A 57,144-nucleotide genomic window follows, 5' to 3' on the forward strand; every position below is an offset into this window, starting at 1 on the left:
GTTCACCCACCGCCGGGCAGCCGTGCCGCTCTTCCTCACCGCGCTCTCGTACGGGCTGGTCGGCGCGGTGTACTGGGCGTTCGCCGTCGAGGCGATCTCCCGCGAGGACGCGGGCGGCGGCACGCCCACGGCACCGCTGTTCTGGACCCTGATGGGCCTGGCAGGCACTGCAGGCGCGCTGACCGGTTACGTCATCGCGCGGTACGGTCTGCGCCGCACCCACGCCTGGCTGTTCACCGGCATCGCGGCCGCGGTCGCCCTGCTGGGCGCGGCGCCCGGCTCGCTGCCGGCCGTCGCGCTGTCCGCCGTGCTTTACGGCCCGTGTTTCATGGCCGGTTCGGGGCTGCTCGCGGTGTGGAGCTACCACGTCTTTCCGGAGCAGCCCTCGACCGGCTTCAGCGTGACGGTCTTCTTCCTGGGTCTGGGCACGGTCGCCGGTCCCGCGGTGCTCGGCGCCTGTGCCGACCGCTACGGGCTCCGGGCCGCGTTCCTCGTCACGGCCGCCATCGCGGCCCTGACGCTGCTGATCCGTCCGCCGGCGCGCGCGGCGGCGCGGATCACCGGCCGGGAGCCCCAGCGGCGCGCTCCTGCCGACCGGTTCGGCCTCAGCCGGTCGACCAGCAGCTCGTAGGCGTGGCGTGGGCCGGGTCGAGGGCGTTGGCGGTCTCGTGGAAGGCGAGCCGGTCGAGGAGTGCGATCGCCACGTGCTCCGACAGGTCGACCGGGCACAAGTCCTGGAGCACGACGTTGCGGACGTCGGGGCCCGAGAGGAACTGCGAGCTGTACGGCGTGACGACCTCGTCGTACTTGGTCGCGATGACGGTGTAGTGCACGCCGGGGACGGTGTCGCCGCCCTCGTTGAGCTTGCGCAGGAACTCCGATCCGGTGATCTGGTCGGTGAGGCTCGGGGCCATGCCGTCGATGGCGTCGTCCGCGCCGGGGAAGTAGTCGAGCAGCTGGGTGAACCCGTTCATGGTGGTGCCGTGGTTGGAGGGCGCAAGGCCGATCAGGGCGTGCACCTTCGCAGCACCGCCCAAGAACTTGAGGTAGTAACGCGGCATCATGCCGCCCTGGCTGTGGCCGACCAGGTCGGCCTCGGGGGCTCCGGTCGCCGCCAGGACGCGGTCGACGTAGGCCGAGAGCTGGCCGGCCGAGTCCTCGATGGGGCCGAGGCCGTGGAAGAGCGGGACGCCGGGCAACTGGCCGTAGTCGAGGGAGAAGACGCAGTAGCCGCGCGCGACCAGATACGGGGCGAGGCCGAGCCAGTTGTCGGTCGCGTTGCCGAAGGTGCCGTGGACGAGGACCACGGGGCGGGGGTGGGCGGTGGACGGCTTGCAGGAGAAGTCGTTCCAGCCGCTGGACTTCGCGGCGGAGGCGGAGGCTGAGTCGGACGTGGACGCGTCGTCGGCCGGGGCGGACGCGGTGGCTGAAGCGGTGGTCAGGGCCAGTGCGGCGGTCAGCAGGGCGGCGGACAGGACGCGGAGTCCCCGCACCCGTTTCCAGGGCAGCTTCATGTGATCTCCTCGCGGGGGGGGGCAAACGGGCTGGGTCAACCCGTCTCCCTGTGATCCGGATCACAAGACAGCTGTTCTTGTTTCAAGTTACGGGCGAGTAGAGCTACTGGCCAGTCATATAGCGGTAAAGAAACCGACACATGACCTTCACGCGACGTCCCAATCGTTGGCCAACGCCGAGGCGGGGCGGATCGCCGAGGCACCGAAGCGGGCACGCGCCCGGTCGGCCACGGCCTCGACGCGGCGGGACTTCTCGTCGGCGGCGTCGAACGTGAGCTGATGCGCGGCCAGTTCAGCGCTCGCCAGGTCCTCGGCCCGCAGCGATACCGTGCGCACCCGGGCCCTCTGGAGGGCGAGAGCGTCGTGCAGCGCGTACGCGGCGGCGGTCAGCGCCGGGCCGTGGGCGGTCGGTTCTGGCAGGGCGCGGGTACGTGTGGTCGTGGAGCGGTCGGCGTAACGGACGGTGAGTGTGAGCGCCCGGGCGACCTGGCTCTCCGTACGCAATCGGACGCCGAGTTCGTGCGCGAGCGTGAGCAGCGCGCGGCGCCGCGCGTCCGGGTCCAGCTCGTCGCGGTCGAAGCGGTGTTCCGCACCGATGGAGCGGGCGGGGGCGTTCGGGGTGACGGGGGTCGGGTCGATGCCGCGCGCCCGCTCGTGGACGCGCCGCCCGGCGGCCGCGCCGAGGATGCGCTGGAGGGTGGCCGGCGGTGCGGCCGCGATCCGCTCGACGCTGTCCAGGCCGTACGCGGCCAGGGTGCGGGCGGTCGCCTGGCCGACGCCGTGCAGCGCGGTGGCGGGTTTGCGGGCCAGGAAGTCGGCGACCGCGCCCGGGTCATCAGGGGCGGTGCGGATGGGGGCCGCGCCTGGCGCGGGGTCGTGGGCGGCCATCCTGGCGAGCAGCGGGTTGGCGGCGACGCCGATGGTGCAGTCGACGCCGTAGCGGGCGAGCGCACGGACCCGCACGAGCGCGGCGATCCCGGCCGCGTCGCGCCTGAAGTAGCGCAGCGCGCCGCGGACGTCGACGAGCGCGGCGTCGGGCGGAAGCGCCTCGATGACGGGGCTGAACTCGCGGAGCAGCCCGAGAAGCCCTTCGTATGTGTCCGCTCCGAGCGCCCCTTCGGCCCCGGCACACCGGAACCGCACGTACAGCACGCGCGCGTGCGCCTCAGCGGCACGCTCGCCCTCCCCGCTCTCCGGCTTCCTGTTCGGCCGCCCGCGCCCGGCAGCCCCCACGCGCGCGTGCGCCTCGGCGGCACGCTCACCTGCCGTCGGCCGGGAGCTCGCCGGGCTTCCGGCGTGCGCGCCGGGCGCCGGGCGCTCGGCGTGCGCGCCCGCATCGGCAGGCTGCCGGCCGGTGGCTGCCGAGCCGAGGCGCGGTGCGGCCGCAGGGAACGCGCCTTCGGCGGTGGCCACCACCTCGGCTGCCGAGAGGTCCCGGGCCCGCGGCGCCCCCGTCGCGGGACTGGTCGCCGGAGAACCCGTGCGGAGGAAGGCCACGCCTCCGGCTTCGGCCGGCACACGTGCCGACGGGTCCTTCGCCAGGCCCGAGTTCAGGGCGAGCGCGGTCGCGACCGCCAAGCGGTCCGGGGCGGCGGACGGGCCGACGCGGGTCCGTTCCGGTGCGCGGAGACGCGGAGCGGCGGCGGTCATCGTCCTGCGCTCCCCGGGCTGGAGTGCCACAGCTTGCGGCCCGTGGGGGTGCCCTCACCCGCGGGGCGGAGGTCCGCCCAGGGATGCATCTCGTAGCCGGTGGGCATGCGGATGCGGCGGCCGTTCGTAGCGTCCGCGGCGTCCTCGTCCTCGGCACCCGCATCGTCCGCGTCGCCGGACGGGGCGGCGGGCTCCTGAGCCGAGTCGCCGTCCGCGCTCGGCCCGCCGCCGGGGCCCGCCGCCAGGCGGGCCGCGACCGCGTCCAGGCCGCCCTCGCGGCGCAGTTCCGCGAGCTCGGCGAGGTTCCAGGCCGCCGCGCCGACCACGCTGAGGCTGCGCGGCCCGCGCCGCTGGACCACTCCCCGTACGAGCAGCAGCCAGGAGTGGAAGACCGTGTGTGCGCAAGCCTCATGGCTGTCGTCGAAGAAGGCCAGGTCGACCAGGCCCGTGCCGTCGTCGAGGGTCGTGAAGATGACCCGGCGGCCGGAGCGGATCGGCGGGGTCTGCGTAGCGGCCTTGGCCCCGGCGACGAGCACCGTCTCACCGTGCCGCGCGTCGCCGAGACGCCGCGCCGGGATCACACCGAGCTCCTCGAGGAACTCCTGGTGGTCGCCCATGAGATGGCGGGAGGTGTCCATGCCGAGCACGTTCAGCTCGGCGCCGAGGCGCTCGGACGCGTCGAGGTCCGGAAGCCCCAAGGGCTCCGCGACATCGGCTCCCGTGGCTCCCGTGCCTCCCCCGGCTCCCGTCCCCGCGTCCAGCGGCAGCTGCCCTGCGTGTGCCCCGCCCCTGGGCGCCCGCTGCCGCCGGTGCAGTTCAGCGATGTGCAGCAGCAGGTCGCGGCGGTTGTCCCCGAAGGCGTCCAACGCGCCAACCTGGGCGAGCCGTTCTGCGACCGGCCGCCCCGGCCGCGCGCGCAGCCACAGGTCCTGGAGCGAGGCGTACGGCTGTCCGTCCGCGATCCGCTCGGTCCCGGCCTCGCTGATGCCGTGCACCTCGGAGAGCGCAAGCCGTATGCCCCACTTGCTCTCTGGAGCATCCCCTGAAGCGCTCCCTGAAGTGCCCCCTGCAGCGCCCTCTGAAGCACCCTCAGAAATGTCCCATGATGCGGCTTTATCGCCAGACACCAGTTCGATTAGATAAGCGGCGCCCGACCGGTTCACATCCAGCGGCAGGATCGGCACCCCGCGCCGCCGCGCGTCCGCGAGCAGCAGCCGCTTCGGGTACATCCCGGGGTCGTGGGTGAGCAGCCCCGCATAGAAGGCGGCCGGGTGGTGGGCCTTCAGCCAGGCGGACTGGTACGTCGGCACGGCGAAGGCGACGGCGTGCGCCTTGCAGAAGCCGTACGAGCCGAACGCCTCGACGATCTCCCAGGTGCGCGCGAGCACTTCGGGCTCGTAGCCCCGCTTGCCCGCTTCCTCCCAGAACCAGGCCCGCACCCGCCCCTGCCGCTCCGGGTCCGACAGCGCCCGGCGCGCCTCGTCCGCGCGGCCCCGCCAGCAGCCGGTCATGATCCGCAGGATCTCGATGATCTGCTCGTGGAAGACCACGACGCCGTACGTCTCGCTCAGCACGTCCTCCAGATCCGGGTGCGGATAGCGCGGCGCCTTCCGCCCGTGCCGCCGCTCGATGAACGGCCGCACCATGTCCGCCGCGACCGGGCCCGGCCGGAAGAGCGAGATGTCGACGACGAGGTCGTGGAAGGTGCTGGGCTGCAGTCGCCCGATCAGATCGCGCTGGCCGGGCGACTCGATCTGGAAGCAGCCGAGCGTCTCGGTGGAGCGGATCAGGTCGTACGTCGCGGGGTCGCCCGGCGGCACCGTGGCCGGGTCGTCCAGGTCCACCCGCTCCCCCGTGGCCCGTTCGATCTCGGCCACGGCGTGCGCCATCGCGGACTGCATCCGCACCCCGAGGACGTCCAGCTTGAGCAGCCCGAGTTCTTCGACGTCGTCCTTGTCGAACTGCGACATCGGGAAGCCGTCTCCGCTGCTCGCGACGACGGGCGTACGGGCGTGCAGCGAGGCGTCGGACAGCAGCACCCCGCAGGGGTGCATGGCGATGCCGCGGGGCAGCCCGTCGAGCGCCTCGACCAGCTCCCACAACTTGCCATGACCGAAACGTTCCTGTGCGGCACCCTGCTCGGTCCGCGCGGCCTGCCCGGCCCGCTCGGCCTGTTCCGCCTGCGCGGCCTGCTCCGCGGCGATCGCGCGCAGCTCCGGCAGCTCCGCGAGCGCGGCCCGCGCGTCACGGGCGCGGATGTGCGGGAACGCCTTGGCCAGCCGGTCGACTTCGGCCGGGTCCATGCCGAGGGCCGCGCCCACATCCCGTATGGCGTGCCGTACGCGATAGGTCTCTGGCATCGCGACGGTGGCGACCCGCTCGGCCCCGAAGCGGTCGAAGATCGCGCGGTAGACCTCGAGCCGCCGCGCCGACTCGACGTCGATGTCGATGTCGGGCAGCACGCGCCGGTCCCTGGACAGGAAGCGCTCCATCAGCAGTCCGTGCTCCACGGGGTCGGCGTGCGCGATGCCGAGCAGGTGGTTGACCAGGGAGCCGGCGCCGGAGCCGCGGGCGGTGACCCGGATGCCGAGCGCGCGGGTGTCGTCGACGACCTGGGCGACGGTGAGGAAGTACGAGGCGAAGCCGTGGAACGCGATGATGTCCAGCTCCTCCTGCAACCGCTCCCAGCGCCTCCGGTCGCGGTCGTAGCCGCGCAGCACCATGGCGGCGGCGCAGCGGGAGGCCAGGGCGCGGTCGGCGGTCCGCCGCTCCGCGCCCACCAGGTGCGGCTCGGGGAAGTGCACGCTGCCGAGCCCGAGGTCGTCCTCGGGGTCGACGAGGCACTCGGCCGCGGTCCGCAGGGTCTCCTCCAGCAGGCGATGCGCGGCGTCCCGTCCGAAGCCCGCGGCCTCGGCGACCCGCTCGGCGATGCGCGCCATGTCCCGGGCGCCCTTGAGCCAGCGCTCGCCGGTATCGAGGGTGTCGGGCTTGCGCGGGTCGATCGGGACGAGGCGGCGGGCGGAGTCCAGCACGTCGGCGACCGGGCCCTGGCGCGGGTCGGCGTAGCGGACGGCGTTGGTCAGCACGGCCCGTACGCCCTGGTCCGCGGCGAATCCGACGGTGCGGGCGGCGAGCCGCAGCGAGCCGGGGCCCGTGCCCTTGCGTCCGTGGTGCACGGCTTCCAGGCGGAGGGCCTCGCCGTGGATCTCCCGCCAGGGTTCGAGCAGCCGCGCTGCCCGGTCGGGGCGGCCCGCGGCGAGGGCGCGGCCGACGTCGGAGTCGGGGCCGAGCAGCACGGTCAGCCCACTCCCGCTCCCACTCCCACTCCCGCTGCTGCTCCCGTTGGCGCTGTCCGCGGACTTCTCCAGGTCCGCCCAGTCCAGTACGGGCCGCTCGGCCTCGGTGTCCGCGTGGGCGGCGGAGATCAGGCGGCACAGGGCGGCCCAGCCGACTGAGCCATCGCGGGCGAGGAAGACCACGCGGGGCGCGGACTCGTCGATGAACGCTCCGCCGCGCACCGGCGTGCGTCTGCGTGACGTAGGCCCTCGGGCGTCCTCCACCCGCTCCCCTATGGCCAGTTCTGTACCGAACAGCGGCCGGACTCCGGCCTTCGCGCACGCCTTGGCGAACCGGACGGTCCCGGCGAGGGTGTCCCGGTCCGTCAGCGCCACGGCGTCCATGCCGCGCTCCGCGGCACGCCAGGCCAGCATCTCCGGGTGCGCGGCGCCATACCGCATGGAGAACCCGGAGACGGTGTGCAGATGCGTGAATCCGGGCACCCGCACCTCCTGTCGCTCGCCCACCCCCTGGCCGAATCCTTTTGCTTTCCCACCCCTAACCATAGACCAAGCCTCGAACATTCGTACGACCAGATACGGGCGGCGCGCCGCCGGAGCTCCTCGTACGCCCGGTGATCTTCTAGGGAACGGATCTTCCTCTGGCGCGGCGAGGAGCGAGGAGCGGCGATGGCCCGGACAGGCGGCGGCGAGCCCGCACGTCCGGGAGACTCCGGCGCCGTCCAGGGCACCCTTCTTGGCGAGATTCAGGAGCGCGGTCTCGGAGCGTGCAGCGCTGCTGATCGTCGGCGTACCGGCGCTGCAGCTCGCCTTCTCGCCTCCTACATCGGCGCCTTCCACGCCCCGGAGCCGCACCGCATCCCGATCGCCGTCGTCGCCCCTGGACAGCTCCGGGCCACGGCGGTCGAACGGCTGCAGTCGCTGCCCGGCGAGCCGCTCGACGCGACCGCGGACGTACGCGACGAGGCCGCCGCGCGCCGCGAGCTCAGGAACCGCGACATCGACGGCGCGCTCGTGATCGTCCTCATCGCGGGAAACCCGAGCGCGGGCGGCGCGTACCCGTATCCGCTGCTGCCGGACTTCTGGCGCACCATCGGCCCCTCACTGCCGCCCGGCGCGGCGACCTGGACGGCCCGCTCGATCGCGCACTTCGGCGGTAACGCGGTGACGGGCCCCCTGCTGGTCCTCTCCACCTGGGCGGCGGGCTGCACCCTGGCCACCCTCGGGCTCGCGGCCTCCCCAGCGCGCACACCGCGGCATGACCGACCACCTCACCAGGATCCCGGCCCGGCCCGGGACTGGAGCTGGGGAACGGCGACGGCCCGCCAACGGCTGATCCACCGGCTCGGTGTCGGTCTCTCACATGACCGCGGACCGGGACGAACTGAGCGGCCTGAGCCGCTCCACCCGGGACATACGCCACCGCGTGCTCGCCCGCTGGCCAGCGCTCCGCCCCCTACCACCACAGAGGCCGTCCTCCGGCAGTTGAACATGGACCGCCGGCCCCCAACCCGCAGGGTCCCGCCTGACGGCACTTCGCCCCACCGGATGAACCAGCTGGGCGGAGCTATCCAACAGGGTTCTTCGACGTGGGGGCTCTCGCATTACCTCAGGGAGTCCTCGATCGCCTCGAAGATGTCCGAGTCGGTCTGCTTCTGCCAGTCCGGCAGGTCGGGCCAGTCGGCCACGTAGCCCGGCTTTGGGTCCTCGAAGTGCTTGAACATCTGCGCCGTCCAGCAGGTTGCGACGAAGCGGCCCTTCTGCTCGCGGGTCAGTCGTGACGCGTGTCCGCCGCTCGCGTCGAGGAACTGACGCACCTGCTCATACACGGCACCCGCAGCCTCGCGCTCCCACTCCGGGGTTTCCTCCCAGGGAATCACGTAGCCGGGCTTCGGCTCGCCGGGAAAGTGCTTTCGCACGCCCGCGATCCAAGTCTCCCGGAACAGTCGCGCGCCCTCGGTCTGCGGCATGCCAACCTTTCTCGTCACGTCATGCTCAAAGCGGCGATCTCGGCCCCCAGCTCGGCCACACGGCCATTGCGAGCAAGGGGGCCGAATTCGTCTCGTAGGCCCTGGAGTCTACGGGCGACGTAGCCGGAGGAAGATTCCCGAGCGAGTTGCAGAGCCTCACGGCCGAAGGTAACGACCTGCTCGGGGTCGCGATGCTTCGCTCCGATCGCGGCGAGATCCACAAGGACAGATCCGCGACGGCGAAACGACTGCCCCTGAGCAAGGGCGCCTTGGTCCAAGGCGCTCATGAGAGCCGTCTCAGCAAGGTCGAGGCGGCCGAGCTGTACGTATCGGGCCCCACGTTCCTCGGCCAGCCGCGAGCCGTCGAAGCGGAGCCAGCCGCCATTGTGGGCGTGCCCGCCCAGGTCGATCACCTTCTCCGCCTGGTCGAGAGCGGCGCTCGCAAGCGGCCAGGTCGCCCAGGCCGGCATACGCCTCGGCCTGAACGGAGGCGACCCAGTGACGCGTTGACAGCGAGCTGTCTCCTCGCCCAGCGATTCTCTCGGCAGCCGCAAGAATGCCCACGGCCTCGTTGTACTGCCGCTCGGACATCTCGACGTACGCGTGCCGCACGAGCGCGCAGGCCCAGAGGTCGAACGATCCTGCCTCCTTGCTCGCCGACGCGGCGAGCGTGTAGGACGCCGCAGCGTCCATGTGGCGGTTGCTGTCGAAGGCCAGTTCCCCAGCGAGCTGGAAGAGATCGCCCGCAGCGCTGCAGAGAACCCTGGCCTCTGCGTCCGATCTGCCATCCAGCGTCGTGTTCAGTGCCACCAATTGCTCCCGCACGATCGGATAGACCGAACCCTTCGAGCGGGCGAGCTGGTACACCTGCCACAGATGGCTGTTCATGCGCAGGAAGTCGGCGGATGCTCCCCGACGCACCCCTTCAGCGAGGGCTTCGACCTCGTCGGCGGGCAGAGCCGCAAGGGCGCCGGTTACGGCAATCACGCGCAGAAATTCGCGTCGGATCATGTCGTCGATGCTCCCCCAGCCTTGGCGGTCGCTGGGCGGCGGCCCTGCGGACGCCCATCAGATTGACCGGAGCTGGGGAGGCGTTGACCAGCGTGACGGTCTCGGCCTCTGGGGCGGGACCGGCCGGGTTGATGAGCGCGGCCACGATGCGCAGAGGTGCGTCACCGTAAGCGGGCCTGCGCGGTGCGGTCTCGATGGCGTGGCCGGTGGTGTCGTCGGTGTGCCAGGCCTGGGACTGGAAGGCCAGGAATACGGCGACCCAACGCGATTCGGCGGGCAGGTGCAGCAGCAGTCCGCCGTCCTGCCAGACCCCGTCGTCGGCACGGAACCGCCCGGTGTTGCCCTGGTTCATGTGAACGTCGTGCACGCCGTTGCCGGGCAGGAATCCGAAGATCTTGTCGCGGCGGGCCGATTCAGGCCCCCATCGCTGCCCGAATACGTACACGGCGACCATGGGATCCGCGATGGCTCGCCCCACGTAGTGGTCCAGCAGATCGGCCAGGTCGTTGTCCACGCCCGGCAGGTCGGGTGGCAGCGGCCGCATCGAAGTCGGAACGAACAGATTCCCGCGGATGAAGTCCAGGCTGGCCGTGCCCGGCTGCGACGGCAGTGGCGTCCATCCGCTGGCGGCCGGCGGGAGGAGCTGTGTCACCGGATGGCGGAAATCGCCGTCGGCGATGAACAGCAGCTCGGACGGGGCCTGCTGGGACTGGACGTTGATAGCCGCCCGGTAGGCGGTACCTGCGCTGTCGGTGAGGTGTATTTGGTAGTGCGGAGTATCGGCGGCTCCCTCGCGGCGCCGTCCAATGGCGCGGCAGGCCAGTACACCGTAGGAATCGAGTGGCATGGGTCCTCCGAAAACGCGGCGATGTGCCCGCGCAAAGCAGCTGGACGGACGAGAGAGCTAGAACTCGAGCACCACCCAGGCGGGATCGTGATCGCTGCCGTCACCGCCGTGCCGGGTGCGGCGGTCGATGAACGCGCCCTTCTGACGCGGCGCGAGCTGCGGACCGAGCCAGATCTGGTCGAAGAGCTCGTACTTGGCGGGCCGGCCGGCCTCCTTGAACCTGTGCGTCCACGCTCCCGAGGGCGGCGGGGGCGGGGTGTCGGGCTTGGGCTCGCGCGTCTCGACCGGATGGTCCAGTCCATCGGTCACGTCCAGGTCGGCGGAGTCGACGAGGGCGGCGAGAGTCGGTGCATCCGGAGTGTCGTTCATATCGCCCACCACGACGAAACGCCCGTCCGAGCGGCTGCGCTCGGCGAGTATCCGGGCGATGGTCTCCGTCTGCTGCCGACGTCGGGTGTCGGCGGCGGCCTTGCCGGCCTCAGGATCCTCCCCGGGTTCGACGAACTGGCTCTTGAGGTGATTGTTGAAGAGGGTGAAGAGGCGCCGGCTCGGGTCGCGGGGGTCCAGGACTTCCACTTCCAGCAGGTCCCGGCTGAAGACTCGCTTGTCCGGCAGCTCGGGGTGGACGGCGTGCTGCCAGGAAGTGACCGGGCCCAGCGGGAATTTCGACAGCAGGGCCAGATCGATCAGCCGGGGATCGTTGCCCTCGATGAGCGAGAGATGAGGGTAGGAGCCGCCGAGTTGCTGTGCGGCGAAGAACCGCAAGGTGTCGATGTCCTCGACCTCTTGGACTGCCAGCACATCGAGGTCCATACGGGAAATCCGTTCGGCGATCAATTTCTGATCGCCGGCCTCCTTTCCCTTGACCAGCTTTCCTTTGTAGGTGCGGATGCGCACCTGCTCCGGGTCCTCGAAGACATAACTGGCGGTCAGCCCACCGCCGGGCTCGGTCGGTTGAATCGCCGATATCTCCGCTCGGAAGTTGAACCGCGAAAACAGGTTGTTGAGGTTGAAGGTTCCCACCGTGACGTCCATATCGACCTCCGCTACAGCCTTGGGGACGGAGCTCAGCGGTCATACGTCCATCGTGATCCCGGGCCTCCGACGCGGCATCTGGATCACTGCTGGAGCAGGTGCCGGGACGACGGCAGCACCACGGGAAGCACGGAAACGCGGCAGGAAGAGGGACGCGCCGGCGGGGACCGGCGGTTTCCGGTCGAGATGGGGCGGCCAGGGAAGCTCGCGAAGCCACATTTGCGCAGGTCGGAAGGAAGTTTTTACTTGAACCAGGGAATTTTGTCCACATACTGGACGGGGGCGCCTGCGACCACACACCACCCCCGACCTGCCCGAATATACATTCGGCCACGGTGAGTTCGCGGCTCGCGACCGGAAGTGACCGATCGACGTGCGTTCACCGTTCGCATGAGCAAGACTCCCGTCCGGTATCTGCACCTGCGAACAAGGGAGTTCGATATGCGGTACAGCGTACGGGCGTTGGGAGCGGTCGCCGCTCTGACCGTCGGGTGGCTGGCGGGTACGAGCGGAGTGGCACAGGCCGGGACCGTGGAAGCGGACTCGCTCTACTCCCCGTCGGCCCTGGTGCTCACCGTCGGCAAGGGCGAGGACGCCACGACGGCCGCGGTACAGCGGGCCGTACTGCTGAACTGTGCTCCCAGGCCGGGCGGGACGCACCCGGCCGCCGCGCAGGCATGTACGGAACTCCGCGCCGTCGACGGGGAGTTCGCGGCGCTGGCGGGGGACGGCGGCCAGGGCCGGATGTGTACGAAGATCTGGGACCCGGTGGTGGTCACCGCGGACGGGGTCTGGGAGGGCCGCAGAGTCTCCTGGTCCTACACCTTCGCCAACGCGTGCGTGATGGAGGGGGGCATGCAGGGCGGCGCCGTCTTCGCCTTCTGACCTGACATGCGACCGCGGCCCCCGGACACTGTGGGGGTGCCCGGGGGCCGCGAGCCCCGCCGCTGTCGCGCGTCAAGCTGATGTGCGGAGGCCGAGTCGGCTCAGCCGGGTCGGCTCAACCGAAGTCGCGAAGTCGCGAGTCGCGAAGTCGCGAGTCACGTCAGCCGAGTTGCCTCGGCCGAGTCGCCTCAGCCGACGCGCGTCAGCCGATCTGCGCCCCGAAGACCTCGAGCGCCTCGGGCACCGGCTGGAAGTAGGTCTCGCCGCCGGACGAGCAGTCGCCGCTGCCGCCGGAGGTGAGACCAAGCGCCGTGTCACCCGCGAAGAGCGAGCCGCCGCTGTCGCCCGGCTCGGCGCAGACGTTGGTCTGGATCAGACCGTTGACCGTGCCCTCCGGATACGTGACGGAGGCGTCGACCGCCAGGACCTCGCCGTCGTGCAGCTGGGTGGTGCTGCCGCTGCGCTGCACCTGCTGGCCGACGGTCGCGTCTCCCGCCTTGCTGATCGCCTGCGCACTGCCGTTGTAGAGGTTGACCTCGCTCGGGTGGTCCACCTCCGATGTGTACGTCGCCAGGCCGTAGTCGTTGTCCGGGAAGCTGCCGTCCGTGGTGGTCGCGACCTCGGAGCCGCCCTCGGAGTCGGACCAGCTCGAGATGGCCTCGGTGCAGTGACCCGCCGTCAGGAAAGCCGGCTGGCCGTTCACGGTGACGTTGAAGCCCAGCGAGCAGCGCCCGCCGGAGCCCCAGATCGCGTCACCACCAGCGATCTTGGTGGTGAACTTCCCCTTGCTCTGCTTCAGTACGGCCTTGCCGTCCTGCGCCGCGATCTGCTTCTTCAGCTCCGCCAGCTTGGCGCCCTTGACCGTGCTGTCGGCGGTGACGACGACCTTGTTGGTCTTCACGTCCACCGCACGGGCGGTGCCCGTCACATCCTTCGCGGTGAGGGTGTCCTTGACGGAGTCGAGCTGGGCCAGCGTGTTCTTGACGAGCTTCGCCTCTGCGCCCTTCGCGCGGACCTGCTGGGCCGCCGCCTCGTTCACCACGTTGACCACGAGCTTCTTGGCGCCGGCGTCGTAGTACGACCCGGCGGTGTCGGCTCCCAGATCGGAGACGAGCGTGGACGCGAGCTTCCCCGCTGTGGTGGACGTGAGCGTGTCCACGCTGGGGGTGGTTGCGGCGTTGGCGTTCGACAGTGCGAACGCGGTGGCGACGACAGCCGCCGCTCCAGCCGCTGCGACGGCCGTGCGGCGCTTGGAAATACGTCGGTGCTTCAAGTCGAGACCTCCAGTGGGGGGTTGGGCCCGCTGTGGGGAGCGTCGGCCCGGAGGACGTATGCAGCTGTACCGAACGAGGACGTGACTCCCGCGCGACACCGCTTCGCGTCGGCCGCTCGCGGTTCGCATCACAAGTCGCGTCCATGCCAAAAGGCCAAGTGCGCCGCAGAGTATTCCGAGGTTCGGGGGTGGTGCACAAGACCGAGTTCAGGTCCTCGTACGCCAAAACCGGTGCGCCCCCTCGCAAAGGGGGCGCACCGGTAGCGGCGCACGTCAGATCGGCGTACGGGCTCCTAGGACGGCGGGAGTTTCAGCGGCGGGGCGGTGGATACGTCCGGCTACGCCTGTCCGGTAATCGACTCTCCAGTTCCGGATTCCGATGGCGAGTGGCCCTCCTCCGGGCCGTTGCCCGCCGGGCCGTCGCCCGCCGGGCGGCCGCCGTCGCCGTGCGGGGCGGTGGCCGGAGACTCCAGTGCCTCCTGCTCGGGCTCCGGACCGAGCTCCGGCTCAGGCCTCAGCTCGGGCTCCAGCTCGGGCCCGGGTCCCAGATCGGGCTCCACCCCGGGCTCCAACCTGGGCTCCGGTTCCGACTCCGGCTCCGGTTGCTGTCGCGAATCCGGCGCTGCCTGCACCGAGGGGTGCTGCGGGCCCTCGTGGGCGCGCTCCAGGAAGCGCAGCAGCTCCACCGGGATGGGCAGCACCAGCGTGGAGTTCTTCTCCGCGGCCACCGCCATCACGGTCTGCAGCAGACGGAGTTGGAGCGCGGACGGTGTGTCGGCCATCTGCGCGGCCGCCTGGCGCAGCTTCTTCGAGGCCTGGAACTCGGCGTCGGCGTTGATGACGCGGGCGCGCCGCTCGCGGTCGGCCTCCGCCTGGCGGGCCATCGACCGCTTCATCGTCTCCGGCAGCGACACGTCCTTGATCTCGACCCGGTCGACGGTCACGCCCCACCCGAGCGCCGGGCTGTCGATCATCAGCTCCAGGCCCTGGTTGAGCTTCTCGCGGTTCGACAGCAGATCGTCCAGCTCGCTCTTGCCGATGATCGAGCGCAGTGAGGTCTGCGCCATCTGCGAGACCGCGAACCGGTAGTCCTCGACGTTGACGACCGCATCGGCGGCGTCCACGACCTTGAAGTAGACGACGGCGTCCACGCGCACCGTCACGTTGTCCCGGGTGATGCCCTCCTGAGCGGGCACCGGCATCGTGACGATCTGCATGTTCACTTTGCGAAGCCGGTCCACGCCCGGAATGATCATGGTGAACCCCGGCTCGCGCACATGCGGCATGAGCCGTCCGAGGCGCAGGACGACCCCGCGCTCGTACTGCTTGACCACCCGGGCTGCCGCCATCACGTAAACCGCGCCGCAGGAGAGAGCGGCGACCCCCGCTGTGACGAGCTCCTCGACCATCACGGCCACCTGCCGTCCGTATCGCGAGTGATGCCCGCGCCCGGGCACCCGGGCCCCATATGGGGTCTGATCTCCACGATAGTCCCGCCCAGATCGGGCCGGGAGGGCCTGGGAAGGCCCCGGGGAGGGGGCGGCGGCCGGCGGGCGCCCGCCGGCCGCCGCCCAAGATCAGCAAGTGATCATCAGGGGCCGAGCAGAGGCTGAGCAGAAGAGCTCAGCGGAGGCTCAGCACAAGATCAGTAGACGCTTACGCCGTAGGCGCTCAGCGCCTCGGTGACCGGCTGGAAGTAGGTCGTACCGCCGGAGGAGCAGTTGCCGCTGCCGCCGGAGGTGAGGCCGATCGCCCGGCTGCCGGAGTAGAGCGGGCCGCCGCTGTCGCCCGGCTCCGCGCAGACGTTGGTGCGGATGAGGCCGTAGACGATGTCGCCGCCACCGTAGTTGACCGTGGCGTTCAGGCCGGTGACCGTGCCGCTGTGGGTGCCGGTGGTGCTGCCGCGCCGGGACACGGACATGCCGACGGTGGCGTTGGCGGCGCTGGTGATGTCCACGCTGCCGACGGTGCCGGGGTGGCTGACCGCGGAGTTGCTGTAACGGACCAGGCCGTAGTCGTTGCCGGGGAAGCTCGAGCCGGCCGTCGGGCCGATGAGGGTGGTGCGGGCGGAGTTGGTGTACCAGCTGCCCGCGCCGTCGGTGCAGTGCCCGGCCGTCAGCAGGTAGTACGTGCTGCCGCTGCGCACGTTGAAGCCCGCGGAGCAGCGCCAGCTGCTCGCGTAGATGGCGTCGCCGCCGGAGAGGAGCTTGCTGAGCTTGCCGGGGGTGCGTTCGATCCGGATCGCTCCGGAGTTGGTCCCCGCCTGCTGCCTGATCTTGGTGATCTCGGCCTGCGAGACCGTGCTGTCGGCGGTGACGACGAGGGTGTTCGTCTTGGTGTCGACATGCCACGCGGTGCCCGCCACGTCAGCGGCGAGCACCGCGTCGCCTGCGTCCGAGAGCTGCCGCGCGCTGTAGGTGGGAGCCGGGGGCTCGGCGCTGGCAGTGGGGACGGCGAGCGCCGTGGCGGCGGCGAGGCCGGACGCCACGGCGATCAGCCGCATACGTCTCGCCGCTCTGGTATGGGGGGTAGTGCGCTTGATCCTCACTTCTTCCTCCAAAGGGGAATCGGGGGTCCGCTTGGGTGGGCAGGCCCGTGAGGCGCAGCCGGAGAGCACGCCCGTCCGGAATCACACCGGATACCGGACACGTCGTGTTCCTGACAAGTGCGCTGTGGGGGGAGTATTCGGCGGCCGGGCCCGGAGCCGCAAGGGCGCCTTTCGGCCGTGATCCGCGCACACCGAAGGCCCCGGCGGCCCATGACCGCCGGGGCTCCGCGTCGCGCCCGGCCGGGGCTTCGACGCGTCACCGCGCCGGCTGGTTCCGCTCCCCCGCCGCGACAGCGAAGCCAGGCGTGTTGCCGGGCGGCGGGAACGGACGTGTGAAGTGCTCGGTGAAGGCGCGCGGCGGAAGCACCGCGCGAGGGACATCCAAGGTCACCGAGGTGTCCGCGGTCGGCGCAGCCGCCCGCGGAAAGGGAAAGCGGAAGCTGCTGCTTCCGCTCGTTCCTCCCCCAGCCTTCGGCTGGGAGATGTCCCCAGCGAAGACGGTCCAGAGCGATCTGTCGTGATCCACGACCTCCTCGCCCCGAGCCGTCCAGCGGCCGAGGATGTCCGGAATCCGACTGTCCGGAACGTCGGCCTGCCAATAGGTCCCAGTGAGGGAAGCGGTGAGGGAAGGCGGGCCGTACGGCGCCGAGACCGTCTCGGCGCGGTGCTCGAGCCGCGCCTTCCACTGCTGCTCTGCGTCGTCATCGCTCATGGTGCCGACCCTTCCATACGGGCGCGGGGAGCCCCAGGTGATCGCGGAGGGTCCGGCCCTCGTACTCCGCCCGGTACGCGCCGCGCTCCTGGAGCAGCGGCACTACGCGGTCCACGAATTCGTCGAGCCCGCCGGGCGTGAGGTGGGGCACGAGGATGAATCCGTCCGCTGCGTCCGTCTGGATGAACTCGTCGAGCTCGGCGGCGACCGAGCCCGGGGTGCCGATGAAGGACTGCCGCCCCGTCGTCTCGATGACCGTCTGCCGGATCGACAGCCCTTTCGCCTCGGACAGCGCCCGCCATTTCGCGGCGATGGCGCCCGGGTCTCCGACCCGCACCCTGCCCTCGGCGAGCTGCGCATCCGGGTCCGGGTCGACGCCGGGCAGCGGCCCGTCCGGGTCGTACGCGCTCAGATCCCGGCCCCAGATCTGCTCGAGGGCGACGATCGCGGTCTGCGGGGAGACCTGCTGACTGCGGATCTCGGCGGCCTTCTCCTGTGCCTCGGCCGCGGTGTCGCCGAGGACGAAGGTCACCCCTGGCATGATCTTGAGGTCACCGGGCTGCCGCCCGTACGCGGCGAGCCGCCGCTTGACGTCGGCGTAGAAGACGCGGCCCGCCTCGAGAGTGCCGTGCCGGGTGAAGATCACGTCGGCGGCGGAGGCGGCGAACTCGCGCCCCTCGTCGGAGTCCCCCGCCTGGATGACGACGGGGTGGCCCTGCGGGCTGCGCGGGACGGTGGTGGTGCCCTCGATCGAGAAGTGCTCGCCGTGGTGCCTGAACGGGCGCGGCTCGCCGGCCGCCCCTGGAGAGTCGGGCGTCCAGGAGTCCCACAGCTCGCGGGCGGTGGCGACGAACTCGGCGGCCCGCGTGTAGCGGTCGGCCCGGTCGAGGTAGCCGCCGCGCCGAAAGTTCTCCCCGGTGAACGCGTCGGAGGAGGTGACGACGTTCCACCCGGCACGGCCTCCGCTGAGGTGGTCGAGGGAGGCGAGGCGGCGGGCGAGCTCGTACGGCTCGTTGAAGGTCGCGTTGACCGTGGCGGCCAGGCCGATCCGGTCGGTGACCGCGGCAAGGGCGTTCAGCACGGTGATCGACTCGGGCCTGCCGACCACGTCGAGGTCGTGGATGAGCCCCTTGTGCTCGCGCAGCCGCAGCCCCTCGGCGAGGAAGAAGTAGTCGAAGAGACCGCGCTCGGCGGTGTGCGCGAGATGCGCGAAGGAGGAGAAGTCGATCTGGCTGCGGCTGCGGGGATTCGCCCAGACCGTGGTGCTGTTGACGCCGGGAAAGTGGGCGGCGAGATGGATCTGCTTCTTGGTGTGCCTGCGGTGGTTGCCGTCGGTCATGCGGCTGTTCCCCCTGTGCGTGCGTAGCGGTTGACCGGGCGGGTCAGGCCCAGGTGGTCACGGAGTGTGGTGCCCGGATAGAAGCGACGCAGCAGCCCGCGGTGCTGGAGTACGGGCACGGTGCCGTCGACGACCCGGGCGAGGTCGCGTGGTGCATCGGCCGGGCGCAGATGGAAGCCGTCGGCGGCGCCCGCCGCGTGCCAGTCGCCGATCCGGTCGGCGAGCTCCACGGCGTCCGCGGTCGTGTGGAGTTCCACGGGCAGCGAGGCGAGTACGGTCAGCCGGGCCGGGTTCCGGCCGAACTCCCGGGCCCGCTCACGCAGTTCCTCGCCGACCGCGCGCGCCGAGCCGGGGTCGGCGGCCCGTACGAAGGCGACGTCCGCGTACCGGGCGGCGGCCTCCCGCGGTGGTTCCGCGGTGACGTCGACGGCGGTCACCGGGTGGCCCTGGGGCGGGCGCGGCACGATCGACGGGCCGCGGACCGCGAAGGTCGCGCCCTGGAAGTCGACGTAGTGCAGCTTGTCGCGGTCGATGAAGCGGCCTGTCGGCACGTCGCGTATCTCGGCGTCGTCCTCCCAGCTGTCCCACAGCCGGGCCGCGACGTCGGCGACCTCGCCCGCCTCCCGCCAGAGCGCACCCGCGGGCGCGACCGGGCGGCGGCCGAACAGCCTGGCCTCCGCCTCGGTCGTCGACACGTCGACGGTCCAGCCGGCCCTGCCGCGGCTCACCCAGTCCAGGGTCGCGACGGAGGTGGAGACGTGGAAGGGCTCGGTGTGGGTGGTGGTGACGGTCGGCACGAATCCGATCCGCTCCGTGGCGGGGGCGACCCGGGCGAGCACGGCGAGCGCGTCGAGGCGGCCGGCCGCCCGGCCCCGGCGCGAAGTCCGCCCCGGGGCCGCGAAGCCGTCGTCGAGGGTGACGAAGTCGAGCGTGCCGCGCTCGGCGAGCCGCGCGAGCTCCACGTAGTACGAGGCCTCGTACTGCCCGGGGCCGTCGATGGCGGCCGCGAGATGGAGCGGTCGGGCGAGAGCGGGCATGGTTCCCTGCCTTTCGTGGGGGGCAGCGCGCGACAGGAGAGGTCGCACAGAGACGTGAGCAGAGCCCGGGCGGCGGCGTCGTTCCGCCGGAACGCGAGCGCGCGGGTACGGGGCTGGTTCCGGGAACGCGAGCGCGCGGGTACGGGGAGTGCCCGGCGGCGAGTTCGGGCGGCAGCGCGACGGGCAGCGTGCCGCCGCAGGCGCCGTACGTCCACTCGGCGAGCGAGGGCGATGCCGGCGGCCTGGATGGGCCGGTTGCACGGCTGCGTCGTTCACGGGCATGCGCGAAGGCTCCGTCGATGCTTCAGGTCGAACACGGGTGGCGCCTTCACACAGCCGCGCCCCTCAGCACGGCCAGGGACCGAGGCTATGCCTCGCGCAGGGCTCACTGTCAAGGCGGTCCAGACTGTGAGCCAATGGACTCAGGGCAGTTGACGCGAAATACGGATGCCTGTTCCACTTGGGCCATGCATGCATGGCAGCGGCTGGTCACGCGCAACCACATCGACTTCGGTCGGGTGTGGTCGTCGTCCTGTTCGCGCTGACCCCTGCCGCTGAGCCGATCCGGCCCTCCCCCGGCCGCATGCGGGTGAACCCAGGCACGGCCACGGCAGCCTCAGCACATCGGTCTACCCCGCGCCTTCAACACAGCGCGTCCTCGCGCTCCTCCCCTCCCCTCGCCCCACCCCTGCAGCGCGGTCAGCAGCCGTCGCAGGGGAACGTTCCCCCTGTTCGTCCGACGCGGAGCGACGGGCATCGCACCGGGGACGGCCTGTTCACCCGTACGACCCCCGCGTCCCCCATCCGGCCAGCGGCATCCGAAGTAGCACTCCGTCAGCAGCCGTACACGGCAGGAACTCTGACGTTCCAACATTCGTTCTGCACCAGTACCGTCACGAAACCCATGTGCGAGCGGTATCCCCTTGGCGCATCCGCCGCATCATGGACGACCATAGAGAGGCGGGACGCACAGACCGCGTGTGAGAGAGGAGGCGTCCATGGGATCGGTGCGCAAGGCGAGCGCCTGGCTGGGCCTCGTCGACGACCACGACGACGACCGCTACTACGACGACGAGTACGGCGAGGAGTCCGGGCAGCAGCAGCCGAAGGACGCCTGGGTGACCGACCCGCGTGTGCGGGTGGCCGCCGAGACGGCCCAGGAGGAGGGCAGCCGGATCGCCACCGTCACCCCGGACGGCTTCCGCGACGCCCGCGGAATCGGCGAGCTCTTCCGGGACGGTGTCCCGGTGATCGTGAACCTTACGGCCATGGAGCCCACCGACGCCAAGCGCGTGGTGGACTTCGCCGCCGGGCTGACCTTCGGGCTGCGCGGTTCCATCGAGCGGATCGCCACCCGGGTCTTCCTGCTCACCCCCGCCGACTACCAAGTGGTCAGCGGCGACGCCGGCCGCTCCGCGGACGGCTTCTTCAACCAGAGCTGACGGCAGGGCCGCTCACCGCGCCCCCTCCCCGCTCCCCGCCTTCATCTGAATCCCACGGCATTCACCTGAAGGCTTCGATCCCGGTGAGCGCCTTGCCCAGCACGAGTTGGTGCATCTCGACCGTGCCCTCGTAGGTGAGCACGGACTCCAGATTGGTCGCGTGCCGCATCACCGGGTACTCCAGCGAGATCCCGTTGGCGCCCAGGATCGTCCGGGCCGTGCGGCAGATCTCGATCGCTTCCCGTACGTTGTTGAGCTTGCCGAAGCTGACCTGCTCGGGCCGGAGCTTGCCGGCGTCCATCCGCCGCCCCAGGTGGTGGGCGAGCAGGATGCCCTTGTGCAGCTCGACCGCCATGTCCGCGAGTTTGGCCTGGGTGAGCTGGAAGCCGCCGATGGGCCTGCCGAACTGCTCGCGGGTCTTCGCATACTCGACCGCTGTCTCGAAGCAGGTGCGCGCCGCGCCCATCGCGCCCCACACAATGCCGTAGCGGGCGTGGTTGAGGCAGCCCAGCGGCCCGCGCAGCCCGGTGGCCTCGGGGAGGACGGCGTCGGCCGGGAGACGGACGGCATCGAGGATGAGTTCGCTGGTGACCGAGGCCCGCAGCGACCACTTGTGCTTGATCTCGGGCGCGGAGAAGCCGGGGGCGTCGGTGGGGACGACGAAGCCTCGGATGCCGTCGTCGGTGCGGGCCCACACCACCGCCACTCCGGCCACCGAGCCGTTGGTGATCCACATCTTGCGGCCCGTCAGGACCCAGTCGGAGCCGTCGCGCTTGGCGTACGTGCGCATGCCCGCCGGGTCGGAGCCGTGGTCGGGCTCGGTCAGCCCGAAGCAGCCGATGACCTCGCCTGCCGCCATCCGCGGCAGCCAGTGCTGCTTCTGCTCCTCGGAACCGAAGCGGTGGATCGCGTACATGGCGAGGGATCCCTGCACGGAGACCAGGGAGCGGATGCCGGAGTCGGCGGCCTCCAGCTCGAGGCAGGCGAGGCCGTACTGCACGGCGCTCGCGCCCGCGCAGCCGTAGCCCTCGAGGGACATGCCCAGCGCGCCGATGGAGCCGAGCTCGCGGGCGAGTTCGCGGATGCCGGGCAGCTCACCGCGCTCGTACCAGCCGGCGACGTCCGGCAGTACGCGGTCGGCTGCCCACTGCCGTACGGTGTCGCGCACCGCGAGGTCCTCTGCGCTGAGCAGGTCGTCGAGGCCCAGCGGATCCCGGGGATCGAACGGCGGCGCGGACATGGGTCCTCCTGGGGGCGCCTCCAGCGGCAGCTGGGGGAGATCATTTGCGGCTCGGGCCCGACGCTACGACCAGGCGGGGTCTCCCGTCCAGAGCGCTACCGTGCCCTTCCCGGCGCTCGTCGGCGCGCCACTCCGGGCACCCCACGGACACCGCGGACACCGGGCGAACATGCTTCAGCCGGAGCTCTCCGCGCCGACACCGGCGCGGGTGCGGGTCTGCTGCCCGGGGATGGCACCGTCCGGGCTCGTCATCGCCGCGCGGCTCCCGCTGCTCCCGCGCGGGGCCCGCTCAGGCTGCGGGGCCGACGCGTAGTCCTCGCCGCACTCCATGACCCGCGGCAGCCGCAGCGCGGCGAACGCGCCGAGCAGCAGCAGGGCGGCGCTCGCGATGAGCGTGACGTGCAGGCCGTGGACGAAGGCGTCGCGGGCCGCGTCGCGCAGAGCGGTGCCGGCGGGGCCGCCGAGCCGGCGTGCCACCTCGTACGCCTCGCCGAGCGAGTGGCCTGCCGCGCCGCTCGCCGCGGACGGCACGCCGGGCACCGTGGACACACCGGGCGTGTAGGCGGCGTTCATGACGCTGCCCAGCAGCGCGATGCCGATGCCCGCGCCGAGCTGGTAGGAGGTCTCGCCGATCGCGGCCGCGCCGCCGGCCTGCTCGGCGGGGGCCTCGCTCAGCATCGACTCGTACGCGCCGAACAGCGTGGTCTCCAGGCCGAAGCCGAGCAGCACGAAGGCGACGGTGAGCAGCGCGGGCCGGTCGTACTGGCCCATGAAGGTCAGCGAGAGCACGGCGGCCGCGGTGAGCGAGAAGCCGAGGGCGACCATGATGCGCGGGCCGAAGCGCTGGAGCATGCGGGAGCCGAGGAGCCCGGCGGCCATCGCGGCGACGGTGAGCGGGACCATCCGCAGCCCGGTTTCGAGCGGGGAGAGCCCGAGGACCAGCTGGAGGTACTGGGTCGCGATCAGCTGGAGGCCGACCAGCGCGAGCATGGCGAGGACGATGCAGCCGACGGAGGTGCCGAAGGCGGGCCTGGCGAACATCCGCAGATCGACGAGCGGGTGCGCACGGCGGCGCTGGCGCCGTACGAAGAGCACGAGCAGCGCGGCGCCGACGAGCAGTGGGCCGAGGGTGACCGGGTGGAGCACGGCCTCGCCGCCGCCCGCCCGCTTCACACCCAGCACGACGCCGAAGAGCCCGAACGCGGCCAGCAGCGCGCCGAGTACGTCCCAGGGGCCGTTGCCGTCCCCGGTGGACTCGGGCAGCAGCCAGCGGCCGATCGGCAGGATGACCGCCATCAGCGGGATGTTGACGAGAAAGACCGAGCCCCACCAGAAGTGCTCGAGGAGAAAACCGCCGAGCAGCGGTCCCACGGCCGCGCCGACCGCGGCGACCGCGCTCCAGATGCCGATGGCGAGGGCCCTCTCGCGCCGGTCGGGAAAGACCTGGCGGAGGATCGACAGCGTGGCGGGCATGATCATCGCGCCGCCGACGCCGAGGAGGGCGCGGGCCGCGATGAGGACGTGCGGGCTGTCGGCGCAGGCGGCGAGGGCGGAGGCGACACCGAAGAGGCCGTAGCCGAGCAGCAGGATGCGGCGGCGTCCGACGCGGTCGCCGAGTGTGCCGAAGAGGATGAGGAGGGACGCGGCGACGAGCGGATACGCGTCGACGATCCACAGCAGCTCTATCGCGCCGGGGCGGAGGTCCTCGGTGACGGCGGGAACCGCCACGTGCAGGATGGTCGCGTCGAGCGCGACGAGCAGCAGGCTGACGCAGAGGACGACGAGCACGGCCCAGCGGTTGCCGCCTCCGCCGGCCGCGCTGCGCCGATGCCGGGGAACGTCCGCCGGCCGCGGGTCGCTGGCCGTGGTCGTTCCGGACATGTACGCACCTCCCAGTCTGCGCTCGCGGTCGGACGGGCCCCTGGAGCGGACTGCGGCTCTGGCAGGCCCAGTATCGAAAGCGAGTGAGCCGCCAGGGTACGCGAGTCGGGGCGCACTGAACGTGGCCCGGCTCACCTTTGTCAACCACGACACATCGCCTTCCCCGCGTACATTCGGGCGATGCCTACCCACAGATGGCCTGAGGTGCGCGGAGCGTGATGACGGAGGGGGTGTGCGCGGGGCGCGGGAGCGGATACTCCCGGTGTGCTCCCAGTGTGCTCCCGGTCGCCCGGACGCACAGCGAAGCCCGAGGTCATGGCCGTGATCGCAGCAGAGGTGCCGGCATACCGAAGCGCGCCCGCAATGCGAACCGCGAAACGTGTCGGCGAATTCCGGGCCACGCACAGGTAAACGCCGCGGCCATCGCACGGGAGAGTGCCGGGCAATAAGTCCCGGGAAATTCACCCAGCAGCCACCCGGGTTTTGTCGGAAGGGCCTCGAAAGGGGGTTGTGGAAAGGCTCACCCACATCACATCGTCATCACGAACCCGCTGCTTCGTCCGGGGCCGCCGCTCACCCCCTGTAACGTCGATTGGGTGCGTACCGAGCGAATCTTCGCCCGGCTGGAGCAGGAGCCGGAGCGACCAAGCAACCGCGATGTCCCGCGGATGAGCCGACACCGCGTGGTGCTGTTCGGTTCTGCCGTGGTGTTCTACGCGGCGATCGTCGCGGCCGTATTCGTGAGCGACCACCTCGTCCTCGTGGACTGGCGGGTGATGCTCTTCCGGCCGTACAAGCAGTGGCCCGACCTCCACGCGTTCCTGGACTACTTCGTGGTGATGGGTCAGCGCGGGCCGACCGCGGTGCTGGTGGCCGCGTGGCTGGGCTGGCGCTCCTGGAGGCAGCGGACGCTGCGCCCGCTGCTGGCGCTGGGCGTCGCGCTGCTCCTGCTCAACATCACGGTGGGCGCGGTGAAGATCGGGCTCGGCAGACTCGGCCCGCACTACGCGACGACCGTCGGCTCGGCCGAGATGTTCGCGGGCGGGGATATATTCCCTTCGGGTCACACCGCCAACGCCGTGGTGACCTGGGGCATTCTGGCCTATCTCGCCACGACACCGCAGGCCCGGCGGGTGCTGTCCGTGGTCGCCGCGGTCTTCGCTCTCGGGGTCGGTGCGACCACCGTCTACCTCGGCACGCACTGGGTCAGCGATGTGCTGCTCGGCTGGGCCGCGGGCCTGGTGGTCCTGCTGGCGCTGCCGTGGTTCGAGCCCGCAATCGCCTGGTGCGAGGCACACATCCTCGCCGCCAGGGACCGGTTCCGCGAGGGCCGCGGGCTCGCGCCCGCGCCGGTGGCGCCGGCGGCCGCGCAGCCACCGCTGGTGGCAGCCCAGCGGGCCGTACGGAACAACGAGGCGGCGCGGCTGCACCACCCGCCCAGGCCGCACACCGTCCGGTCCGAGCGCACGCCCGTCACGCCGACGGGCAGCCGCCGGCCGCCGCACCTGGACCGTACGCCGCGCACCGCTCCGCTGGGCCCCGCGGCCCAGCGCGGGCGGGCCGGCGGCTGACGCGGCCGGCGGTCTTCTCGGTGTCCCGGGCCTTTCAGTCCGCGGGGACGGTACGCACACCCTCTCCCCCGCAAGCGGCGGCCCCGGCGCTCCTGCTCGAGCGCCGGGGCCGTCGCCGTTTCCGCGTTCGACGTTTCGACGTATGCGGGTATCCGGTATCCGGGTCTCTGCCTGTCAGCACCTGTCCGCCGCGTCAGCCCTTCCAGCAGCGGACCACTTCGCCGTCCTTGACCGCGAAGTTGATGCGGCCGGACAGGTACTCCATGGTGATGATCGCGTCCGGCGGGAGGCTGCGAACGGTGCTCCAGCCGAGGTCCCGTGCCCGCGTCTCGGCCGCCTCTGCCTCGAGTCCGACATAGGCCTCGAGGTCGTCGTCCGCCGGCTCCGCGCGATTCGAAGTGTCGTTCATGAGGCCCACCGTAGGCCGCGGCAGGTGTGAGACGGAAGGCACACCCGGCCCGCCGCGGCATCCCCGTCTCGTCACGCTTGTGTCACAGACGGGCACCGCTCATATCCCCTGATGGCCGTCACTCGTACGGGCATTCCTGGGCCTTCGGGAACGCCCGGAGAATCTCGCCGAATTGCGCTTGCGGAGCGGGACGTCATTTCGGCGGGAATTCCGAACGCGGGCGCCGGCCAATCAAATTCACGGCCCGCTGGACTGCTTCCACGAGCCCCAACGGAACGCGGTGCGGGGGGCCGGTAGCGCGACCGCGGCAGACGACAAACCAGAAATGCCCGACACGTTGCCCGGCGCGTTGTCCGAATCGTTCCAGGACCTCGCCGACGCACTCTCGCGAGGCAGGTGACGGGGCGCGCATGATGGCGAGGTGGTCCGCCCCGGCGCTGCGGCGCGCTGCCGACCGAAGGGAACACACGCGGCATAACGTGCGGTGGAGCACCAGCCCGAGAGCCTGCACTGCGAAGCGCGAGGGGGCGCCTGTGAGTACCCGGACAGCGGAGGCGAGCGCCGGACCCGCACCCGTACGGAAGCCGGGGCAGATCGCCGTCGACTGGCTGACCACCACCGACCACAAGAAGATCGGCCACCTCTACCTGATCACCTCGTTCGCCTTCTTCCTGGCCGCCGGTGTGATGGCGATGCTGATGCGGGCCGAGCTCGCCCGTCCGGGCCTTCAGCTGATGTCGGCCGAGCAGTACAACCAGGCGTTCACCCTGCACGGCACGATCATGCTGCTGCTCTTCGCGACGCCGACCTTCGCGGGCTTCGCCAACGAGATCATGCCGCTGCAGATCGGCTCGCCCGACGTGGCCTTCCCGCGGCTGAACATGCTCTCGTACTGGCTGTTCCTCTTCGGCGGGCTGATGGTGCTGGGCGCGCTGCTGGTGCCGGACGGGGCCCCGGACTTCGGCTGGACCGCGTACGCGCCGCTCAACAGCCTGCAGCGCACGCCGGGCATCGGCGCCGACCTGTGGATCATGGGCCTCGCACTCGCCGGCTTCGGGACGATCCTCGGCTCGGTGAACTTCCTGACCACCATCATCTGCATGCGCGCTCCGGGCATGACGATGTTCCGGATGCCGATCTTCTGCTGGAACACCCTCTTCACCTCGATCATGGTGCTCATGGCCTTCCCGGTGCTGGCGGCCGCGCTGCTGTGCCTGGAGGCGGACCGGCGCTTCGGGTCCGTCGTGTTCCAGCCGGAGTTCGGTGGCGCGCTGCTCTGGCAGCACCTCTTCTGGTTCTTCGGCCATCCGGAGGTCTACATCATCGCGCTGCCGTTCTTCGGCATCATCACCGAGATCCTCCCGGTGTTCTCCCGGAAGCCGATCTTCGGTTATCTCACGCTGATCGGCGCGACGATGTCCATCACCGCGCTGTCGATGGTGGTGTGGGCGCACCACATGTTCGCGACCGGCGCCGTGCTGCTGCCGTTCTTCTCCCTGCTGTCCTTCCTGATCGCGGTGCCGACGGGGGTGAAGTTCTTCAACTGGACGGGGACCATGCTGCGGGGCTCGCTGTCCTTCGAGACGCCGATGCTCTGGGCGACGGGCTTCCTGGTCACCTTCCTGTTCGGCGGGCTCACCGGCGTCCTGCTGGCCTCTCCTCCCATCGACTTCCACGTCACGGACACCTACTTCGTCGTCGGCCACTTCCACTACACGGTCTTCGGGACCGTGGTCTTCGCGACCTTCGCGGGCTTTTACTTCTGGTGGCCGAAGTTCACCGGGAAGCTGCTCGACGAGCGGCTGGGGAAGATCCACTTCTGGACGCTGTTCACCGGCTTCCAGACGACCTTCCTGGTGCAGCACTGGCTGGGCGCCGAGGGCATGCCCCGGCGGTACGCCGACTACCTGGCCGCCGACGGCTTCACCGTGCTCAACACGGTCTCGACGATCGGGTCCTTCCTGCTCGGCCTGTCCACCCTGCCGTTCCTCTACAACGGGTGGCGGACCGCCAAGTACGGCAGGAAGGTCGAGGTCGACGACCCCTGGGGCTACGGCAGGTCGCTGGAGTGGGCGACCGCCTGCCCGCCGCCGCGGCACAACTTCGTCACCATGCCCCGTATCCGTTCCGAGTCGCCGGCCTTCGAGCTGCACCACCCGGAGGTCGCGGCACTGGCACCGGAGCCTCCCCTGCGGGAACGGAAAGCCGGCGAACTGGAGGAGTGACCCTCGTCACCCGGCCGGAATCGCAGCCTCCAGTGCCCGGCCGAGCCGGTCCGCGATCGCCCTGATGCGCTCGCCCAGCTCGGCCGGTTCGCGGACTTCGAACTCGAAGCCCATCAGCACGATGTGGATCACCAGGACGTCGAGCGAGTGCGCCCCGGTGTGCAGCAGGCAGCTGTGCTCGTCGACCGCCTCCAGCACTCCGTCCGACGGGGAGATCTTCCGCGCCGCCTCCTCGGCGGAGGCGTGCAGCAGGATGACGGCCTGCGCCGCGTACGCCGTCGTGGACACCCCGCGCGAGACGTACGTGGCGAGGTCCTCCGCGGGCGGCGTGCGCGGCTCGAAGCGGGGGCCGTGCGGCGGCTTCGGGACGATGCGGTCCGCCCGGAACGTACGCCAGGCGCCGCGGTCCACGTCCCAGGCGACCAGGTACCAGCGGCGCTCGGTGAAGACCAGCCGGTGCGGCTCCACGATCCGCCGGCTCGTCGCGCCGCCGTGGTCGCGGTACTCGAACCGCACCCTCTCGCGGTCCCGGCAGGCGTGCGCCAGCTCGGTCAGCGTGCCCGCCTCGACCTTCGGGCCGCGGTGACCGCCGAGCATCGGCACGGTGAAGGAGTTCAGCGCCTCCACACGCCGCCGCAGCCGGGACGGCAGCACCTGCTCGAGCTTGGCCAGGGCCTGGACGGACGTCTCCTCGATGCCTTCGATCCCGCCGCCTGCCACGGTCCGCAGGCCGACCGCCACCGCGACGGCCTCCTCGTCGTCCAGCAGGAGGGGCGGGAGCGCGGCCCCCGCGCCGAGCTGGTAGCCGCCCCCCGTGCCGGGACTGGCGTGGACGGGGTAGCCCAGCTCGCGCAGCCGGTCCACGTCCCTGCGTACGGTCCTGGTGGTGACCGAGAGGCGGTCGGCGAGATCCTGTCCCGACCATTCGCGGTGGGTCTGCAGCAGCGAGAGCAGACGCAGCAGTCGTGCCGATGTCTCCAACATGTCTCTAGTCTCCCCGCTGTCGAGGACAGAATCCGTCCGCAAGCACTCGACCGTCCACTTCCTGCACGTCCGCTCCCCCGAGCCGGACGCGCTGCCGCTGCTCCTCACGCACGGCTGGCCCGGCTCGGTCGTGGAGTTCCTCGACATCATCGGGCCGCTCACGGATCCGCGCGCCCACGGCGGCGACCCCGCGGACGCCTTCCACCTCGTCATCCCCTCGATTCCGGGCTTCGGCTTCTCCGGACCCACCCGCGACAAGGGCTGGAGCACGGGACGGGTGGCCCGGGCCTGGGCGGAGCTGATGCGGCGGCTGGGCTACGAGCGGTACGGCGCGCAGGGCGGCGACTGGGGAGCGGTCATCTCCCCGGAGCTGGCGCGGGTGGCCCCCGGGGCGGTCGTCGGCGTGCACGTGAACGCCGCGTCCGTGGGCTTCACGCCGCTCGGCCCGCTGTCCGAGGAGGACCAGGCAGCGCAGAAGCCCATTCCCGACCTGGCGGTGCGGAGCACCGCAGCTTCACTCCGTAATGCATCTGATACGCTCAGTGGCTTGTCGGGGACGACAGCCAAGTCCCCAACAACCCGAGCGAGTCCTGTACTTGCTCCGGCGGCCGGAAGAGTCGTCGCCGGACGGGCATGACCTGTCAAACTCCCCGGAGCGATCCAGGGGAGAGTCTCCCGAGATTCAGCCGGGAGAGAACTTCAAAAGGAGAGCGGCAGCCACTTCTGGGAGCCGCCGCCCGCCTCGTCGGGTCTGCCGACGGGGGGCGAACTTCGCGGAGGACCGCGCGGTGCGGGTAATCGCGCCGCGGTCCAACGCGGTCGTTCACTGGTCCGAGTTAGACCGCGGCGGCCACTTCGCGGCCCTTGAGGAGCCGGCGCTCCTCACCGGCGACATCAGGACGTTCTTCCACCGGTTCCGCTAGGCGGCCCTCAAGCCGTTGAACTTGCCCCTGCCCATCCCGGGCTCCGCTCCCTGACCCCGAGGGTCCGGGAGCGGAGCCCCGAACCAGCCAAGCCCGCCGCAGGCGGGGCGCTCCGGCGGGCTGGGGCTAGGCGGCCGTCCCGCCCGGTGGGGCGATGAGGACGGCCAGGTCGTTGTCCATCGTGTAGTACGGGCCGGCCTCGGCGGGCCCGTGCTCCTCGGTGGTCAGCGACTGCACCGGATACGTGAAGATCTGCTTCTTGTCCGGCACATCGTCCAGAATCCGCGCGACCCGCACCGCTTCCGCACCCGGCCCCGGCCGCAGCCACAGGTCCCACGCCTCGCTGCCGCCCTCCCACACCTCGGCCAGCTCCTTGTACGCGAGCGTGAAGGCGAAGTACCGGTCGGCGCTTCCGGCGCGTGCGGGCCCCTCGACCGACGCGGGCACCGTACGGACCAGGGAGGGGTCGCGGCGGGAGCGGGCCTCGGCCAGGGCGCCGGGCTCCCCCTGCACCCCGTACAGCCGCCCCTGGACCGTCATCACCCCGTCCGAGAGCCGGATTTCGCCCGCCTCGGCGTGCGGCGCGCGCAGCCAGCTGCGGATGGTCAGATTGCCGTGCTTGGTGGCGTACGGGATGCGAACCGCGACCGAGGCGCGGTCCGGATCCGGCCGGCGGTCGACGAGCGAGCGGAGGTCGAGGATGCCGGGCTCGAGCCGCTCCGACTCGCCGCCACCGGCCTCCGCGTAGACGTCCCATCGGCCCTCCGGCAGCGACACGCTGCTCGGCAGCACGGCTCGCAGCCGCGCGTCGCGCTCGTCCTGCCCGTCGCGCCCCTCCCGCCCGGCGGGCACGAGCGGCAGCCGTACCTCGTCGGCCGTCGTGTCCTCGCCGCGCACGCGCAGGACCAGTGCCGCGTCCCAGCTGTCGGGTACGGCGCCCGAGTAACCGCCGTCCACGAGGTCGAAGGTGAGGCCGCCGGCGGAATCCGCAATGCAGTCGGCGCGTCGCGGCGGGACGGACACGGCAGGGGTCTCCTCGGGTGCGGTGGTCTGAGTCGTCGGCGTCATCGGGGTCGTCTGAGTCTGGTTCCGAGTCGTCTGAGGCTGGGTCTGCGTCTGGGTCTGGGTCGGGCTCGGCCGAGTCTGAGTCGGCTGAGTCTGGGTCGTCTCGGTGGTCCGGACGGTCACGGTCGTCTTGGTCGTTCCGGTGGTCTTGATCGTCTTGGTCGCTTCAGTCGTCTTGATCGTTTCGGTCGTCTTGGTCGTTTCGGCCGTCGTCCCGGTGTTCCGGGCCATCCGGCCGGGCCGCCCCGCCAGTTCGGCGGAGGTGGTCATACGGCCCGCCCCCTGCGCAGTGCGGTGCGCCCCGCGTCCCGTACGGCATACGCCCCGCCGAGCAGCGCACCGCGCGTGCGGTGCAGCGAGCCGCGCAGCCGGGCGCGGGCGCTGCCGCGCCCCGCCTGCTCGACCAGGTCGGCGAACAGCGACTCGTAGCGCCCTGCGACCCGGGACGGGTCGAAGCGGGCGGATCTCTGGAGGGCCGCCTGGCCCATCCGCTGCCGCAGAGCGTCGTCGTTGATGAGCTGGAGCAGGGCGGCGGCCACCGCGTCCGGCTTGCGCGGCGGCACCAGCAGTCCGTCCACGCCGTGCTCGATGATCTCCCCGGGGCCGTGCGGGCAGTCGGTGGAGACCACTGGCAGGCCGCAGCGCATGGCCTCCACGATCGTCATGCCGAAGGACTCGAGGCTCGAGGTGACCGCGGCGATGGAGCCCTTGGCCCACTCGGGCTCGATGGGGTTGGCGGGCCCCATCAGGAATACGTGGTTGTAGAGGCCGAGTTGGTCGATCAGGCGGCGCAGCTTGTCCTTCTCCGCGCCCCCGCCGTAGATGCGCAGCCGCCAGTCGGGACGTTTCTCCACCACCGTGGCGAAGGCCTTGACGAGCACGTCGTAGCGCTTGACCTTGGCAAGGCGCCCGGCGGCGACGACCCACTTGCCGGTGCCGTCGGCGGGCTCGACGGCGGGCTCGGGCACGCTGTTGGGCACGGCCTCCACGCGCACGCCGGGCAGCCGCAGCGTGTCGCGGTAGGCGCCGGCGTCGGCCTCGGTGACGGTGGTGACCGCGTCCAGCCTGGGGTAGAGGCCGCGCAACTCCCTGCGCAGTGCGGGCGAGTGGCTGTCGAGGGTCAGGTGCTCCTGCCCGACGCGCACGGGGCCGCGCCGCGCCTGGCGGGCGATGTGCACGTTGAGTCCCGGCCGGGTGCCGACGAGGACGTCGGCGTCGAGGGTCCGGAGATGGCGGGCGATGCGCTGGTCGGTCAGCTCGCTGTACTGCTCGTAGCGGCCCTCGGCCTGGGGGAAGACGCGTGCCGGGCGGTGGTACGCCGGGAGGTCGCCCTCGTAGCCCGGACTGTCCTTGCGGATGTCGACGAGGTGGCGCAGCCGCACCTTCGGACCGGTGTCGAAGACGGGCTCGTCGCGGTGACGGAAGACCGAAACGATCTCCACTTCGTGCTGCTCTGCGAGCGTGCGGGCAAGGTTGTACGTCGTACGGATCGTCCCGCCGATCCCGTACGCATTGTGAATCAGGAATGAGATGTGCATCCGTCCCCGTATCTCACGCTTCTCTGTGGTCAGTCCGCCTCTTCCGCTTTCCTGAACGGTTAGACCGTCCCACCCGGTTCAGGGTTGGTCTTTATCACCGTCTTGTTCCAGAAGAGATACGGTTTCGATAGCCAAGGCCGGGAACTTTTCAGTGCCTTGCGCGTCACATCGGCTACGTCACGGGCTGTAGGGCAGCTGCGGAACCGTGAAGCAGTTTTCCGACATGTCACCGTCTTGGGTGATCCAGCCACCCTTCCCGTCCTGGGCATCGTCACTCCAACGAGCGACGGAGAGACAGCTGCGCCGGGTCCTCGGCGGCTCCTCCGACGGCTTGAAGCTCACCGGCAGAAGCAATCCATGGGCCGTATACGGCTCGTTGCGCGTCACGAAGCGCTCGACGCACGCGCGCGTGAGCCGGTCACCGCAGGACTTCGCGGCGTCCGTGAACCACATCGCGGCCGCCCACCCCTCCAACTCCCACTGGGACAACCGGTCCCCGCCCGCGTGCCCGCGCATCCCCTTCCGAAACTCACGGACGGCCGGGTGCCCCGTGTCGTCGTAGTTGCGGCTGGAGCCGGTCACCCAGAGGGCGTTGCGGCAGCCCGGCGCGTCCTTGTAGTCCTCCCGCACCGAGTCGGACCAGTTCTGAACGTTCGTCACCTTCGCCGTGACCTTGGCGCCCACGGAGTCCATGGCCTGGCAGAGCCGGGCGTTGCCGTGCGTGTCCATGGCGTCGAAGACCAGGTCGGCGCCCTGGGACCGCAGATCGGCCGCGACCGCCTGGAAGTTGGGCAGCGCGAAGTCGACCTCCTCGTTCACGACCCGGTAGCCCTCGGCCCGCAGCCCGCGGGTGACCAGCTGGGCGTACGCGGCGGAGGCGGCCTGGTTGTACGAGACGACCGCCGCCGTACGGGCACCCTGTTCGCGCTTGAAGTAGCGGTAGACCTCGGTGCCGCCGTAGAGGCGCCCGCCCCAGCCGGGCTTGCCGTCGCGCGGGGCCTGGCTGCCGTAGATGCCGTAGAGGTGCGGGTAGGTGTCGTAGGCGGGCCCGATGGGCTGGCCGCCGATGTCGGGGACACCCGCCCTGCTGACCCGGGGCGCGCCCGCGTAGTCCAGCGCGGTGGTGGCGACCAGCGCGAACACCTTCTCCTCGTCGACCAGCCGGTGCACGCACTCGTTGTTGCCGACGCCGCTCCCGCCGTCGTCGCAGGTCAGGACCTCCACCGGGCGCCCGCCCACGCCGCCCTCGGCGTTGAGGCCGTCGAAGTAGGCCCCGGCGCCGTCCCGCGGACCGGTGAAGGCGGCGCCGCCCACGGGGCTCGTGGTGCTGGTGATGATGCCCACCTTGATGGGCTCGCCGTGCGCCGGGCCGGGCGAGGCGGTGCGGTTCTCTCGCGTCGGCCGGTTCTCGAACTCGCTCTCCGGCACTCTGCTGCCGCAGGCGGCGGTCAGCAGGAGCAACGCTGCCAGGAGCGCGGCGGTGCAGGCCGCAGCCCAGGATTCCGGGCGCGCCGGGCCGTGGCCCGCCGACGTGATCCTCGGGTGCGCCGTCGGAAGGTCATTCTCAGCAACCCGGGGCCTGTACGTCACTGCCGCTCATCTGCACGAGGCCGCACAGGGTCTTCACGGACACCTTCCACACGTTGTCCTGCTCGACGGCGCTGCCGCGGGCATTCGGCAGCGCGGTCGCGCCCTGGAGGGTCAGGGTGTACGTGACATCGGCTCCGGTCGCGGAGGTGAACGTCACCTTCGTCACCTCGGCCCCGACCTGCCGGGCGCGCTGGTCACCGCTGAACGCCTGGAGCAACGGCTGCAACCTGTCGCCGTTCTCGAGGTACTTGGTCTTCTCTTCGGTCGGGGTGTCCGCGTCGAAGAACTTCTGCCAGTTCCCCCTGATCTCGCTCTCCGCTGCCGCCGGGTCGGCCGGCCGGTTCGCAGGACTCTCCCGGGTCTCGGTCGCGGCCGTCGGCTTGGGAGACGGCTCCTCGGCTCCCCCGTTGTCGTCCCCGCAGCCGGTGGCCGCCACCCCTACGAACAGGATCCCGGCCGCCGCCCACGCCGCCGACCGTGCGTGTACGCCAAGGACCATCTGGACCACCACCAGGTGTAGTCGGGCCCGTACTGATCGATGCTTTCAGGGTGTGACTCCAGAGGGCATAGTGCAACTCATCGGGTGGCATACACGGCCATGTGGCACAGCGACTTCGCAGACCGACTTGCGCAACCTCGAGGGGGCCGCATGCGGACGGCACGACAGCGCTCGTGGGCGAGGGCCCTGCACTGGACAGGCTGGCTGGCGCTCGCGGTCGGAGCTGTGCTCTGTGCGGTCGGCTGGTACGGGGTGTCGGGCGAGCGCTTCGTCGAGCAGCAGATCCCGTATCTGGCGTCCTGCACCGTGCCGGGAGCCGCTCTGATCATCGCGGGCGCGGTGCTGCTGGCCCGCGGCGAGCGGGCGCTCGCGGCGGAGCGGGTGGAGGAGCTCCACCGGCTGCTGGTGACGTACGGGGACACCTCCGGCGCGGGCGGGGCGGGGGCCGCGGAGGCTGCCGGGGCGGCTGGGGAGGCTGGGGCGCTCCCTCAGGACCGCGCTCGGGCGGTGGGCGCAAGCCCGGGTGCGGGGGCTGGGGCGGGGCCGGGCCCGGCGGCGGGTCCGCCCGCCCAGCCCGAGGAGCGCCCGCCGACCGGTGAGCCTCCGCTGCTCGCGATCCCGGGCGGGACGCTCCTGCACCGCCCCGGATGCCCCCTCGTCGCGGACAAGCCGCAGACCTTCCCGGTCACCGACGCGATCCGCGCGGACCTGGACCTGGGCCCCTGCCCGGTCTGCGAACCGGACCTCGGCGCGGTCGAACCCGAGCCGGGCCCTGGACCGCAGCCCCGGTCGGGCACCGCCCCTGACGGCGAAGACCGTTCTGACACGGGTGAAGGGATCGCGGGCGATGGGGCCTCGGGGGCGGAACCCGGATCCGGGCCGCAGGCCGGACATCCACCCGAGCGGCCCGGACCGCAGGAACAGTCCGGGCCCGGGGCCCGCACCGAAGGGGAGGCCGGGCCCGGATCCGGGCCGCAGGCCGGAGGCCACACGGGACCACAGCCGCGACCGGAACCAGAGCCCGGGCAAGGCCGGGGGCCGGGGCAGGGGCCAGAGGCGGGGCAAGGCCCGGGGCCAGAGCAGGGGCCGGAGCCCGGGCAAGGCCCGGGGCCGGAGCCGGAGGACCGGGCGGGGCCCGGTAGTCCAGCCCCGCCGGAGGCGTGACCGTGGGGTCGCTCACCTATGAGCTCATCCTTGCCGGCATCGCCATCGGCAGCGCCACCGCTCTGACCGGCATCGGACTGATCGTCACCTACCGGGCCACCGGCGTGCTCAACCTCGCCCATGGGGCCGTCGCGATGGTCACGGCGTACGTCATGTGGCAGTTCGCCGTCGAGTGGGACTGGCCGCTCGCGGCGGCCGCGGCCGTGAGCCTGGTGATCGTGGCGCCCGGGATCGGCGTGCTCCTCGACGTGGCCGTCTTCCGGCCGCTCTCCCGCTCCCGCGACCTCAGCGGCGCCGGCCCGGGCAGAACCCTCGTCGCCTCGCTCGGCGTCTTCGTCCTCCTGGTCGGCGGCGCCACCCTCGTATGGGGCCCGGGCGCCCAGGCGGACGCACCCGTGCTGCTGCCCGAGGACCCGTGGGTGCAGCTCGGCACGGCTGTCGTGCTCGCCGCCGGGGTCGGCGCGGTGACCCGCTGGACGAGCTTCGGCCGGGAGCTGCGGGCGGTCGTCGACAACCGGCGGCTCGCCGTGCTCGGCGGCGTCGACGCCGACCGGGTGGCCTCGGCGGGCTGGGCCTTCGGCGCGTTCACGGCGGGTCTCACCGGCGTACTGCTCGCCCCGTACGTACGGCTCGACCCGTACGGCCTGCCGCTCCTCGTCATGGAGGCCATGGCGGTGGCGGTCGCGGCCGCCATGCGGAGCCTGCCGGTGGCGGTGGGGGCGGCGCTCGCGATCGGGGTGGCGCAGAGTCAGATGACGCGGCTCCACCCGAAGGGCTGGGCGGAGCCGCTGGTCCAGGCCATCAGCGCGAACCTCTTCGTCGTCGCCCTGCTCGTCGCCGCCCTCGCGCTGCCCGCCGTCGGTGCGGTACGCGGGCTCCCCGCCGAGGCGGAGTCCGTCCTTCCGGGCGCAATGCGGCGCCAGGGACGGCACACCACGAGCGCCTGGCTCGTCGCCGGCGTCCTCTTCCTCCTGCCGCTCGGCTTCGCGGGCCGGGACCTCTACACGTCGGTGCAGGTGCCCGCGCTGGCCGTCGTTCTGCTCTCGCTGGTCGTCGTCACCGGCATGGGCGGGCAGATCTCCCTCGGCCAGGCGGCGTACGCGGGGCTCGGCGCGCTCTTCACCGCGCTGCTCGCGGCCGGGCGCTTCCCCGGCCTGCCCGCGATGCCCGAACTCCTCGCCCTGGCCGTGGCCGTGGTCCTGGTCGCTCCGCTCGGCCTGCTCACCGGCTGGCCCGCGATCCGCAGACACGGGCTCGCGCTGGCGCTGGTGACCCTCGCGATCGGGGTCGCGGTCAGCCGCTTCGTGTTCGTGCAGCCGTACGCGACGTCGGGTCTGGGCCTCGGCCGTCCCGCGGGCTTCGAAGGCGACCGCGCCTTCTACGTCCTCGAACTCGCCCTGCTCGGCGGCGCGCTGGCCGCCGTCGCGGCCCTGCGCAGGGGCCGCGCGGGCCGTGCGCTGGCCGCGATGCGCGACCACGAGCCGGGCGCTGCGGCCTCCGGCGTGCAGGTGCCGGAACTGAAACTGGCGGCGTTCGTGGCGGGCGCGGCTCTCGCGGCGCTCGGCGGCGGAATGCTGGGCATGGGCGTACGGGCCTTCGACCCGGCCGCGTACGACCCGGTGCGCGGGCTGCTGTGGTTCGCGGCCGTGGTGGTGCTCGGGGCGGACAGCCTGATCGGGGCGCTGCTCGCTGCGGCGCTGCTGGTGGGGCTGGACGCGGGGACGCGGGGTGGTGTGGCGGCGGCGCTGATCGGCTTGCTGGCGGTCCTCGTGGGGCGCTTCCCCGAGGGTCTCCCGGCCGCCCTCCGCTCGGCGACCACCCGCCTGTTCCCCCCACGCGGCCCGGCGACGCTGACACCCCTGGGCGTACGCATCGCCGCCCGCCTACCGTCACCCGGCGCCCAGGCAGACCCCCTACGCCCACCCGGCGCACGGACCGGCTCCCGGCGCCCGCCTTCCGACGCCGCCAATCCCGGCCCGGGGCAGATCCCTTCCCGCGACGGGAACCCCGGCCCGGCGGCCCGGCCCGGCCACGATGGCGGCAACCCCGGCGGGACAGACCGCGCCTCCGGCGCAACACTTCCCGCCCACCCGCCCCTTAAGGGGCGGGCAACCGGGAAACCCGGCGCGAAGCGCCAACCGGACAGCCCTCCGTCGCCCCCCGCCGCCCCCGGCCGGACACGTCCCACCAGCCCGCCCCTTGAGGGGCGGGCAGGTAGGGGACTCGGTGCGGAGCGCCGGGGCGTCCGGGGTGTCGGGGGCGAGGCCGGGGGCGGGGGATTCTCAGGGGGCGGCCTGCGCATCGGCGGGGGCACGCCCAGACGTGGCCCGGGGCCCACGGGTGGAGGCGGCGCGGTGTCCGGGCGGGGCGTCGGCCCCGGCTCCGGGGGCGCGGGCGGCGGAGGCCGCCGCCCAAGGCCGGCCTCGCAGACGTCCGAGGGGCGTCGCAGGGGCCGGCTGACGGCGCGTGGGGTGCGGGTGTCGTACGGAGGGTTCGTCGCGCTCGACAGCGTGGACATCTCCGTCGCCCCCGGCCGGGTCACCGCGCTGATCGGCCCCAACGGGGCCGGAAAGAGCACCCTGTTCCACTGCCTGTGCGGCACCCTCCGCCCCCGCACCGGCCTCATCGCCCTCGACGGACGCGACATCACCCGCCGCCCCGCCCACGCCCGTACCCGCCTCGGCATCGCCCGCACGTTCCAGCAACCCACCGTCTTCCCCTCCCTCACCATCGCCGAGAACGTCCGGATCGGCGCCGAGCAGGGCCGGGTCCGCGACCCCGCCGCCGTAGAACCGGTGCTGCGGCTGCTCGGCCTCGAAGGACCGGTGCGCGACGCGCCCGCCGCCGGGCTGTCCACGGGCACGCTCCGCCGGGTCGAGCTGGCCCGAGCCCTGGCGGGCGGCCCCACGACCCTGCTGCTCGACGAACCCGCGGCCGGGCTCGACACCGCCGAAGTCGCCGCCCTCGCGCGCGTGCTGCGGGCCCTGGCGGCCGACGGAATGGCGCTGCTGATCGTCGAGCACGACCTCGACCTGGTGGGCGGCCTCGCCGACACGGTCTACGCGATGGCGGCAGGCCGGATCGTGGCCTCGGGCCCGGCCGCCCAGGTGCTCGCGGGGGCCGGGCCATGAGTGTGGAGATCGCGCTGCGCCACGCGCGCGTGCGTTACGGCCCGCTGGAGGCCCTGCACGGCGTGGACCTGGCCGTGCCCGCCGCCCGGCTGACCGTGCTCTTCGGCCGCAACGGCGCGGGCCGTACGACCGTGCTGCGGGCGCTCGCGGGGACGGTCCCGCTGGCGGAGGGCCGGGTGGAGTGGCGCGGCGCGGACGTGACCCGGCTGCCCGCGCACGCCCGGGCACGCCGCGGACTCGCCTTCGTGCCGGACCAACGCGCCGTCTTCGCCTCCCTCACAGTGGCGGAGAACCTGGCGCTGGCGGTCCCGCCGGGCACCGATCCCGAACGGGCCGTGACGGAGGTCTATCCCGCGCTGCGCCCGCTCCTCGACCGCCGCGCCGCGACGCTCTCGGGCGGCGAGCAGCGGATGCTCGCGGTGGCGCGGGCGCTGCTCTCGCCGGCTCTGCTGGTGCTGCTGGACGAGCCGTCCCAGGGCATGTCCCCGGAGACGGCGGCCCGTACGTACGCCCTGCTGGGCGAGGCGGCGGCGGGCGGCCGCACCGTCGCGGTGGCGGAGCAGTCCCTGCCGCCCGCGCTGCGTACCGAGGCGTCCGTGGTGCACGTACTGCGCCGCGGCGCGGTGGTGTTCAGCGGCGAGCCGCAGGAACTGCCGGACGAGTCACGGCCGGCGGCCGGTCCGGGCCCTTGGGGCGAGCCGGGTCCGCGGGGCGGATGACCGGACCGGCTGTGTCCGCCGGACGGGCCGGAGCCACTGGGAGGAGCGGGTTCAGGAGACTGCCCGGGGGACTGCCGGCCGGGCCGGTCCGCGTGCCGGTCCGGTCCGCCGGACGGTCAGGAGCCTCCGGGCGAACGGGAGCCGCCGGGCTCGCCGGAACCACCGGGCCTTCCTGGGGCGCAGGCCCCGCCGGAGCCACAGGCCTTGCCGGAGCCACAGGCCGTACCGGGGCCACAGGGCCTGCCGGAGCCACAGGCCCCGCCGGAGCCACAGGGCCTGCCGGAGCCGCAGGCCCTGCCGGGGCCTGAGGCCGGATCAGGTCCCTGTATTCCATCAGGCCGTCGATCCGACGAGTCGGGGCCGCAGGCCGGAGCGCGTCGGCCAGACGGTCCGCAGCAGGCGGACGGGCCGACTCGGCGTGCTCAGCCTGCTCGGCCTGGCCGGAGGGACGGGCGGCAGGCCGCTTCCGGCCCGCCGGACGGTCCGCGGCAGCCGGCCGCTTCTGGCCCCCCGGCCGGGCGGCAGGGCGCGGCATCGGACGGTTCGCCGGGCGGACTGCGGGGCGGTCCGCCGTTCCGGCCGGGGCCCGGCTGCCCTCCGGAAGGTGGAGCTTCGTGCCGGCGACGAGCCGGTTCGGGTTCGGGCCGATCGCCCCGGCGTTGGCCCGGTAGAGGGCCTGCCATCCGCCGGGTACCCGGTAGCGATTCGCGATCGACGACAGCGTCTCACCGGACCGTACGACATGGACCCGCCCACTGGGCGGCCGCCGCCCGGAGGACGTGGCACCGGCCCGGCCGGAGCAGACCGGCCAGGCCTTCCACCCCTGCTCGGCCCGGACGGCCTCGGCCACCTTGATCTGTTCCTGCTTGCTTGCGAGATCGGCCCGCGTGGCGTAGGCCAGGCCACCGTGGGCGACCCAGGTGGGGTGGTGGAACTGCAGCCCGCCGTAGTAGCCGTTGCCGCTGTTGATGTGCCAGCGGCCGCTGCTCTCGCACGCCGCGATGCGGTCCCAGACCCCCTGACCGCTCCAGCTGCCCTTGCTGCCCTTGCTGACTTTGCTGCCCTTGCTGTTCTTGCTGCTTTTGCCGCCTTGGGCCCCCTTGCCGGCCTTGCCGGTCTTGCCGCCCGACCCGCCCGGGGCCTTGTCAGCGGCGGACGAGGTGGGCGACGCGGCCTGCGCGGCTCCCGGCGCCATGACCATGAACGCCGCGAGGGTGAGAACGATCGACCTGCTCATCAGAACATGGGACATGCCGCCAGACGCTAAGCAGACTCTCCGCCGTACTCCGGGGAGCCGCGCCCTCCGACACGGCGAGCCCCACCCGGTCGGACCATTGGGCAGAGGGCCTCGGACAGACGGCACTCAGGGCCGGATTCGGACCGGGTGGGGCGGGGTCGATCAGACCGCGAGGCGCTGGCCGGGCATGATCAGGTCCGGGTCGCCGCCGATCACGGCCCGGTTGGCGGCGTAGATGTCCCGCCACGTCGCGCCGTGGGCCGTGGCGATCTCGCCCAGCGTGTCACCGCTCCTGACGGTGTAGTTGGCGCGGTCGTCGCCACGGTCCGGGTGACCTGCGGCACGTACGGCTGCCTTGCTCGGCTTCGGCTTCGGCTTCTCCGCGGGGGCCTCTTCAGCCGCGGGCCCCGAAGCGGCCGCAGGGGCAGAAGCGGCGGGCGCATCGCCGGTCGCTCCGGCGCGGGCCCCGCAGGTGGGCCAGGCGCCCCAGCCCTGCGCGTTCTGGACCTTGGTGGCGACGGCGATCTGCTGGGCGCGGCTCGCCTTGTCGGCGGTCGGCGCGTAGGCCGTACCGCCGTACGCGCGCCACGTGCTGGCGGAGAACTGCAGCCCGCCGTAGTAGCCGTTGCCGGTGTTGATGTGCCAGTTGCCTCCGCTCTCGCACTGTGCGATGCGGTCCCACACTCCGTTGTCCGCCGCGCCGGCCGGGCCGGCCGCGGCGAGCAGTGCCAGCGGGGCAAGCAGGGCGGCCCCGGCGAGCGCTGCTGTCTCACGACGACGTATGGACATGTAATCCCTCTCCACGGACCCGGGGTCCCCCGGACGGTGCGGCTGCCGTACGCGTCTGGCGACGGCGTGCCGCTCCGCCCCGCCCGCCGAGGGGGGATGGTGCGGTGGTACTTCCGCGCGGTGGTGCTGGGCGCGGGCGGCGGGCGTTCCCGGGCGGTGCTCGTTGCACACGGCGGGGAATCTAGGCAGCGGTCGCGACCGACATCAAACAACTTCTTGTCATTCCAGGCCAGTTGCCCATTACCCCGAGTATCGGCGATTTCAAGCCACCCACTACGTACGTGGATTTCAGGATTTGCCGACCACACCCCAGGTCGCCGTGTGGCTCAGCTCACCTACTTCAACCGACAAGCCGTGCCCATGAGTTGACGATGCGTGAGGCATTCCGCCACTGTCGTCACGCTCCGCGCCCGGCGAGGCGATTCGGCTGCCCGGCACGCGTGACTCCGCCCACAGATCACCCGTTGTCCTCTTATGAGCCGGGTTCTCAGACCGGCGCCCATTCCCCGAGAGCGAGGAGCCCTCCAGTGCCGCGCATGCTCGACGTCAGCGATGACGTACGCGCCGAGATCGGCGACGAAGAAGCCGACCGGCTGATTGCGGGCGAGAACGCCCCGGGCAGCTACGACTGCACCTCCTGCCGCACTCCCGGCGACACCGAGCAGGAGCGCACCAGCACCGTGCTGTTCGTCGGGGAGGAGACCGCGGTCCTCGCCTTCGCCCACGCCAGCTGCATCCCCTCCCAGGTCGTCACGGTCTCGGAGGAGCAGCTCCAGGGCGCCGTGCGCAGCATCACCGGCGAGGCCGGCGCCGGTCCCGGCGCCGGTCCCAGTACCGGACCCAGCGCCGGCCCGAGCTTCGGTGCCGCGCAGGATCCCGCGTCCGCGCTCCCGGTGCCGGACGACCTCGGGCTGGAGCCGCGCCAGGCGGTCATCGGGGTGACCAGCGGGCTCGTCCTGGTCGGCGGCGAGCTGTACCCGGCGCTCGTCGTCGAGCCGACGGGACCGATCGCCCGGCCGGGCACCGAAGGACCCGGCGACGAGTTCCTGCCGCTGCTCATCGAGCAGGGCTTCATGCCGGTCCACGACGTCGAGAAGGTGCCTCCGCCGCTCGCGGGCTGGTCGGTCCTGCTCGCCATGGGTCAGCTGCACGCCATCCTGATGCCCGGCACCGGCGGAGGCGGCCAGCCGACCGCGTGGTGGCAGGCGCACCAGCCGATGATCGTGACCGAGGGCTGGCGTACGGCCGTCAACCGGTCCTCCAAGGTGCTGGTGTTCGCCGCTCCCGTGGGCGCGATCGGCCAGCAGCCGCGCGAGGATCTGCTGCGCGACGCCCTGGACAAGGCCGCCGCCCGAGGCGAACTCGTCGCCGCCGTCATGCCGCTGGCGGGCACGTGACCCGACCCCCGTCCGGCGGCCCGGAGAGCGGGCAACAGGACCCCGCCGCCCGGGCCGCCGCCGCCCCGTACCCCCCGCACACACCGCTGACACCGCTGACACCGCGCCGAACAGGGGTTTTCGCCGCGCGCCCGCATCCGACCGGTCCCGGGGTCGTTGGCACATACGTGCACGCATACGACCCCCCAGCCCGGAGCCCCTACCAGAGCCACATCCCCGGAATGCGTCTCTCGCACGACGGTCCGGCAGGCGGCAACCAGTCGGCCACACCGATCTACGACTCGCTCTACGCCGAGTACCGCCGCTCCTTCAAGGCGCTGCCCGGCGACCGGTCGGGCGAGGAAGACCTCGGATTCAAGCCGTTCGGCAACCGGGAGCACCGGGGGTCGTGGGAGCGCGCCGGAACCTGGGACACGATCGCGCGGGGACAGCACCGCGCGGGCGGACCGCCCGCGCTGCCCCCCGCCCAGCGCGACAACCGCAAGCACGGCCTGTAGCGACCCCCGAGCCTGTAGCGACCCCCGTATCGGTGGGCGCTACTTCCTCCGTCCCCGCTTCTCCCGCACCCGTACGGAAATCTGGATCGGGGTGCCCTCGAAGCCGAACTCCTCGCGCAACCGCCGCTCGATGAAGCGGCGGTAGCCGGCCTCCAGGAAGCCGGAGGAGAAGAGCACGAACCGCGGCGGCTTGGTTCCGGCCTGCGTCCCGAAGAGGATGCGGGGCTGCTTGCCGCCGCGGATCGGGTGCGGGTGCGCCGCGACCAGCTCGCCCAGGAAGGCGTTCAGCCGCCCGGTCGGAATCCGGGTCTCCCACCCGGCCAGGGCTGTCTCGATCGCCGGGACGAGCTTCTCCATGTGCCGCCCCGTGCGCGCCGAGACGTTGACCCGCGGCGCCCACTGGATCTGCACCAGCTCGGTCTCGATCTCGCGCTCGAGGTAGTAGCGGCGCTCCTCGTCCAGGTTGTCCCACTTGTTGTACGCGATGACCATCGCGCGCCCGGCCTCCACGGCCATCGTGATGATCCGCTGGTCCTGGACGCTGATGGTCTCGCTCGCGTCGATGAGGACGACCGCGACCTCCGCCTTCTCCACGGCCGCGGCGGTGCGCAGCGAGGCGTAGTAGTCCGCGCCCTCCTGGAGGTGCACGCGGCGCCGGATGCCCGCCGTGTCGACGAACTTCCAGGTTCTGCCGCCGAGTTCGATGAGCTCGTCGACCGGATCGCGGGTGGTGCCCGCCAGTTCGTCGACGACCACGCGCTCCTCCCCCGCGACCTTGTTGAGCAGGGACGACTTGCCGACATTCGGGCGGCCGATGAGCGCGACCCGGCGCGGGCCGCCGATGGCCTCGCCGAAGGTCTGGGCCGGGGCCTCGGGCAGCGCCTCCAGGACCTCGTCCAGCATGTCGCCCGTACCGCGGCCGTGCAGCGCGGAGACCGGGTAGGGCTCGCCGAGGCCCAGCGACCACAGCATCGCGGCGTCGGCCTCGCCGGAGGGCCCGTCGACTTTGTTGGCGCACAGCACGACGGGCTTGCCCGCCCGGCGCAGCAGCTTGACCACGGCCTCGTCGGTGTCGGTGGCGCCGACCTGGGCGTCCACCACGAAGACGACGGCGTCGGCCGCGTCGATCGCGAACTCGGCCTGGGCCGCGACGGACGCGTCGATGCCGAGCACGTCCTGCTCCCAGCCGCCGGTGTCGACGACCTTGAAGCGGCGGCCCGCCCACTCGGCCTCGTACGTCACCCGGTCCCGGGTCACGCCCGGCCGGTCCTCGACGACGGCTTCGCGGCGGCCGATGATCCGGTTCACCAGAGTCGACTTACCGACGTTGGGGCGTCCGATGACGGCGAGTACGGGCAGCGGGCCGTGCCCCGCGGCGGCGAGATCGCTCTCGACCTCCTCGAGGTCGAAGCCCTCCTGCGCGGCGAGCTCCATGAACTCCGTGTACTCGGCGTCGCCAAGCTCGCCGTGCTCGTCGCCGGAGTGGATCTGGTCGTTCATGAAGTGAAGTTTCCTCGTCGTCCATCTGCCATGGCGATCCGGTGCGGATCACCAGGTCAAGTCTCGCTTAGCGCCCGGTGGAGCGCCTCGCGTTTTCCAGGTGGGCGGTCAGCCGCTCCTGGATGCGCACGGTGGCCTGGTCGAGCGCTTTACGGGTACGGCGGCCGCTCCCGCCCACCCGTCTCCCACCCCCGCCCTCGGCCGAGCTTCGCGCCCCTTCTTCTGCCTCGAACGGGGCGCCGAAGATCACGTCGACCCGGCTGCGCAGCGGCGGCAGCGAGCGGACCAGCCTGCCGCCCCGCTCGGCGCTGCCCAGCACGGCCACCGGCACGATCGGCGCGCCCGAGCGCAGCGCGAAGTACGCGAGTCCGCCGCGCAGCGAGGCGAAGTCCCCCTCGCCCCGCGTGCCTTCGGGGAAGATCCCCAGCACCCCACCGCGCTTCAGCACGCCGAGGGCGTGGCTGACCGCGGTCCTGTCGGTGCCCGTACGGTCGACCTTGACCTGCCCGATCGCGCGCAGGAACGGGTCGAGCGGGCCGGTGAACACCTCCTTTTTGATCAGGAAGTGCACCGGCCGGGGTGCCGTGCCCATCACCATCGGGCCGTCGATGTTGTGGGAGTGGTTGATCGCCAGGATGAGGGGCCCCGCGGCGGGGACCCGCCAGGCGCCGAGCACCCGCGGCTTCCACAGCCCGTGCACGATGCCGATGCCCATCCGGCGGCCGACCGCCGCGCCGCCCGCGCTGGGCAGCGTGTCGAGCGTGGTCACGCGGACCGCTTCTCCTCGATGAGGGTCACGACGCACTCGATGACCTGGTCGAGGGTGAGCTCGGTGGTGTCCACCTCGACCGCGTCCTCCGCCTTGGTGAGCGGCGAGGTCTTGCGGTTGGAGTCGGCGTGGTCCCGCTTGGCGAGCGCGGCCTGCGTCGCGGCCAGGTCCGCGGCCTCCTTGCCCTTGAGCTCCCCGCTGCGGCGGGCGGCCCTGGCCTCGGGGGACGCGGTCAGGAAGACCTTGACGTCGGCGTCCGGCAGTACGGTCGAGCCGATGTCGCGGCCCTCCACGACGATGCCGGGCTCGGCGGTCGCCGCGATGGAGCGCTGCAGGTCGGTGATCCGGGCGCGCACCTCGGGGACCGCGCTGACGGCGCTGACCGCGGCGGTGACGTCCTTGGTACGGATCGGGCCCGAGACGTCCGTGCCGTCGACGGTGATCGTCGGGGCGGCCGGGTCGGTGCCGGAGACGATGGCGGGCTTGGCGGCGGCGGTGGCGACGGCGGCGGGGTCGTTGACGTCGATGCCGTTGGCCAGCATCCACCAGGTGATCGCCCGGTACTGGGCTCCGGTGTCCAGGTAGCCGAAGCCGAGCTTGGCCGCCACGGCCTTCGAGGTGCTCGACTTGCCCGTGCCTGCGGGGCCGTCGATGGCGACAATCACTGTTGCCGGTGCGGTCCTGGCGGCGGTTTCCACGGTGACGAACACCTTTCCTGTGACACGGGCGGGGCTGCGGGGGCTGGTCGAGCCTTCGGACAAGGTTACTGGCTGGCGGGGCCGCCTTGCGCAGCCCTCCTCCCGCGCCCGCTCCCCGCCTCCCTCACCGCCGGATCTGCCGCCGGACCTACTGCCGGATGGACCAGCCGCGCTCGCGGAGGGCCGCGGTCAGGACAGGAGCCGTGGCCGGCTCCACCATGAGCTGGATCAGGCCCGCCTGCTGCCCGGTCGCGTGCTCGATCCGCACGTCCTCGATGTTGACCCCGGAGCGGCCCGCGTCGGAGAAGATCCGGCCCAGCTCGCCCGGCTGGTCCCCGATGAGGACGGTGACGACCTCGTACGTCGCCGGGGCCGCGCCGTGCTTGCCCGGCACCCGCTCCCGGCCCGCGTTCCCGCGCCGCAGCACGTCCTCGATGCCGGTCGCGCCGTCCCGCCGCTTGTCCTCGTCGGCCGACTGCAGGGCCCGCAGCGCCTCCACCGTCTCGTCGAGGTCGGCGGCGACGCCGGCGAGGACGTCGGCCACAGGACCCGGGTTCGCCGACAGGATGTCGATCCACATGGCGGGGTCGGAGGCCGCGATCCGCGTGACGTCCCTGATGCCCTGGCCGCACAGCCGTACGGCGGTCTCGTCGGCCCGCTCCAGCCGGGCGGCGACCATGCTGGACAGCAGCTGCGGGGTGTGCGAGACGAGGGCGACCGCCCGGTCGTGGGCGTCGGCGTCCATCACCACCGGCACGGCCCGGCACAGGGCGACGAGCTCGAGCGCGAGGTTGAGCACCTCGGTGTCGGTGTCCGGGGTCGGGGTCAGCACCCAGGGCCGCCCCTCGAAGAGGTCGGCGGTCGCGGCGAGCGGCCCGGAGCGCTCCCGCCCCGACATGGGGTGCGTACCGAGGTAGAGGCTCAGATCGCCGCCGAGGGCCTCCAGCTCGCGGCGCGGCCCGCCCTTGACGCTCGCCACGTCGAGGTAGCCGCGGGCCAGGCCGCGACGCTGGGCGTCGGCGACGGTCGCGGCGACGTGCGCAGGCGGTACGGCGACGATGGCCAGGTCCACCGGCCCTTCCGGCTCCTCGTCGGTGCCCGCCCCCAGCGCGGCGGCGGTACGGGCCTGGGCCGGGTCGTGGTCCGTGAGGTGGACCCTGACGCCCCGGCCCGCCAGGGCGAGTCCGGCCGAGGTGCCGATCAGTCCTGTGCCGATGACGAGGGCGGTTCTCACTGGGCGACGTCCTTGCGGAGAGCGGCGGCGGCGCCGAGGTAGACGTGGGCGACCTCGGACTTGGCAAGGCCGGTCTCGACGTGCGCGAGGACGCGTACGACGCGGGGCATAGCGCCCGCGACGTCCAGCTCCTGCGCGCAGATGAGCGGGACGTCGACGATGCCGAGCTTGCGGGCCGCGGCCGCCGGGAAGTCGCTGCGCAGGTCGGGGGTGGCCGTGAACCAGATGCTGATCAGGTCGTCGGCGGCGAGGCCGTTGCGCTCCAGGATGGCGGTGAGCAACTCGCCGACCTGGTCGTGCATGTGGCCGGACTCGTCCCGCTCCAGCTGGACGGCCCCGCGGACCGCTCGTACCGCCACGATCGTGCTCCCTCGGCGCTGTCCCGCGACTCTGCTCCGACCAGCCTAGTCAGCCGTACGGCCCGGCATCCCGGGTGACCGCCTTGCGAGACGGTCCGGTAGAACGTTGCGCATGATCTACCACGTGGTCGCACTCGACGACTGGCTGGCGGTCCCCGAGCGGCCGTACGCCCCTCCCACGCTCGCCGAGGAGGGCTTCATCCACTGCTCGCCGGACGAGGCCACCACCCTCGCCGTCGCCGACGCGTTCTACCGCGACGCGGTCGGCCCGCTGATGGCCCTGCTGATCGACGAGGAGCTCCTGGAGGCTCCCGTCCGCTGGGAACCCGCGGCCGGGCCCGCCCCGGCAGGCACCGCGCCCGGCGTCCTCTTCCCGCACGTGTACGGCCACATCAACCGGACCGCGGTGGCCGGAATGATGGAGGTCCAGCGCGACGAGGACGGCCACGCGACGGGCCTGGCCCTCTGGTCCTGACGGCCTGACGGGCCCCGACGGCACGACGGCCTGATGGGCCCTGACGGTCCTGACGAGCTACAGCTCGACCTCGCGCATCAGCATCCCGACCTCCGTGTTCGTCAGGCGGCGCAGCCAGCCGGACTTCTGGTCGCCGAGCGCGATCGGGCCGAAGCTCGTACGCACCAGCTTGTCGACCGGGAAGCCGGCCTCGGCGAGCATCCGGCGCACGATGTGCTTACGGCCCTCGTGCAGGGAGACCTCGACGAGGTAGTTCTTGCCGGTGTTCTCGACGACCTTGAAGTGGTCGGCCCTGGCGTAGCCGTCCTCGAGCTGGATGCCGTTCTTCAGCTGCTTGCCGAGGTCGCGCGGGATCGGGCCCTGGATGGCGGCGAGGTAGGTCTTGCGTACGCCGTACCGGGGGTGGGTGAGGCGGTGGGCCAGCTCACCGTGGTTGGTGAGCAGGATGATGCCCTCGGTCTCGGTGTCGAGACGGCCCACGTGGAAGAGTCGGGTCTCGCGGTTGGTGACGTAGTCGCCGAGGCACTGGCGGCCTTCCGGGTCCTCCATCGTCGACACGACGCCCGCGGGCTTGTTGAGCGCGAAGAAGAGATACGACTGGGTGGCGACGGTCAGCCCGTCGACCTTGATCTCGTCCTTCTCCGGGTCGACGCGGAGGCCCTGCTCGGTGACGACCTCGCCGTTGACCTCGACGCGGCGCTGGTCGATCAGCTCCTCGCAGGCGCGGCGGGAGCCCATGCCGGCGCGGGCGAGGACCTTCTGCAGCCGCTCGCCCTCCGGCTCGCCGAAGGTCTTGGGCAGCTTGACCGGGGGCTTGCTGTGGCGGGCGCGGTTGCGCTCCTCGATCTGCGCGTCGTACTCCCGGGGGCGGGCGGGCGCGGAGCCGCGGCCGCGGCCCTTGGCGGGGGCGGCCTTGGGGCCGCCCTTCTTCCGGCCGCCGCCACCCTGGCCGCCCTGACCTCCGCCACCGGCGTCGTAGCGGCGCTCCTCGGGACGGGGCCGGCCCGCGCGCTGCTGCTTGTCGTCGCGCTTGTTGCCCGCGCCCCGGTAGTTCTGGCTACCGCTGCCCCTGCTGTTCCTGCCGCTGCTTCGCATCAATGTTCCGTCTGAGAGTGGCCGCTGTCGTCTGCGTCGGTGTCCGGAGCGTCCGGATCGAACGACGGCACGCCTTCCTGGGACTCGCCCTCGACCGCGTCCACCTCCGGGAGGAACGGCGCGAGCTCCGGGAGCTCGTCCAGGCCGCGCAGGCCCATACGCTCCAGAAAGTAGTTCGTCGTCCTGTACAGGATCGCACCTGTTTCCGGTTCCGTGCCCGCCTCCTCCAGCAGACCGCGTTGGAGGAGGGTGCGCATGACGCCGTCGCAGTTCACACCGCGTACGGCCGAGACGCGAGACCGGCTGACCGGCTGACGGTACGCGACCACGGCCAGGGTCTCCAACGCGGCCTGGGTGAGGCGGGCCTGCTGGCCGTCCAGGACGAAACTCTCGACGGCGTCCGCGTATTCGGGCCTGGTGTAGAACCGCCAGCCGCCCGCGACCAGCCGCAGATCGAAGCCGCGGCCCTGCACCGCGTACTCGTCGGACAGCTCGCGCAGTGCGTCCGCGACGGCCCGGCGCGGGCGCTCCAGTACTTTGGCGAGGTGCTCCTCGGTGGCGGGCTCGTCGACGACCATGAGGACCGCCTCCAGGGCGGGCTTGAGGTCGAGCTCGGCGACGGCGGAGGGCCCTGCGGGGAGTACGGAGGCCGCGGCCCCGGGCTCGGGCTCGGTCCCGGGCCTCTGGGGCTCGTGCGCCAGGTCCGCGCCCGCGTCCACGTCGTACGCGACGTCGTCGCTGCTCATGCCTTCTCTTTCTCCTTCTCCTCGGCCCGCTCGCCCGGTTCCTGGTCGAACTCGTCCGTGACCACGGGCTGCCACCCGTCCTCGCCGCCGGTCCACCGGACGACGAGCGCGCCGAGGGCCTCCTCCTGGTCGAGCACGACCGCGCGCTCGCGGTAGAGCTCGAGCAACGCGAGGAAGCGGGCGACGACGGTGAGCGTGTCCGGGGCGTCCTCGATGAGCGCCTGGAAGCTCTCCTCGCCTGCCTCCCGCAGCCGCGCGATCATCAGCTCGGCCTGCTCGCGCACGCTGACCAGCGGGGCGTGGATGTGGTCGACGTACACCTGCGGCTTGGCCTTGGGCTGCATCGCCTTCACGGCGAGCTTCGCAAAGCCCTCAGGGCCGATGCTGATGACGACTTCGGGGAGCAGCTCGGCGTGATGCGGCTCAAGGCCGACTGTACGGGGGTGGCGGCGGGCCTCGGCGGCCAGCCGGTCGTTGAAGATCTCCGCGATCTGCTTGTACGCGCGGTACTGGAGGAGGCGGGCGAACAGCAGGTCGCGGGCCTCGAGGAGCGCGAGATCGGCCTCGTCCTCGACCTCCGCGGCGGGCAGCAGCCGGGCGGCCTTGAGGTCGAGCAGGGTCGCGGCGACGACCAGGAACTCGGTGGTCTGGTCGAGATCCCAGTCCGGCCCCATGGCCCGGATGTGTGCCATGAACTCGTCGGTGACCTTGGAGAGCGCGACCTCGGTGACATCCAGTTTGTGCTTCGAGATGAGCTGCAGCAGCAGGTCGAAGGGCCCTTCGAAGTTGGCCAGCCGCACGGTGAACCGCCCGGCGGCCTCGTCGGAAGCCGCCGCGGCGCCGGGTGCAGCGTCGTCGGCCGCGCCGTCCTCGGCGTCCCCCGGCCGCGCCGCAGGGGCCTCGGTGTCGGCCGAGCGCCCGGCTCCCTGAGCCGGCGGGGAGGGCTCCGAGCCGGGACGGGGCGCCCCCTCACGGCCCGCGGACGCACCGGCCTCCCGCGTCGCCTCTTCCGTCAGCACGGAGATGCTCTCCGGCGCCTCCGAAGCAGACTCCAACTCGGACCGCGGCTCCGGCTCGGGGCGCGGCTGCGGCTCGGACCGCGGCTCCGGCTCGCGGCGCGGCTCCGGCTCGGGGCGCGGCTCCGGCTCGGGGCGCGGCTGCAGCACCTGTTCCGGCGTCGAAGGGGGCTCCTCCAGCGCCTCTTCCGCCGAGGCCGGAGGGGGCCCAGGCTCTGAACGCGGTTCCGGCACCGGCTCCGGCTCGAGCTGCGGCTGCAGCACCTGTTCCGGCGCCGCAGTGGGCTCCTCCGACGCCTCTTCCGCCGGGCCCGGAGCGGACTCCGGCTCCGGCCGCGACTCCAGCTCCGGCCGCGACTCCGGCTCGCGGCGCGGTTCCGGCTCGGGCCGCGGTTCCGGGGCCGTAGTCGGGTCCAGCGGCGCCTCCTCCGTCCGGACGGAAGCGGGCTCCTGCGCGGCAGCGGCCCCCGCGGCGAGCGGGCTCGTGCCGGGGCCGCGACCCAGGGTGCGGCGGGGGGTGCGGGGCGCGGGGGCGTCGTTCGTCGGCATTACGGTCCAGGTGGCTGGGGTTCCCGGGCGGAAGCCAGGGGCGGGGGGTCGCCGGGCCGGACGCCAGGGGTCAGCCCGCGGAAACGGCAGGTTACCTCCCGTGGCCCGCGGCCGGGGTCAGCGCCCGCGCAGGCGGCGGACCAGGATGCTCGCGTCGCCGCGCGACTCGAGGTCCGCCAGGACGACCGCGACCGCCTCGCGGACGATCCGGCCGCGGTCGACGGCGAGCCCGTGCTCGCCGCGCAGGACCAGCCGCGCGTGCTCGAGGTCCATGAGCTCCTCGGCGGAGACATAGACGGTGATCTTCTCGTCGTGGCGCTCCCGGCCGCTGGGGCGGCGGGGCGCGTTGCGGGAGCGGCGCCGGGCCTGGGCCTGACCTCCCGCGGTCTGCGCGGACGTGGAGGGGTTCGCGCCGGTCGCCGGGCGCGGGGCGCCGGGCCCTTCCTGGGCGGCGCGGCCCTTGGACCTGGCGGCCTGCGGCGGCGTACGGACCTCCGCGGACTTCCCGTCGTCGCTCTCCCGCCCGCTGTGCTCGGCCGGGGCGGCGTCGCCCGGCGCACCGGGCTTGGACCCCGTACCGGATGGGGAAGCCCCCTCGCCGGACGGCGCGGACGGCGCCGCGGGCCCCGGCCCGCCCTTTCCGCCCGGCCCCGGCTTCCCGCCCGGCCCCGGCTTCGCTCCCGATCCGGACTTCGCGCCCGGTCCCGACTTCGCCGCCGGGTCCTGCTCGCCCGCCGGGGCGGGCACCCGCGGCGCCGACCCGGGTGTCTCTCCGTTGGCGTGCTGCCGGGGGGACGACGGCTGGAGTGCCGTCCCTCCGGTGGTGCGGAACAGTTCGTCGGCCCCCGGGAGACTCACTCGGCGTGGCACCGGGCGAGCACCTCCCTGGCGAGCTGGCGATACGCGGCGGCACCAACGGAGTTGGAGGCGTACGTGGTGATCGGTTCGCCCGCGACCGTGGTCTCGGGGAAGCGGACCGTACGGCCGATCACCGTGTGGTAGACGTGATCGTCGAACGCCTCGACCACGCGCGCGAGGACCTCGCGGCTGTGCACCGTGCGCGAGTCGTACATCGTGGCGAGGATGCCGTCGAGTTCGAGCTCCGGGTTGAGCCGCTCCTGCACCTTCTCGATCGTCTCGGTGAGCAGCGCGACGCCGCGCAGCGCGAAGAACTCGCACTCCAGCGGCACGATCACCTTGTGGGCCGCGGTGAGCGCGTTGACGGTGAGCAGGCCGAGCGAGGGCTGGCAGTCGATGACGATGTAGTCGTAGTCGGCCATCAGCGGCTTCAACGCCCGCTGGAGCGTGGACTCCCGGGCGACCTCGCTGACCAACTGCACTTCCGCCGCTGACAAATCGATATTGCTGGGCAGCAGATCCATGTTGGGCACGGCCGTCTTGAGGAGCACCTCGTCGGCCGCCATGCCCCGCTCCATGAGCAGGTTGTAGACCGTCAGGTCGAGCTCCATCGGGTTGACGCCGAGGCCCACGGACAGCGCGCCCTGCGGGTCGAAGTCGACCAGCAGCACCCGGCGTCCGTACTCCGCGAGTGCCGCGCCCAGGTTGATGGTCGAGGTGGTCTTGCCGACCCCGCCCTTCTGGTTGCACATCGCGATGATCTTCGCGGGGCCGTGGTCGGTCAGCGGGCCCGGGATCGGGAAGTACGGCAGGGGGCGACCGGTCGGGCCGATGCGCTCCCGGCGCTGGCGGGCAGCGTCCGGGGCGAGCGTGGCCGCGTACTCGGGGTCCGGCTCGTACTCGGCGTCGGGGTCGTAGAAGTGCCCCTCGGGCAGGTCGTCGTAGTCGGCGAAACGGGTGGCGGGGTCATTGCCGCGCTGGTCGCCGGCCATGGCGTTCACGTGGTGGCCGTCCATGCTCTGGTGGGCTGTCATGCTCGGGCTGCTCTGGCGGGCTTTCAAGGTGTTGACAGCGACGGAGCCGACAGTCTCGAGCCCAGAGGGACCCTGGCCCCGCGCTGGGGGCACCTCCACGCCCACTGGACGTAGGGGGCCCATCCCTGGTTGACCACCTCCGGGAGTAAATGTCGACTCATTCACAAGTCGTCTTACCTCCTTGGATGCGGTCAGAAATTTATCGATAGGTCAGCGTGACACCATGCCGACGGTTGGCGACTCTATGGCGTGTCGATGGTTCACAGCAACACAATCCACCGGACCCGGCACGATGTGTCGGCATCCGAACACCCTTCTGTCAAGGGCGTGAGGAGCTCGATCGCGGGTCACGGCGTGCGAGGTGCGGGCGTGCGAATCGGTTAAAGAGTTACGTTCCAAGGCGAGTTGACACGGCAATCGGAAACGTTTTCCACGTCTCCGGCCGGACCCTAATGGACAAGGCCCGGCCGGAGAAGCGATGTTGACGATGTTGACGACGCGTGTTGACGCCCGCCCGGGTGACAGCCCGAATACTCAGCCGAGAAGCGAGCTCAGCTCCACGGACTGCAGACCGTGCGCCTGCGCCACCGGGCCGTAAACGACCTGCCCGTCATGGGTGTTGAGGCCCCGGGCCAGCGCGGCGTCGCGGCGCAGCGCCTCGACCCAGCCGCGGTTGGCCAGCTCCACGATGTACGGCAGCGTGGCGTTGGTCAGCGCGTACGTCGAGGTGTTGGGCACCGCGCCCGGCATGTTGGCGACGCAGTAGAAGACCGAGTTGTGGACCCGGAAGGTCGGCTCGGCGTGCGTGGTGGGACGGGAGTCCTCGAAGCAGCCGCCCTGGTCGATCGCAATGTCGACAAGCACACTTCCGGGCTTCATCCGGGACACCAGCTCGTTGGTGACCAGCTTCGGCGCCTTGGCGCCCGGGATGAGCACCGCACCGATGACGAGGTCGGCGTCGAGGACGGCCTTCTCCAGCTCGAGGGCGTTGGAGACGATCGGCTGGATCTTGGCGCCGAAGATCCTGTCGGCCTCGCGCAGCTTGTTGATGTCCTTGTCGAGCAGCGTGACGCGGAAGCCCATGCCGATGGCGATCTGCGCGGCCTCCCAGCCGGAGACGCCGCCGCCGATGACGACGGCCTTGGCCGGGGCCACGCCGGGGACGCCGCCCGGCAGCACGCCGCGGCCGCCGGCCGAGCGCATCAGGTGGTACGCGCCGACCTGCGGGGCGATCCGGCCCGCGACCTCGGACATCGGGGCGAGCAGCGGCAGCGCGCGGTTCGCGGTCTCCACCGTCTCGTACGCGATGGCGGTGGTGCCGGACTCCAGGAGCGCGTCCGTGCACTCGCGGGAGGCCGCCAGGTGCAGGTAGGTGAAGAGCGTCTGATCCTTGCGGAGGCGGTGGTACTCCTCGGCGATCGGCTCCTTCACCTTCAGCAGCAGGTCGGCGGTCGCCCAGACCTCGTCGGCGGTGGGGAGGATGTTCGCCCCGGCCGAGACGTACTCCTCATCCGGGATGGAGGAGCCCAGGCCGGCGCCCTGCTCCACGAAGACCTGGTGGCCGCCTCGGACGAGCTCGAGCACGCCGGCGGGGGTGATGGCCACACGGAACTCGTTGTTCTTGACCTCGCGGGGGATGCCGACCTTCACGTCGATCACGGTCCTTGAATCAGCGGATTACGTACAAAACCCAGCATGCGACTGCATACGGGGTGCGGCCGCACCAATCTGCGGCTCGACCAGTCTATTGAAGGACGTCGCGCTGTCTAGCCTTTCAATGCATCAATCTTCTGGCGAGACGCTACGGATTTCGTAGGCAGAACCCGGCGTGTCGCTGAGCAGCCGTTCTGCAGCCCCGCGCTGCAGGCTCGCCGCCGCGGGGTCGTGGAGCCGGTCGAGCGTGTCCGCCATCCGCAGCCGCAGCGCCGCCTGGAGCCGCCGGTCCCCGGCCCGCAGTGCCCATGTCAGCGCTTCCTCGCAGGTGCGCAGCGACTCCTCGGGCCGCCCCGCGTACTCCTGCACCCTCGCCATCTCGCCGAGTGCCCGCGCGTGGCCCGCTGAGTCGCGCAGCCTGCGATAGCCGGCCGCGGCCGCCCGCCAGTTGCGCAGCGCCTCGCCCCAGCCGCCCGCGTAGCAGTGCACCGCCCCCAGCCGCCCGTACAGCCGCGCCTCTTCGGCAGGCTCGTTGCGGGCGAGCCGCAGCGACAGCGCCCGCCCGTACCAGTCCGCGGCCCGCTGCCAGTCGCCCAGCTTCTGATACGTGCCGCCGAGGGACTCCAGCGCACGCCCGGTGAGCAGCGGGTCTCCCGCGGACCGCGCGGCGTCCAGCGCGCCCCGGTAGCGGCGCAGCGCCTCGCCGGTCCGGCCCGCCGCGACGTCGAGGTCGGCCAAGTTGAGCAGCGCGGCCGCCTGCTCCACTTTCAGGTCCTGCCGCTCGGCGACGTCGAGGACCAGCTGGTGCAGCGGATAGAGCTCGGGTGCGGCGCCGTCCTCGCCCCAGTGCGTGATCAGCGCCCGGGCGAGCGCGGAGACGAGCCGCCTGGCCTGGGTGTCGAGTTGGCCGTCCTCGACCGCGAGCACGGCCGCGGCCAGCAGCATCGGCAGCCGCGAGTCGAGCCAGTCCGCGGCGGCCTGCGGGGACGGGAAGCGCAGGGCCTTCGGCAGCCCGGCGAGCCGCGTGCGGGCCGGAGAGTCGACGGGTTCGGCGATGGCCCGGCAGCACTGCAGCTGCCGTACGGTCCGCTCCAGCATCCGGGCGCGGGCGAGCAGTACCTCGGCGGGCTTGTCCTGAGCCCGCAGCAGCGCGCGCAGCAGCGGGGCGAGGCAGCCCGGCAGGCGGTACTGGGGCACGCCCGCGTGGTCCGGCTCCTCCACCGTGCGCAGCAGCCCGTGGGCGGCGAAGAGGTCGAGGGAGCCCTGGCCCGCGGTCACCGAACACCCGGCCAGCGCCGAGGCGATGTGCGCGTCCACGCAGCCGGCGGGCGCCAGCACCAGCAGCCGCAGTATCCGAGCGGCGGGCGGCGGCAGCGACTCGTACACGAGCCGGAAGGCGCGGGCCAGCGGCCGTACGGCCTGCCCCTGCCCCTCCGTCGGCGGGAGTTCGCGCAGCCGCTGCGTCACATCGGCGACCGACGCCTTCGGGCGGGCCGCGAGCCAGCCGCCCGCGAGCACCAGCGCGGCGGGCCGGCCCTCGCACTCCTCGACCAGGGAGCGGGCGGCGACGGGATCGACGGTGAAGCGGGTCCGGCCGGCGTAACCGGCGAGGAGTTCGACGGCGGCGGCGGTGTCGAGGCCGCCGAGGGTGCACGGCCGTACGTCCGGCACCCCGGTCAGCGGGCCCTCGGAGGTGGCGAGGACGAGACACCCCGGCTCATCGGGAATGAGCGGGTGCAC

The 57,144-nt window shown here is 72.1% G+C and carries 46 protein-coding genes and 3 pseudogenes (1 of these 49 only partly in view); 14 read left to right on the top strand and 35 right to left on the bottom strand.

All coding sequences use genetic code 11. The features are described 5' to 3' along the window. Positions 1 to 631 (top strand): YbfB/YjiJ family MFS transporter (locus ACTWQC_RS28550; RefSeq protein ID WP_443318709.1); only part of this gene is annotated, 631 nt, incomplete at its 5' end. Here the strand turns inward: ACTWQC_RS28550 and ACTWQC_RS28555 are convergent. The 3 genes from ACTWQC_RS28555 to ACTWQC_RS28565 all read right to left on the bottom strand — a co-directional run bounded on the left by ACTWQC_RS28555 (position 606) and on the right by ACTWQC_RS28565 (position 6,943). Continuing rightward, complete coding sequence (locus ACTWQC_RS28555) at positions 606 to 1,514, bottom strand: esterase/lipase family protein (RefSeq protein ID WP_443318710.1); 909 nt, start codon at positions 1,512 to 1,514, stop codon at positions 606 to 608. The genes ACTWQC_RS28550 and ACTWQC_RS28555 overlap by 26 nt on opposite strands. Positions 1,515 to 1,661: 147 nt before the next feature. Next, positions 1,662 to 2,666, bottom strand: a complete 1,005-nt coding sequence (locus ACTWQC_RS28560; protein ID WP_443318767.1) for a DNA polymerase Y family protein — start codon at positions 2,664 to 2,666, stop codon at positions 1,662 to 1,664. A 494-nt stretch (positions 2,667 to 3,160) separates the two neighbouring features. Continuing rightward, positions 3,161 to 6,943 (bottom strand): DNA polymerase III subunit alpha, encoded by a 3,783-nt coding sequence (locus tag ACTWQC_RS28565; RefSeq protein WP_443318768.1) that lies wholly within the window; start codon positions 6,941 to 6,943, stop codon positions 3,161 to 3,163. Positions 6,944 to 7,196: 253 nt separating this feature from the next. Between ACTWQC_RS28565 and ACTWQC_RS28570 the strand changes: the two are divergent. Next, positions 7,197 to 7,696, top strand: a pseudogene (locus ACTWQC_RS28570) (hypothetical protein); the annotation flags it as partial. Between the two features lie 368 nt (positions 7,697 to 8,064). Here the strand turns inward: ACTWQC_RS28570 and ACTWQC_RS28575 are convergent. The 4 genes from ACTWQC_RS28575 to ACTWQC_RS28590 form a co-directional block, all read right to left on the bottom strand. Then, the gene (locus ACTWQC_RS28575; RefSeq protein ID WP_443318711.1) at positions 8,065 to 8,430 is read right to left on the bottom strand and encodes a hypothetical protein; all 366 of its coding nucleotides are present in this window, start codon (positions 8,428 to 8,430) and stop codon (positions 8,065 to 8,067) included. Positions 8,431 to 8,727: 297 nt separating this feature from the next. Beyond that, a complete protein-coding gene (locus tag ACTWQC_RS28580; protein WP_443318712.1) occupies positions 8,728 to 9,441 on the bottom strand; it encodes a hypothetical protein in 714 nt (237 codons plus the stop codon). Beyond that, on the bottom strand, positions 9,356 to 10,288 hold the full coding sequence (locus tag ACTWQC_RS28585; RefSeq protein WP_443318713.1) for a DUF2278 family protein: 933 nt from the start codon (positions 10,286 to 10,288) through the stop codon (positions 9,356 to 9,358). Before ACTWQC_RS28585 ends, ACTWQC_RS28580 begins: the two co-directional genes overlap by 86 nt. A gap of 57 nt (positions 10,289 to 10,345) precedes the next feature. After that, the gene (locus ACTWQC_RS28590; RefSeq protein WP_443318714.1) at positions 10,346 to 11,323 is read right to left on the bottom strand and encodes an endonuclease/exonuclease/phosphatase family protein; all 978 of its coding nucleotides are present in this window, start codon (positions 11,321 to 11,323) and stop codon (positions 10,346 to 10,348) included. 441 nt (positions 11,324 to 11,764) lie between these two features. On the opposite strand from ACTWQC_RS28590, the gene ACTWQC_RS28595 reads away from it, so the two are divergent. Continuing rightward, a complete protein-coding gene (locus ACTWQC_RS28595) occupies positions 11,765 to 12,208 on the top strand; it encodes a subtilase-type protease inhibitor (RefSeq protein ID WP_443318769.1) in 444 nt (147 codons plus the stop codon). 202 nt (positions 12,209 to 12,410) lie between these two features. Here the strand turns inward: ACTWQC_RS28595 and ACTWQC_RS28600 are convergent, their stop codons facing one another. From ACTWQC_RS28600 to ACTWQC_RS28625, 6 genes are all read right to left on the bottom strand, one after another. Further along, a complete protein-coding gene (locus tag ACTWQC_RS28600; RefSeq protein WP_443318715.1) occupies positions 12,411 to 13,481 on the bottom strand; it encodes a S1 family peptidase in 1,071 nt (356 codons plus the stop codon). Positions 13,482 to 13,819: 338 nt separating this feature from the next. Beyond that, the gene (locus tag ACTWQC_RS28605; protein WP_443318770.1) at positions 13,820 to 14,890 is read right to left on the bottom strand and encodes a slipin family protein; all 1,071 of its coding nucleotides are present in this window, start codon (positions 14,888 to 14,890) and stop codon (positions 13,820 to 13,822) included. A 236-nt stretch (positions 14,891 to 15,126) separates the two neighbouring features. Next, a complete protein-coding gene (locus ACTWQC_RS28610) occupies positions 15,127 to 16,029 on the bottom strand; it encodes a S1 family peptidase (protein WP_443318716.1) in 903 nt (300 codons plus the stop codon). A 256-nt stretch (positions 16,030 to 16,285) separates the two neighbouring features. Beyond that, positions 16,286 to 16,741: a DUF1684 domain-containing protein gene (locus tag ACTWQC_RS28615; protein WP_443318717.1), complete on the bottom strand. Its 456-nt coding sequence runs from the start codon at positions 16,739 to 16,741 to the stop codon at positions 16,286 to 16,288. After that, the gene (locus ACTWQC_RS28620) at positions 16,731 to 18,080 is read right to left on the bottom strand and encodes an NtaA/DmoA family FMN-dependent monooxygenase (RefSeq protein WP_443318718.1); all 1,350 of its coding nucleotides are present in this window, start codon (positions 18,078 to 18,080) and stop codon (positions 16,731 to 16,733) included. Before ACTWQC_RS28620 ends, ACTWQC_RS28615 begins: the two co-directional genes overlap by 11 nt. After that, entirely contained in the window at positions 18,077 to 19,117 is a 1,041-nt protein-coding gene (locus tag ACTWQC_RS28625) for an LLM class flavin-dependent oxidoreductase (RefSeq protein ID WP_443318719.1), read from the bottom strand. Before ACTWQC_RS28625 ends, ACTWQC_RS28620 begins: the two co-directional genes overlap by 4 nt. Positions 19,118 to 20,115: 998 nt before the next feature. On the opposite strand from ACTWQC_RS28625, the gene ACTWQC_RS28630 reads away from it, so the two are divergent. Beyond that, positions 20,116 to 20,559 carry a cell division protein SepF gene (locus ACTWQC_RS28630; protein ID WP_443318720.1) on the top strand — a complete coding sequence of 148 codons (444 nt, stop codon included), beginning with the start codon at positions 20,116 to 20,118 and terminating at the stop codon, positions 20,557 to 20,559. 61 nt (positions 20,560 to 20,620) lie between these two features. Here ACTWQC_RS28630 and ACTWQC_RS28635 read toward each other — a convergent pair whose 3' ends face one another. Both ACTWQC_RS28635 and ACTWQC_RS28640 read right to left on the bottom strand, forming a co-directional pair. Then, positions 20,621 to 21,799: an acyl-CoA dehydrogenase family protein gene (locus tag ACTWQC_RS28635; RefSeq protein ID WP_443318721.1), complete on the bottom strand. Its 1,179-nt coding sequence runs from the start codon at positions 21,797 to 21,799 to the stop codon at positions 20,621 to 20,623. 174 nt (positions 21,800 to 21,973) lie between these two features. Next, entirely contained in the window at positions 21,974 to 23,680 is a 1,707-nt protein-coding gene (locus ACTWQC_RS28640) for an MFS transporter (RefSeq protein WP_443318722.1), read from the bottom strand. Between the two features lie 596 nt (positions 23,681 to 24,276). Between ACTWQC_RS28640 and ACTWQC_RS28645 the strand changes: the two genes are divergently transcribed. Continuing rightward, on the top strand, positions 24,277 to 25,251 hold the full coding sequence (locus tag ACTWQC_RS28645; RefSeq protein ID WP_443318723.1) for a phosphatase PAP2 family protein: 975 nt from the start codon (positions 24,277 to 24,279) through the stop codon (positions 25,249 to 25,251). A gap of 193 nt (positions 25,252 to 25,444) precedes the next feature. Here ACTWQC_RS28645 and ACTWQC_RS28650 read toward each other — a convergent pair whose 3' ends face one another. Beyond that, a complete protein-coding gene (locus ACTWQC_RS28650) occupies positions 25,445 to 25,660 on the bottom strand; it encodes a proteinase inhibitor I78 (RefSeq protein WP_443318724.1) in 216 nt (71 codons plus the stop codon). 533 nt (positions 25,661 to 26,193) lie between these two features. On the opposite strand from ACTWQC_RS28650, the gene ctaD reads away from it, so the two are divergent. Then, positions 26,194 to 27,885 carry an aa3-type cytochrome oxidase subunit I gene (gene ctaD / locus ACTWQC_RS28655; RefSeq protein ID WP_443318725.1) on the top strand — a complete coding sequence of 564 codons (1,692 nt, stop codon included), beginning with the start codon at positions 26,194 to 26,196 and terminating at the stop codon, positions 27,883 to 27,885. A 6-nt stretch (positions 27,886 to 27,891) separates the two neighbouring features. On the opposite strand, the gene ACTWQC_RS28660 is transcribed toward ctaD, so the two are convergent. Next, entirely contained in the window at positions 27,892 to 28,869 is a 978-nt protein-coding gene (locus ACTWQC_RS28660) for a helix-turn-helix transcriptional regulator (protein WP_443318726.1), read from the bottom strand. Positions 28,870 to 28,921: 52 nt separating this feature from the next. On the opposite strand from ACTWQC_RS28660, the pseudogene ACTWQC_RS28665 reads away from it, so the two are divergent. Together ACTWQC_RS28665 and ACTWQC_RS28670 are read left to right on the top strand one after the other, a co-directional pair. Then, positions 28,922 to 29,296: pseudogene (locus tag ACTWQC_RS28665) on the top strand (alpha/beta fold hydrolase); the annotation flags it as partial. Positions 29,297 to 29,657: 361 nt separating this feature from the next. Further along, complete coding sequence (locus ACTWQC_RS28670; protein WP_443318727.1) at positions 29,658 to 29,792, top strand: hypothetical protein; 135 nt, start codon at positions 29,658 to 29,660, stop codon at positions 29,790 to 29,792. A gap of 126 nt (positions 29,793 to 29,918) precedes the next feature. Here ACTWQC_RS28670 and ACTWQC_RS28675 read toward each other — a convergent pair whose 3' ends face one another. From ACTWQC_RS28675 to ACTWQC_RS28690, 4 genes are all read right to left on the bottom strand, one after another. Further along, the gene (locus ACTWQC_RS28675; RefSeq protein ID WP_443318728.1) at positions 29,919 to 31,127 is read right to left on the bottom strand and encodes a hypothetical protein; all 1,209 of its coding nucleotides are present in this window, start codon (positions 31,125 to 31,127) and stop codon (positions 29,919 to 29,921) included. Continuing rightward, positions 31,124 to 32,395 (bottom strand): glycosyltransferase family 4 protein, encoded by a 1,272-nt coding sequence (locus ACTWQC_RS28680; RefSeq protein ID WP_443318729.1) that lies wholly within the window; start codon positions 32,393 to 32,395, stop codon positions 31,124 to 31,126. The genes ACTWQC_RS28675 and ACTWQC_RS28680 overlap by 4 nt, the downstream gene beginning before the upstream one ends. Before the next feature lie 177 nt (positions 32,396 to 32,572). Then, positions 32,573 to 33,856 carry an ABC transporter substrate-binding protein gene (locus ACTWQC_RS28685; protein ID WP_443318730.1) on the bottom strand — a complete coding sequence of 428 codons (1,284 nt, stop codon included), beginning with the start codon at positions 33,854 to 33,856 and terminating at the stop codon, positions 32,573 to 32,575. Between the two features lie 103 nt (positions 33,857 to 33,959). Further along, a complete protein-coding gene (locus ACTWQC_RS28690; protein ID WP_443318731.1) occupies positions 33,960 to 34,484 on the bottom strand; it encodes a hypothetical protein in 525 nt (174 codons plus the stop codon). Between the two features lie 150 nt (positions 34,485 to 34,634). Here ACTWQC_RS28690 and ACTWQC_RS28695 point away from each other — a divergent pair. From ACTWQC_RS28695 to ACTWQC_RS28705, 3 genes and pseudogenes are all read left to right on the top strand, one after another. Next, positions 34,635 to 35,252 (top strand): annotated as a pseudogene (locus tag ACTWQC_RS28695) (hypothetical protein); the annotation flags it as partial. Between the two features lie 398 nt (positions 35,253 to 35,650). Beyond that, positions 35,651 to 38,779, top strand: a complete 3,129-nt coding sequence (locus ACTWQC_RS28700; RefSeq protein ID WP_443318771.1) for an ABC transporter permease subunit — start codon at positions 35,651 to 35,653, stop codon at positions 38,777 to 38,779. Beyond that, a complete protein-coding gene (locus ACTWQC_RS28705; RefSeq protein WP_443318732.1) occupies positions 38,776 to 39,498 on the top strand; it encodes an ATP-binding cassette domain-containing protein in 723 nt (240 codons plus the stop codon). The genes ACTWQC_RS28700 and ACTWQC_RS28705 overlap by 4 nt, the downstream gene beginning before the upstream one ends. On the opposite strand, the gene ACTWQC_RS28710 is transcribed toward ACTWQC_RS28705, so the two are convergent. After that, entirely contained in the window at positions 39,410 to 40,735 is a 1,326-nt protein-coding gene (locus ACTWQC_RS28710; protein ID WP_443318733.1) for a transglycosylase family protein, read from the bottom strand. The genes ACTWQC_RS28705 and ACTWQC_RS28710 overlap by 89 nt on opposite strands. Before the next feature lie 162 nt (positions 40,736 to 40,897). Then, positions 40,898 to 41,524: a transglycosylase family protein gene (locus ACTWQC_RS28715; RefSeq protein WP_443318734.1), complete on the bottom strand. Its 627-nt coding sequence runs from the start codon at positions 41,522 to 41,524 to the stop codon at positions 40,898 to 40,900. A 527-nt stretch (positions 41,525 to 42,051) separates the two neighbouring features. On the opposite strand from ACTWQC_RS28715, the gene ACTWQC_RS28720 reads away from it, so the two are divergent. Next, positions 42,052 to 42,921 (top strand): hypothetical protein, encoded by an 870-nt coding sequence (locus ACTWQC_RS28720; RefSeq protein ID WP_443318735.1) that lies wholly within the window; start codon positions 42,052 to 42,054, stop codon positions 42,919 to 42,921. A 221-nt stretch (positions 42,922 to 43,142) separates the two neighbouring features. Further along, entirely contained in the window at positions 43,143 to 43,418 is a 276-nt protein-coding gene (locus tag ACTWQC_RS28725; protein ID WP_443318736.1) for a hypothetical protein, read from the top strand. A gap of 39 nt (positions 43,419 to 43,457) precedes the next feature. Here ACTWQC_RS28725 and der read toward each other — a convergent pair whose 3' ends face one another. From der to aroH, 5 genes are all read right to left on the bottom strand, one after another. Further along, a complete protein-coding gene (der, locus tag ACTWQC_RS28730) occupies positions 43,458 to 44,918 on the bottom strand; it encodes a ribosome biogenesis GTPase Der (protein WP_443318737.1) in 1,461 nt (486 codons plus the stop codon). A 67-nt stretch (positions 44,919 to 44,985) separates the two neighbouring features. After that, a complete protein-coding gene (locus ACTWQC_RS28735; protein ID WP_443318738.1) occupies positions 44,986 to 45,723 on the bottom strand; it encodes a lysophospholipid acyltransferase family protein in 738 nt (245 codons plus the stop codon). Then, entirely contained in the window at positions 45,684 to 46,385 is a 702-nt protein-coding gene (gene cmk, locus ACTWQC_RS28740) for a (d)CMP kinase (protein ID WP_443318739.1), read from the bottom strand. Before cmk ends, ACTWQC_RS28735 begins: the two co-directional genes overlap by 40 nt. 148 nt (positions 46,386 to 46,533) lie before the next feature. After that, on the bottom strand, positions 46,534 to 47,619 hold the full coding sequence (locus ACTWQC_RS28745; protein WP_443318740.1) for a prephenate dehydrogenase: 1,086 nt from the start codon (positions 47,617 to 47,619) through the stop codon (positions 46,534 to 46,536). Next, positions 47,616 to 47,978 carry a chorismate mutase gene (gene aroH, locus ACTWQC_RS28750; protein ID WP_443318741.1) on the bottom strand — a complete coding sequence of 121 codons (363 nt, stop codon included), beginning with the start codon at positions 47,976 to 47,978 and terminating at the stop codon, positions 47,616 to 47,618. The genes ACTWQC_RS28745 and aroH overlap by 4 nt, the downstream gene beginning before the upstream one ends. A 112-nt stretch (positions 47,979 to 48,090) precedes the next feature. Between aroH and ACTWQC_RS28755 the strand changes: the two genes are divergently transcribed. Continuing rightward, positions 48,091 to 48,453 carry a DUF952 domain-containing protein gene (locus ACTWQC_RS28755; RefSeq protein WP_443318742.1) on the top strand — a complete coding sequence of 121 codons (363 nt, stop codon included), beginning with the start codon at positions 48,091 to 48,093 and terminating at the stop codon, positions 48,451 to 48,453. A 57-nt stretch (positions 48,454 to 48,510) separates the two neighbouring features. On the opposite strand, the gene ACTWQC_RS28760 is transcribed toward ACTWQC_RS28755, so the two are convergent. From ACTWQC_RS28760 to ACTWQC_RS28790, 7 genes are all read right to left on the bottom strand, one after another. Continuing rightward, positions 48,511 to 49,548, bottom strand: a complete 1,038-nt coding sequence (locus tag ACTWQC_RS28760) for a pseudouridine synthase (RefSeq protein ID WP_443318743.1) — start codon at positions 49,546 to 49,548, stop codon at positions 48,511 to 48,513. Continuing rightward, the gene (gene scpB, locus ACTWQC_RS28765; protein ID WP_443318744.1) at positions 49,548 to 50,294 is read right to left on the bottom strand and encodes an SMC-Scp complex subunit ScpB; all 747 of its coding nucleotides are present in this window, start codon (positions 50,292 to 50,294) and stop codon (positions 49,548 to 49,550) included. Before scpB ends, ACTWQC_RS28760 begins: the two co-directional genes overlap by 1 nt. Then, a complete protein-coding gene (locus ACTWQC_RS28770; protein WP_443318745.1) occupies positions 50,291 to 51,859 on the bottom strand; it encodes a segregation/condensation protein A in 1,569 nt (522 codons plus the stop codon). Before ACTWQC_RS28770 ends, scpB begins: the two co-directional genes overlap by 4 nt. A 117-nt stretch (positions 51,860 to 51,976) precedes the next feature. Next, positions 51,977 to 52,717, bottom strand: a complete 741-nt coding sequence (locus ACTWQC_RS28775; RefSeq protein WP_443318746.1) for a hypothetical protein — start codon at positions 52,715 to 52,717, stop codon at positions 51,977 to 51,979. Then, the gene (locus ACTWQC_RS28780; protein WP_443318747.1) at positions 52,714 to 53,874 is read right to left on the bottom strand and encodes a ParA family protein; all 1,161 of its coding nucleotides are present in this window, start codon (positions 53,872 to 53,874) and stop codon (positions 52,714 to 52,716) included. The genes ACTWQC_RS28775 and ACTWQC_RS28780 overlap by 4 nt, the downstream gene beginning before the upstream one ends. A 411-nt stretch (positions 53,875 to 54,285) precedes the next feature. Further along, positions 54,286 to 55,401, bottom strand: coding sequence for an alanine dehydrogenase (gene ald, locus ACTWQC_RS28785; protein WP_443318772.1), 1,116 nt, complete (start codon positions 55,399 to 55,401; stop codon positions 54,286 to 54,288). Positions 55,402 to 55,533: 132 nt separating this feature from the next. Continuing rightward, positions 55,534 to 57,144, bottom strand: partial view of a tetratricopeptide repeat protein gene (locus ACTWQC_RS28790; protein ID WP_443318748.1) — the 3' portion only. It continues 537 nt past the right edge of the window; 1,611 of the gene's 2,148 nt are visible here — the last part of the coding sequence; its start codon lies beyond the right edge, outside the window; it ends in the stop codon at positions 55,534 to 55,536.

The sequence above is a fragment of the Streptomyces sp. 8N616 genome, from assembly GCF_052246385.1.
Lineage (GTDB): Bacteria > Actinomycetota > Actinomycetes > Streptomycetales > Streptomycetaceae > Streptomyces.

Coding starts and splice junctions, on each gene's coding strand:
- ACTWQC_RS28625 (WP_443318719.1), bottom strand. CDS start 19,117: ATGCCCGCTCTCGCCCGACCGCTCCATCTCGCGGCCGCCATCGACGGC.
- ACTWQC_RS28705 (WP_443318732.1), top strand. CDS start 38,776: ATGAGTGTGGAGATCGCGCTGCGCCACGCGCGCGTGCGTTACGGCCCG.
- ACTWQC_RS28675 (WP_443318728.1), bottom strand. CDS start 31,127: ATGACCACCTCCGCCGAACTGGCGGGGCGGCCCGGCCGGATGGCCCGG.
- ACTWQC_RS28620 (WP_443318718.1), bottom strand. CDS start 18,080: ATGACCGACGGCAACCACCGCAGGCACACCAAGAAGCAGATCCATCTC.
- ACTWQC_RS28640 (WP_443318722.1), bottom strand. CDS start 23,680: ATGTCCGGAACGACCACGGCCAGCGACCCGCGGCCGGCGGACGTTCCC.
- ACTWQC_RS28555 (WP_443318710.1), bottom strand. CDS start 1,514: ATGAAGCTGCCCTGGAAACGGGTGCGGGGACTCCGCGTCCTGTCCGCC.
- ACTWQC_RS28635 (WP_443318721.1), bottom strand. CDS start 21,799: ATGTCCGCGCCGCCGTTCGATCCCCGGGATCCGCTGGGCCTCGACGAC.
- ACTWQC_RS28680 (WP_443318729.1), bottom strand. CDS start 32,395: ATGCACATCTCATTCCTGATTCACAATGCGTACGGGATCGGCGGGACG.
- ACTWQC_RS28615 (WP_443318717.1), bottom strand. CDS start 16,741: ATGAGCGATGACGACGCAGAGCAGCAGTGGAAGGCGCGGCTCGAGCAC.
- ACTWQC_RS28630 (WP_443318720.1), top strand. CDS start 20,116: ATGGGATCGGTGCGCAAGGCGAGCGCCTGGCTGGGCCTCGTCGACGAC.
- ACTWQC_RS28770 (WP_443318745.1), bottom strand. CDS start 51,859: ATGCCGACGAACGACGCCCCCGCGCCCCGCACCCCCCGCCGCACCCTG.
- ACTWQC_RS28755 (WP_443318742.1), top strand. CDS start 48,091: ATGATCTACCACGTGGTCGCACTCGACGACTGGCTGGCGGTCCCCGAG.
- ACTWQC_RS28660 (WP_443318726.1), bottom strand. CDS start 28,869: ATGTTGGAGACATCGGCACGACTGCTGCGTCTGCTCTCGCTGCTGCAG.
- ACTWQC_RS28780 (WP_443318747.1), bottom strand. CDS start 53,874: ATGGGCCCCCTACGTCCAGTGGGCGTGGAGGTGCCCCCAGCGCGGGGC.
- ACTWQC_RS28710 (WP_443318733.1), bottom strand. CDS start 40,735: ATGAGCAGGTCGATCGTTCTCACCCTCGCGGCGTTCATGGTCATGGCG.
- ACTWQC_RS28715 (WP_443318734.1), bottom strand. CDS start 41,524: ATGTCCATACGTCGTCGTGAGACAGCAGCGCTCGCCGGGGCCGCCCTG.
- ACTWQC_RS28575 (WP_443318711.1), bottom strand. CDS start 8,430: ATGCCGCAGACCGAGGGCGCGCGACTGTTCCGGGAGACTTGGATCGCG.
- der (WP_443318737.1), bottom strand. CDS start 44,918: ATGAACGACCAGATCCACTCCGGCGACGAGCACGGCGAGCTTGGCGAC.
- ACTWQC_RS28595 (WP_443318769.1), top strand. CDS start 11,765: ATGCGGTACAGCGTACGGGCGTTGGGAGCGGTCGCCGCTCTGACCGTC.
- ACTWQC_RS28760 (WP_443318743.1), bottom strand. CDS start 49,548: ATGCGAAGCAGCGGCAGGAACAGCAGGGGCAGCGGTAGCCAGAACTAC.
- ACTWQC_RS28690 (WP_443318731.1), bottom strand. CDS start 34,484: ATGGTCCTTGGCGTACACGCACGGTCGGCGGCGTGGGCGGCGGCCGGG.
- ACTWQC_RS28605 (WP_443318770.1), bottom strand. CDS start 14,890: ATGGTCGAGGAGCTCGTCACAGCGGGGGTCGCCGCTCTCTCCTGCGGC.
- ACTWQC_RS28590 (WP_443318714.1), bottom strand. CDS start 11,323: ATGGACGTCACGGTGGGAACCTTCAACCTCAACAACCTGTTTTCGCGG.
- ACTWQC_RS28650 (WP_443318724.1), bottom strand. CDS start 25,660: ATGAACGACACTTCGAATCGCGCGGAGCCGGCGGACGACGACCTCGAG.
- scpB (WP_443318744.1), bottom strand. CDS start 50,294: ATGAGCAGCGACGACGTCGCGTACGACGTGGACGCGGGCGCGGACCTG.
- ACTWQC_RS28580 (WP_443318712.1), bottom strand. CDS start 9,441: ATGATCCGACGCGAATTTCTGCGCGTGATTGCCGTAACCGGCGCCCTT.
- ACTWQC_RS28585 (WP_443318713.1), bottom strand. CDS start 10,288: ATGCCACTCGATTCCTACGGTGTACTGGCCTGCCGCGCCATTGGACGG.
- ACTWQC_RS28725 (WP_443318736.1), top strand. CDS start 43,143: ATGCGTCTCTCGCACGACGGTCCGGCAGGCGGCAACCAGTCGGCCACA.